This is a genomic window from Allobosea rubneri (assembly GCF_032464875.1).
Taxonomy (GTDB): Bacteria; Pseudomonadota; Alphaproteobacteria; order Rhizobiales; family Beijerinckiaceae; genus Allobosea; species Allobosea rubneri.
On the sequence record NZ_JAWDID010000037.1, the window covers coordinates 1 to 54,969 of the forward strand.

Genomic DNA, 54,969 nt, shown 5'->3' on the forward strand with positions numbered 1-54,969 from the left:
AGCGCAAGGCGACCGGCCTGCGGCCGGTCGCCTTGCGCTGGCGGTTCGGCCTGTGCTGGGGCGGGCGCGGGGGCCGCGCCGGACTGTGCCGGCCTTACCGTGCCGAGGAGGGCGAGCGCCAAGGCCAGCAGCGCGCCGACACCCGAGCCGCCGATACCGCCGAGCAGGGCGATCGTCCGGCGCGACATGCCGGATTTCTGCAGCGGCGGCATGGCCTGCGAGATGATGCGGGCATTGGTGGTGTCGATACCCGAAAGCTCACCGGTCTCGCGGGCACGCTTCAGGAAGCCCTCATAGATGACGCGCGAGGATTCGACCTCGCGCTCGAGCTCGCGCAGTTCGACGCCGGCGCGCCCTGCGGCGAACTGGCCGGATTTCAGCTCGTCGACGCGGGCCGCGGTCTGGCGTTCGGCGGCAAGCGCGCGATCGTATTCGCTCCTGGCGGCGCGGGCGATCCGGCCGAGTTCCTCGGCAATCTGGCGGCGGGCGTCGCGCACCTGCGACTGCGCCGCGAACAGCGAAGGGTGCCTGGCGCCGAGCGAGGCGGTGAGGTCTGCCTCGCGGCTCAGCGCCGCGCCGAGCTGGGCCCGGAGCGCCGTCATCGTGTTCGAGGCGAGCGCCTCGGGAATGGCGCCGGCCTCGAGCGAGGAGGCGCGGGTCCGCGCGATCTCGTCGTACTTCGCCTTGGCCTCTGTCACCCGGGTCCGTGCCGCGACGAGTTGGGCGTTGCTGAGCGCGAGCTGCTCCTCGCTGATCGATCGGCCGCCGGCGGCGACGAGATTGTTCGCCTCCTTGAAGCGCTCGGCCTTGTTCTCGGCATCGCGCAGGCGCGAGCGCAACTCCTCGAGACGGCCGGTCAGCGACTCGGTTGCGCGCTTGGCGGCCGCGTCGCGCACCGCCGCCTGGTTTTCGAGATAGGCGTTGGCGAGGGCGTTGGCGAGGCGGGCGGCCTTTTCGGGGTCGCGCGAGGTCACCGAAATGTCGATCACGAAGGTGCGCTCGCCGCGCCGCACGGAGACCCGCCGGTCGAGCTCGGCAAGCGCGTAGAGCATGCCGTCGCGCTTGCTGGGCGCGCCGCCGATCAGGCGCGAGAGCAGGCCGGGGCTGGCTGAGCCGCCGAATTCCGGATCGCTGTCGAGATGCTCGCTCTCGACGACGCGCGCCTTGATGCTGTCGGAGGCGATGATCCGCGCCTGGCTTTCGAGATAGGCGGTGATCGAGGTCGGGTCGCTGCCGACCATGGTCGGCGAGACCTCGTTCTGGAGCACGCGCAGATCGCGCGGATCGATGAAGAGCTGGGCGGTCGAGACGTATTTCGGCGTGACCAGCAGGCTCGCCAGCGAGGCCAGCACGAGGCCCGCCAGCCCGCAGAGCAGGATCAGGCCTTTGCGGCGCCAGAGCGTGCCGAGCACCCAGAGCGGATTGGCGAGCACCGAAAGCGACGGCCGACCGGCATCGGCCGGAGCCGCGCTCGCCGCCTGAGGCGGCGGCGTCGCGGCCCGGTCGCTGTCGCCCGGTGCGTTCTCGGTGGTGAACATTGCGCTCTGCTTCACTCGCTCTGCATCGTCCTCTACGTCCCGTCCGGACTGGCCGGGACGTCTCGTCATTCGGTCAGGCCCGGCCGCTTCGGTAGCGTTCGAGCACCTGCATCATCGGTTTGGGGCGGTAATCCTCATCGAGCGGCAAGGGCCTCGCCTTGGCCGAATCCTTGCGCGGGAAGGTCTCGTGCACCCAGCTGTAGCGGTCGGTCAGCCCCCAGGTGACGATCGCCTTGGGCTGCCCGCCCGCCACCACGGCCTCGAGATAGGTCGCGACCAGCTTGGCGGCGGCCCGGTCGCGCACGCCGGTATCGGGCGGCAGCTTCCAGTCGATCACGTCGAGCTCGGTGACCTCGACCCCGACGCCGAGCTTGCCGAGATCGGCGACGAAGCCCTGCACGCCTGCGCTGTCGATCGCATTCTCGGCATAGAGATGCGCCTGCATGCCGACCCCGTGGATCGGGATGCCCTTGTCCTGGAGGCGGCGCACGGTATCGAGCGCGATCCTGCGGCGGGCCGCTATGCCCGCTCCCGCCTCCTCGAAATTGAAGTCGTTGAGCACGAGGCGCGCCTTCGGATCGACCCGCGCCGCGGTGCGGAAGGCGATCTCGATATGGCCGGGTCCGAGCAGGCGTTGCCAGATCGTGTCGCGATAGGGCTCGCTGGGCTTGGGATCGAAAGCGATCACCTCGTTGACCACGTCCCAGGTCGCGATCTTGCCCTTGTAGCGATCGACCACGACCTCGATATGCCGCGTCAGCTCGCGCTCCGCCTCGGCGCGGCTCGACATTTCCTTGGCCCAGGGCGGCAGCGCCATGCCCCAGAGCAGCGCGTGGCCGCGCAGCGCCTTGCCGTTCTTCAGCGCGAAATCGACCAACTCGTCCGCCCCGGAAAAGTCGAAGCGGGCGCGGTCATGGCGCAGCGCTTCCCATTTCAGGTCGTTCATCGGCACGATCACGTCGCAATACCGCTTCAGCGCCTCGCGGTAGCGCGCATCGGCGCGAAAGGTCTCGATCTGTGCCGCCGAGCCATAGGGGATCGGCGCCCGGCCTGGGGCCGCGGCGGCGCCGTCGCCGGCGAGGGCAGCCGCGGCGAAGCTGGCAGCCCCGCCCAGCGCGTCCCTGCGCGAAATGGCTTTCATGTCGCGATCCCCGGCAGTTGCGTTCCGTGGCCGGACATGGCCCCGTTTCGTTTAGGGTCGCTCAACGCGTATGCGCTAGACACGGGGCGATCTCCGCCCTGCCTGAGGCACGGAACGGGCCAGCCGATCTGTCGAAACGGACTTCATGTCGCCCGACCGCGCCTCCATCGCCGCCTACCTCACCATCCTGAGCGGCTCCGCCGGCCGGCTCGTCATCTCCCTTGTCTACTTCCTCATCGTTGCGAATACGTTGACCCTGGGCGAGTTCGGCATTTTCGCCACCGCCTCGGCGACGGGCGTCATTCTCTCGCGCCTGCTCGCCTTCGGCTTCGTCTCGCCTGTCTACCGCGTCGCCACCGTCAAGCCGCGCCTGCTCGGTGCCTATCTCGCCGGCTTCGCCGGACTCGGCCTCGCTTCGCTGCCGCTGATCCTGCTCGCCGGCTGGGTGGCCTACGCGCTGCTCTTCGCCGGCAAGGTCGCGCTCCTGCCCTTCGCGCTGATCATCCTCGCCGAGGTGCTGGGCTGGCGCCTGGTCGAACTCGTCGCGATCATCAACAACGGCATGCGCCGCTTTCGCGAGGCGGCCCTGCTCGTCATCATCGGCTCGGCCTTGCGGACGCTCGCGGCGCTGTTGTTCTACGTCCAGGGCCAGACGACGCTGACCGTCTGGGCGTTCGCCTATCTCGGCGCGACCCTGCTCTCGGCCCTGCTCGCCTTCCTCGTCTTCATGCCGAAAGTGCGCCTTGCCTTCGTGCCGGCGCTCTATCCGCGCCGCATGGCCGATGCGCTCTCGGCCGGCGCCGCCGACATCCTGTTCTATCTGCAGGCCGAGCTCGACAAGCTCCTGATGCTCGCCTTCGCCGGCGACCGCGTCGCCGGGCTCTACGCTATCGCGATGCGCGTCATCGACCTCACCGCCATGCCGGTCCGCAGCTTCAACCAGATGCTGGTGCAGAAGATCATGCAGGAGCGCGGCCTGCGCGGCGGTGCCGGCCGTCAGGTCCTGGTTGAACTTTCCATCGCGGCGGTCTCGATCGCCGGGCTCGTCGCGATCATCCTGCTGCTGACGCTGTTCCCGCGGGCGCTCGGCAACAATGTCGCCCTCGCCTCCTATCTCTTCATGCCGATGCTGCTGGTGCCGGCCTTCCGCAATCTCGTCGAGTACCAGGCCGAGCTGCTCTATGCCCGCGAACGCACCGGCTCGCGCGTGCTGCTGCTCTGTGCGGTGGCGGCGCTCAAGGCGGCGCTGATCTCCTGGGTGATGACGCAGCACGGCGCCGATGGCAGCTGGCCGCTCTGGCTCAACGGCGTCTTCGGCGCGCTCTACCTGCTCTCGACGGCCTTCACCTATCGACTCCTCGGCAAGGCACGCTGACCGGCCTCGATCCGGCCTATTGCGCCTCGAACAGCGCCCAGAGCCGCTCGAGCGGCACGCCGGTGAAGGACTGCACGCCGACCGCGACCTGGCCCGGCCCCAGCTCGCCCTCGAAGGAGCGCAGGCCGGCAAGTCCGGTCACGTCCTCGTCGAACCAGTAGACCTTGCAGAGTTCGTGTGCATCGGCCCAGTGCCCGGCATCGGCGAGGCTGCGCGCGCCTTCGACGAAATAGCCGTAGAACATGTACTCCGAGAATTGCCGGTTGGCGGCGATGGCCGAGACCCAGTCGCGCTCGGTGGTCTGCTCGATCCGGGCGATCATCGCGACGACGTTGTCGCGGCGCCAGCTCACCAGATTGTTGATGTAGTCGGCGCTCGGGAAGGCCGGTTCCGGCAGGCCGAGCAGGCGGCTCGCGACCTCGCACCAGCCGCGATGGCGTTCCATCTCCCGGGTGATGCCGCCGGGCTTGCGATAGAGCCGCACGCCGTCCGCCCTGGACAGGCTGGCGACGTCGAAAGGCCGCAGGAAGATCATGTCGGAATCGGCGAAGAGCACGATGTCCTCATGGCTCTTCAGCGGCAAGGCGAGCTTGCGCAGTTGCTGGGCGTGCCAGCCGCGCAGCGGCGGGATGCCGCGCAGGAGTGCGCCGGGGCCGGTCCAGACCCGCCGGCGCCCGAGGCTGAGCGGGTCGGGCCAGGAGGAGAGCCAGCGCGGCAGCAGCGCCGATTCCGGGATCACCTGTCGGCGCGGCCCGGCCAGGGGCGCGAACAGTTCGAGGTCGCGGTCCTCGACCAGCAGGTAATGCATCGCGTGGCCGCTGACGAAGCGGTCGATGCTGGCGCAGAGCAGGCGGCAACGTTCGAAATCGCCGGAATAGCTCGGGGTCGCGATCGCGACGCTGAGGCTGCTCACGTCGGATTGCGTCCCGCGAGACGTTGCCGCAGCACGCGCATCAGGAAGACCGGATTGCCGACGACATAGCGCCGCCAGAGCCGGGCGGGCTCGAGCCAGAGCCGGTAGAGCCATTCCAGCCGCAGGCGGCGGATCCAGAGCGGGGCCCGCGTCACCTCGCCGGCCAGGAAATCGAAGAAGGCACCGATCCCGGCGGCGACGCTGCAATGGCGCGCATTCAGCTTCTCGGCGATCCAGCGCTCCTGGCGCGGGTTACCGAAGGCGACGAGCAGGAGATCGGGGCGCTCGTGCTCGAGGCGGGCCAGCAGCGCCGGCTCCTCCTCGGGCGAGAAATAGCCATGCCCGAGCACCTTGAAATCGTGCCGGGGATGCTCGGCCTGCAGCCGCTCAGCCGCACAGTCGGCGACGCCCGGCTTGCCGCCGAGCAGCATCACCCGCAGCGGCGCGCGCCGGGCCGCCAGCAGGGCCGGCGTGAAATCGGTGCCGTTGAGATTGGCCGGGAAATGGCTGCCATGGAGCAGCTGCGAGGCGACGTCGACGCCGATTCCGTCGGGCAGGACGAGGAAGCCGCCGAGGGCGGCCAGCAGGGCCGGATCGTTAGCCGCGACATTGGCGAGATGGGCATTGCAATAGGCCAGCCGCAAATGGCGCTTCTGGTCGAAGGCGCGGTCGATCAGCGCCAGCGCCTGATCACGGCTCAAGGCTGCGACCTTCACGCCGACGATGTCTCGCCGCGGCGCCTCGATGGCGGGCATGCGCCCGACCAGGGGCTGCGCATAGGGAGCGGAGAAGGCGTTCATCGCGGTTTCGGCTCGGGCAAGCATGCGTCGCCATGGTGACGGCAGCGCCGCATGTCTTGGGGCATTTGCAAGGTCGGTCAAGGCGAACCCGTTCCCAAAGTAAATCGAATCTTCAATCGACCGGGGACCTGCCCCGTTCCGGTTCGGGGCTGGGGTGTTCAAAAATGACACGCCGCTCCCCGGCTTCCTGACCGGCCATGCCGGATTCGTGCCGTAACGGCAGGTTTTCGGGGCTTCTTCGACGTCAGGAGGCCGGCATCGCGCTTGCCACCCTTGCCGGCAGAGCAGCGCTGGTCGGGAGACTTGTCCCGATCCGGGCCGCTCGGGAGCGAGCTGCCGGATGATGACTGTCAACGACCTGAACTATGCCGCCGCCTCTGCCGCGGATGAACGCGCCAACTCACTGCGCCACTGGATCGGGCTGATCACGGCGGTCGTCGACCTCGTCATGGTGGTCGGGATCGTCGTCGGCACCTCCTTCGCCTATCACCTCTATGCCTATGGCGATTTCGGCAACGACAAGATCACGCTCAAGCTCGCCTCGATGATCGCGGCGATCTTCGTCTTCATCAACGCGCTGCGCGGCCGCTACCAGCTCGCCAATTACCTCTCGACCAAGGGCCAGATCGCTTCGGCCTTCACCGTCTGGAACATGGCGATGGTCGCCTTCATCGCCTTCGTCTTCCTCGCCAAGATCGTCGACCAGTATTCGCGCGCTGTGGTGATCGCGACCTATTTCGCCGGCATCCCCCTCGTCGCCCTCGCCCGCTCGGCGATCGTGCGGGCGGTGTCGATGGCGAGCAAGACCGGCCGGATCACCTCGGAAAGGGTGTTCCTGATCGGCCGCGAGAGCGAGGTGATGTCCTTCGTCTCGCGCCATCAGCCCTGGAATATCGGCTTCTCCATCGTCGACGTCGCCTTCCTGCGCAGCAACGATGCACGCCGCATCAACGATCCCGCAGCGGCCCTGGCGGCCGACCTCGCCACGGCCTCGGCACGGGCGCGCGACCTCAAGCCCGATGCGGTCTTCATCGCGTTGCCCTGGTCCGACCAGGAGACGATCGATGCCTGCGTCGACGCCTTCATGAACCTGCCGGTCGCCATCCACATGACGCCCGAGCGCATCATGGACCGCTTCGAGAACCCGCACATCGTGCGCGTCGGCTCGCTCGCCTCGCTGCGCCTGACGCGGCCGGCGCTCACCTTCGCCCAGGTCACGTTCAAGCGCATCTTCGACATCTGCGCCGCCAGCGCCATCCTGGTCGCGAGCCTGCCGTTGTTGCTCCTGATCGCGCTGGCGGTCAGGCTCGATTCGAAGGGGCCGGTGCTGTTCCTGCAGCGGCGCTTCGGCTTCAACCAGGAGCCGTTCCGGATCTTCAAGTTCCGGACGATGACCACCACCGACGACGGCGCCGTGATCCGCCAGGCGACGCGCGGCGATCCGCGCATCACCCGGGTCGGCCGCTTCCTGCGCCGCTACAATCTCGACGAGCTGCCGCAGCTGATCAACGTCATCGCCGGGCAGATGTCGCTGGTCGGCCCGCGCCCGCACGCGCTCGCCCATGATCGCGAATACCAGCGCAAGATCGCGCTCTATGCCCGCCGCCACAACGTCAAGCCGGGCATCACCGGCTGGGCGCAGGTCAACGGCCTGCGCGGCGAGACCGACACGGACGAGAAGATGGCGCGCCGCATCGCCTACGACCATTGGTACATCGACAACTGGTCTTTCTGGCTCGACCTCGGCATCCTCCTGCGCACGCTGTTCAGCCCGGCTGCCTTCCGCAATGCCGGCTGAGCCGCTGGCATTGCGCGACTGCAACCCTCTCCCCTTGAAAACAGGCCTTCGCGCCCGCCGGCTTTGCGTTAGATTGCCCCGGCTTCATCAGGGAGGGGCGTTGTTTTCATGAATCAAATCGATTTGAACGGCCGGGTTGCCATCGTCACCGGCGGCGCGCAGGGCATTGGCCGCGCCGTCGCCGAGCGTTTCGCCAAGAGCGGCGCCAAGGTCGCGATCTGGGATCTGGACGGCAAGCTCGCCAAGGAGGCGGCCGCCGCGATCGGCGGTGAGGCCAGCGGGCTCGGCATCGACGTCACCGACGCCGCGGCCGTGAACGAGGCCGCCGCCGAGCTCGAGAAGCGGCTCGGCAGCGTCGACATCCTCGTCACCAGCGCCGGCATCGCCGGTCCCAACCGCAAGACCTGGGAATACCCGCTCGACGAATGGGCCAAGGTGATGCGGCTCAATGTCGATGGCACGCTGCATTGCTGCCAGGCCGTGGTCCCCGGCATGATCAAGCGCAATTACGGCCGGCTGGTGCTCGTCGCCTCGATCGCCGGCAAGGAGGGCAATCCGACCGCCTCCGCCTATTCCGCCTCGAAGGCAGCGGTGATCGCGCTGACCAAGTCGCTCGGCAAGGAGCTGGCGACGCAGGACATCGCGGTGAACTGCATCACCCCCGCCGCGGCCAAGACCCGCATCTTCGACCAGATCACCCAGGAGCATATCGACTACATGCTCTCGAAGATCCCGCGCGGCCGCTTCCTCCAGGTCGACGAGGTCGCCGCCATGGTCGCCTTCCTCGCTTCTGCCGAGAACAGCTTCACCACCGGCGGCGTCTTCGACCTCTCCGGCGGTCGCGCCACCTACTGAGTAGGGTCTCAGCCGCACCTCCTTCCGCAACGCAAACGGCGCTGGCCACCCGGCCGGCGCCCCTCTTAGTATGGCCCCATGACCGCGACCCTTCCTTCCGCCGCCGTGCTCGGCGCACGCGCCTTCGCGGCGCTCGCCGGCCTCAACCGCTTCACCGACGAGCCGGGCAAGCTGACCAGGCTCTATCTGTCGCCGGCGCATCGCCAGGCGGCGGAGTGGACCAAGGGCGCGATGGAGGTCGCGGGCCTCACCGCCTTCATCGACGCTGCCGGCTCGGTGCAGGGCCGGCGCGAAGGCGCGACGCCCGGCCTGCCGGCGGTGCTGATCGGCTCGCATATCGACACGGTCAAGGATGGTGGCCGCTTCGACGGCAATCTCGGCGTCGTCGCCGGCATTCTGGCGGCGCAGGCCCTGCGCGATGCCGGCATCGTCCTGCCCTTTGCGCTCGAGGTCGTCGCCTTCGGCGATGAGGAGACCGTGCGGTTCCCGACCGATCTTTCGACCTCGCACGCCCTGATCGGCGAGTACCGGCCGGACTGGCTCGACGGCACCGACGCCGACGGGGTGAAGTTGCGCGACGCTCTCGTGAAGTTCGGCGGCGACCCGGCCGGCATTGCCGGCCTCGCCCGCAAGCCGGGTTCGCTCAAAGCCTATCTCGAGGTCCATATCGAGCAGGGGCCGGTGCTGGAGGCGTCCGGCGAGGCGGTCGGCATCGTCACCGCCATCGCCGCGCAGAAGCGCGCCCGCGTCCGGGTCACCGGCGAGGCCGGCCATGCCGGCACCGTGCCGATGGCACTGCGCAAGGATGCGCTCGCCGCCGCCGCCGAGATGGCGCTGGCGCTGGAGGAGATCGCCCGCGGCCATGACCAGGCGCTCGGCACCGTCGGCGTCTTCCGGCCTGACCCCGGCGCGACCAATGTCGTGCCCGGTGCCGTCGATTTCACCATCGATTTCCGTGCCCCGGCCAACCAGACCGTTGCGAGCATGGACGCCGCCATTCAGACGCGTTTCGGCGAGATTGCCGCGCGCCGTGGTGTTCGCCTCGAGATCACGCCTTATTCCCAGTCGAAAGCCGTGCCGATGGATGAGGGCCTGCAGGAGGCTTTTGCCACCGGCATCGCCCGGACCGGCTCGAACCTCTCGGCGCGGCGCCTGCCTTCCGGCGCCGGCCATGACGCGATGGCGATCGCGGCCTTCTGCCCGGCGGCGATGCTGTTCGTGCGCTGCGAGAAGGGCATCAGCCATTCGCCGCTGGAGAACATGACCGAGCTCGACGCCGGCATCGCGATCCGCGTCCTGCTCGAGACGCTGCTGGAACTGGCTCGCGGCGAGGGCTGAAGCGTCAGCCCGGCGCGGCCGTGGAGACCGGCTGCGCGGGACGACGCTCGCGCCGCGCCGGCCGCTGTGCGGGCTTGCGCCAGAGATGCAGCAGCGCCAGGCAAAGGCCGACGAGCGCCACCCAATGGCCGGGGCGCAGCGCCGTCCAGTCCTGGTAGACGATGATGTCGGCATTGGCCTGGAAGATCAGCCAGGCCGAGGCGCCGGTCGCGAAGGCGTACCAGGCGGTCTCGGCCAGCGCGGTCGCGAGACCGGTCCCGAGCGCGGTCAGGGCGAGCGAGGCGAAGCTCAGCGGAATACCCAGGCGATTCAGGCCGCGATAGGCCATCAGCAGGGCGAAGAGCCCGGCGAGCAGCACCGGCTGGGTCACGTCGATCTTCGATTGCAAGGCGAAATGGAACAGGCCGAGCATGGCTATCGGATAGACCAGCCTGTGCAACTGCTGCCAGCGCGCCGAGCCGAGCCTGCGGATCATGCCGTCGGTCGAGGTCGTCCCGAGTGCGACGAGGCCGATCAGCGCCATGATGCCGACGATGAGATAGAAGCGCTTGACGATCTCGGAGGCGATCAGCCCCCAGTCGAAGCCGAGGTCGATGCAGTAGAGCGTCAGGTGCCCGAGCGCGTAGGCGAGGGCCGAGAGGCCGAGCATGCGGCGGATGCCGATCAGCCGGTTCCAGTCGAGGATGCGCCGCAGCGGCGTCACCGCGAGGGTGATGACGAGGATGCGCAGGCTCCAGGTGCCGGTGTCGTGCACTGCCTGCGTCCAGGGCTTCGAGCCGAGCTGATGGGCGAAGGCCTGATAGGCGAGGTAAGCGGCCGGCATCAGCAGCAGCGCGAAGCAGCCGGCGCGGAGCGCGTCGAAGCGCCCCTTGCGGTCGGTCCACGGCCAGTAGCTTTCGTCCACCAAAGCCATCCTCGCTCCCTTCGTCCCGGTCGCCACCCCGGATACGCCAGATTCGCCTTGGGCGTCATGCACCTTGGCGCACAAGCACGTGAGCCGGCGTGAGGATGGGCAGCCCGTGGCGCGCGGATTCGGCTTCCCTAACGCCGTGCTTTGCGATTCGATCCGGGCGCAAGGCTGCGGCGGCGAATCGCCGGTGCCGGATCGGAGGAGCTCGATGTCGCGTAGTCCCGTAGTGGTTTTCGATGTCGGCAACGTCCTGCTGCGTTGGGATCCGTTCCATCTCTACCGCGACCTGATACCGGACGACGCCAGGCGCGACTGGTTCCTGCAGAATGTCTGCACGGCCGCCTGGAACATCGAGCAGGATCGCGGCCGGTCCTGGACGGATGCCGTCGCCATCCTCGTCGCCGAGCATCCGGAATGGGAGCGCGAGATCAGGGCCTTCGACGAGCGCTGGCACGAGACCGTGCCGGGCGTGATCGACGACAGCGTCGCGGTGCTCGAAGAACTCAAGAGCCAGGGCGAGAAGGTCTACGCGATCACCAATTTCTCGCGCGAGAAATGGGCTGAATGCCTGGTCCGCTTCCCCTTCCTGCGCAGCTTCGACGGCGCGATCGTCTCCGCCCATGAACGGCTGCTCAAGCCCGATCCCGCGATCTACCGCGTGCTGACCGAGCGCTACGGGCTCGACGCTTCGGACTGCATCTTCATCGACGACAGCGAGAAGAACGTGCTGGGCGCCCGTTCGGTCGGCATGCGGGCGGTGCATTTCCGCGAGCCGATCGATCTTCGGGGCGAATTGCGCGCGCTCGGCGCCGCGCTCTGAGGCCAAGGCAGCTTATGCCGCGCAGGACTGGCTCCTGCGCGGCGCGAACGCTCGGCCTCGGATCGGCCGTCTACCAGTAGTAGCGCGGGCCCCAATAGCGCCGATAAGGCCGATAGCCATAGGGCCGGTAATAGGGATACGGCCGGTAGTAGCGCGGGCCGTAATAATAGCGTGGCCCGTAGAATCGCGGCCCGTAATAGCGCCGGCGCCAATAGCGGCGACGCGGCCCGTAATAATAGTACTGGGTGTAGTCGGCGTCGGCCTTGTCGAGGGCCTTCGTGTCGACTTCGGGCGCGCCTTCAGGGCGGCGGCGATCGGCCTGAGGTGTCGCCTGCGGCTGTGCCGCCAGAGCTGCCGAGGCGAAGCTGCCTGAAGAGGCGAAGCTCGCCGCTGCCAGGCCGCCGATCAGGCTGGCGAGGAAAGAGCGTCTGTCCACGATGCTGTCCTCCCTTCCAAAGGGCCGAAATCAACGTCGTGGGGCGATGATGGTTCCAGGCCGCGCCGAGGCGCGGACCGAAAGATCAGTCGTCCATCTTCAGGGCGGCGATGAAGGCTTCCTGCGGAATTTCGACCTTGCCGAACTGCCGCATCTTCTTCTTGCCTTCCTTCTGCTTGTCGAGGAGCTTGCGCTTGCGCGAGGCGTCGCCGCCATAGCACTTCGCGGTCACGTCCTTGCGCAGCGCCCGGATCGTCTCACGGGCGATGATCTTGCCGCCGATCGCGGCCTGCACCGGAATCTGGAACATGTGCGGTGGGATCAGCTCCTTGAGCTTCTCGCACATGGCGCGGCCGCGGGCTTCGGCGCGGGTGCGGTGCACCAGCATCGAGAGCGCGTCGACCGGCTCGGCATTGACCAGAATCGACATGCGCACGAGGTCGCCCTCGCGATAATCGGTGATGGCGTAGTCGAAGGAGGCATAGCCCTTCGAGATCGACTTCAGCCGGTCGTAGAAATCGAACACCACCTCGTTCAGCGGCAGGTCGTAGACCACCTTGGCGCGGGTGCCGACATAGCCGAGGTCGATCTGCAGGCCGCGCCGGTCCTGGCAGAGCTTCAGCACCGAGCCGAGATACTCGTCCGGGGTGAAGATCGTCGCCCGGATCCAGGGCTCCTCGATCGCCTCGATCTTCATCACATCCGGCATGTCGGCCGGGTTGTGCAGCTCCAGCGTGGTGCCGTCGCGCAGCTTGAGATGGTAGACGACCGAAGGCGCGGTCGAGATCAGGTTGAGGTTGAACTCGCGCTCGAGCCGCTCCTGGATGATCTCCAGGTGCAGGAGCCCAAGGAAGCCGCAGCGGAAGCCGAAGCCGAGCGCCGCCGAGGTCTCCATCTCATAGGAGAACGAGGCATCGTTCAGGCGCAGCTTCGACATCGCCCCGCGCAGCACTTCGAAATCGGCGGCGTCGACCGGGAAGATGCCGCAGAACACCACCGGCTGCACCGGCTTGAAGCCCGGCAGCGGCTCGGCGATCGGCTTCTTGTCGTCGGTGATGGTGTCGCCGACGGCGGTGTCGGCGACTTCCTTGATCGAGGCGGTGAAGAAGCCGACCTCGCCGGGCCCGAGCTCCTTGACCTCGGTCATCTTGGGCTTGAACACGCCCACGCGATCGACGCCATAGGAGGCGTTCGCCCGCATCATGCGGATCGTCATGTTCTTCTTGAGCACGCCGTCGATGATGCGCACCAGCACGACGACGCCGAGATAGGCGTCGTACCAGCTGTCGACCAGCATCGCCTTGAGCGGCGCTTCGAGATCGCCCTTCGGCGCCGGCAGCTTCTGGACGATGGCTTCGAGCACGCCCTCGATGTTGAGGCCGGTCTTGGCCGAGATCGGCACCGCCTCGGAGGCGTCGAGGCCGATCACGTCCTCGATCTGCTGCTTGATCCGCTCGGGCTCGGCCGCCGGCAGGTCGATCTTGTTGAGGACGGTGACGATCTCATGGTTGGCGTCTAGCGCCTGATAGACGTTCGCCAGCGTCTGCGCCTCGACGCCCTGCGAGGCGTCGACGACGAGGAGCGAACCCTCGCAGGCCGCCAGCGAACGCGAGACCTCATAGGCGAAGTCGACGTGGCCGGGGGTGTCCATCAGGTTCAGGATGTAGTCCTTGCCGTCCTTGGCCTTGTAGTCGAGCCGGACGGTCTGCGCCTTGATGGTGATGCCGCGCTCCTTCTCGATATCCATCGTATCGAGAATCTGCTCGCTCATATCGCGTGCAGCGACCGTGCCGGTCTGCTGGATCAGCCGGTCGGCAAGGGTCGACTTGCCGTGGTCGATATGGGCCACGATCGAGAAGTTGCGGATGTTGTCGAAGCTGCGGGTGCTCATCGGCCGCAGATAGCAGCGTAAGCCCTTGGCGCCAAGGGTTTGCGCGAGGGATTGCAGCGGCCACGCCATGATGACCTTGCAGGCAAGGCTAGGGCCGGGCCTGCGGGCGCCGCGCGCGCTGCCGCGCCGCCAGGAAAGGCGCTTTGCAATGGCGCCTGTCCATTATAGTGGAATAAATCTTGCTTGGTGGATTTCGTGCCGTTCGGGCATGACTGCCGGAGGAAACGATGTCGAAACAACGCGGAATTGCGATCGAGAGGCTGGACGGTGCGGGGGCCGAAGCGGCCGTCCCGGCGCTGACCGAGATCCTGCGGGATGCGGTCGCCAATGGCGCCTCGGTCGGCTTCATGGATTTCAGCACATCGGTCGATTTCGAGCGCTTCTGGCTGGGCATCGTCGAGCAGGTCCGCGCCGGCGATGTCGTGCTCTTCGTCGCGCGCGGCCCCGAAGGCATCGTCGGCACGGCGCAGCTGCATCCGGTCGGCAAGCCGAACCAGCCGCACCGGGCCGAGATCGCCAAGGTGCTGGTGCATTCGACGGCGCGCCGCCGCGGCATCGGCGAGGCGCTGATGCGGGAGGCCGAGGCGGCGGCGCTCGCCATGGGCCGCGACCTCCTGGTGCTCGACACCGACGAGGCCGGTGCGGCGCGGCGCCTCTACAACCGGCTGGGCTGGACCGAGATCGGCACCATCCCGCGTTACGCGCTGATGCCGGACGGCCGCGATTGCGGCTCGACCTTCTTCTACAAATCGCTGGGCTGATCGAGCTCGGCGGTCCGCGACAGCGCGCCGACGACACGGCGCAAGCCGGCCAGAAAGGCGTCGCGTTCGGCCTCGGAGAAACCGGCGAGCGCCCGCGCATTGACTGACCTGGCGGCGGCGAGAGCCGGCTCCTCCAGCGAACGGGCCCGCGTCGTGAGCTGGATTCGGCGGGCCCGGGCGTCGGACTGGTCGGGCCGGCGCTCGATCAACCCGTCGCGCTCCATCCGCGCCAGCGTTGCCGCCATCGTCGCCTGCTCGACATCGAGCCGCGCGACCAGATCCTTCTGGGTCAGGCCGTCCTGCCGCCAGAGCTCGAGCAGCGTCATGAACTGGGCCGGGGCGAGGCCGAGCGGACGCACCGCTTCGGCGAGCTCGCGTGCGAACAGCCGGGCGACATGATTGGCGAGGTAGCCGGCGGATCTGGTCTTGAAGGAGGTCATCGGGCGGCCATTGCCGACCCAGAATGGAATTGAACAGCATGCTATGCAATGATATATAGCATGCTGTTCATTGGAGTGACGGCGATGGCACAGACCGTTTCCCCCGCCCATGCAGACAACTCTCCAAACAGCCTTGCCGGCCTTTCGGCCCTGACATTGGCGACATTGTTCGCGGGAGCGGCCGTCTACATCCTGGTCGCCGAGCAGCCGGCGCGACTCATGCTCGACGACGCCCCGCTGCTGCGGCACTGGCAGGAGAGCTATCCGCGCGCGGCGCGGATGCAGGCGAGCCTTGCGGTGCTGGCGGCCGTCGCGGGAGGCCTGGCCTTCTGGCGGCGCCGCGACCCGCTCTGGCTGATTGGCGCGGCGCTGATGCTGGCCAACCTGCCCTTCACGCTGATCGTGGTCGCGCCCGTCAACGAGGCGCTGCTGGCGTCCTCGTTCGATCAGGCGGGCGCGGTGAGCCGGGGCCTGATCGAGCGCTGGGGGGCGCTGCATGCCTGGCGCGCCGGCTTTGCGGTGCTGGCGCTGGCGGCTTTCGCCGGCGCCCTGGTGCGTGCGCGCTGAGGCCGTGGCTTACTCGGCCTTGCGGAAATAGGGCTCGACCTCGCCCTTGAGCTTGACCGTCATCGGGTTGCCGTGGCGGTCCTTGGCGTTGCCGGCGGTGAGGCGCACCCAGCCCTCGCTGATGCAATATTCCTCGACATTGTTCTTCTCGACGCCCTTGAAGCGCACGCCGATGTCGCGCGCGAGCAGCTCCTCGTTGTAGTAGGGGCTGTTCGGGTTGGAGGAGAGCCGGTCGGGCAGGGTGTCGGTCATCGTGTCGGGCCTTCGTCTGGGTCTTTGCAAGATCGTCCGGCACCGTTCTTGTGCCTGGTCCCGCCTCCCATACCCTCAGATCGCGCGCTCAACAAATCCGCGTGGCCGCTCGCGCGCTCGCCGTCACGATGCCGGAAGATGCGGCTTGATGATCGTCAGCATGCGTTCCGCCGAGGTGTTGGGCGGAAAGAAGCCGAGATAGCGCCCATCGCGATCCATCAGATAGACATAGGCGCTGTGGTCGACGGTGTAGCCGCCATCGGTCGCGACTTTCTCGTAGAAGACCTTGTAGGCATCCGCGGCCTGCCGGATCTCCCCGGCACTGCCGGTCAGCCCGACCAGCCGCGGATGGAAGAGCTCGACATAGCCGGCGAGGTGCTCTGCCGTGTCGCGCTCCGGATCGAGCGTGATGAACACCGGCTGGATCGCCTCGCCCTGGCGGCCAAGCAGGGTGATCGCCCGCGAGATCTCCTGCAGATCGGTCGGGCAGATGTCGGGGCAATAGCTGAAGCCGAAATAGACCAGCGCCAGCTTGCCGCGAAAATCGGCGTCGCTTCGTCGCGCGCCGGTATGGTCGGTGAGCGAGAACGCGCCGCCGACCGGCTCGCGATTCCACATCAGTACGTCCATCAGCTCGGCCGCCGAGCGGCGCTGGGCGCCTGCATCCGCCCTCAGCGCACCGGCCCAGATCACGGCCGACAGGAAGGCGAAGGCGGCCAGCATGGCCGCCAGAAAAGCCAGCCGCACCAGTTGCCGCTGCGCCGGAAAGGCCGTGCCTGCCATCTGGTCAGGCTCCGAAGGTCAGCCGGCTGCCGGTCGTCGGCACGATGACGTTCTCCGGCATCTGCGCCTGCGCCTCGAGCGCGAAGTTGAGGCCGCTGCAATGCATGGGGATGACGACATCCGGCTGCAGTTTGCGGATCTCGGCCACGACCTGCTGGAGATAGTCCTTCGGCGCCGGGCCAAGATGGAAGCCGCCGACGACGGCATGGACCTTATCGACGCCGGAGACCTCCTGAGCCTGGCGCACCGAATTGACGATGCCGACATGGCCGCAGGAGCTGATCACCACCAGCCCCTTGCCCTTGATGTTGAAGCAGGTCGCGTGCTCGTGGACATGCTCGTCGGGGATCGGCTTGCCCGCGAGCTCGGCGGCGCTGTAATGACCGGCATCGCAGCCGAGGCCGTCCTTGATGCCGCGCTCGACGAAGGTGTTGGGCAGGATGTGCTCGATCGAGCGACGCTTGATCTGGCCGGTGGTGAAGGCGTGGCCGGCGACGACGGTCGGCGTCTCGCAGAGCACGGTCGCGACCTTCTGGGCCGCCAGCTCGCGCCGGTCGAGCTGGCCGAAATCGGTGAACTGGCCCTGCGCTCCCGTCGGGCTGACGCGATGGCAGAAATTATCCTCGCCGCCGGCATAGAGCTTGAGATCGGGGGCGAGCGTGCTGCGATACTTCGCGAGGAAGCCGTTGAGGCCGCCATAATGGTCGTGATGGCCATGGCTGACGATCAGGGCGTCGACCTTGCTGGGATCGACCTTGAGGATGCCGATATTGTTGAGCAGGGCATCCGGGCTGTAGCCGAAATCGAGCAGGATGGCGCGCGCCTCGGCCTCGCGCTGCGATTCCAGGAAGAGCGAGAGCCCCCACTGGTTGTGCAGGACCTGGCGGTAATCGGCGCCGCGCCCGGAGCCGGGCGGCTGGTGCAGCACGCCCTGCACGGTCGCAGGCTTGAGGAACTGGTCATGGGCGGAATCGATCAGCACCCGCATGACGAGCTTGTCGACGGTCGGCACCTCGATCGGGGCGGCGCTGGCGATCTCGACGCAGGCGAAGCCGCCGACGGCACTCGCCGCCAGCGCGGCTGTGCCTTTCAGGAAGCCTCGGCGGCCAATGCCCTGCACAATCTCGTCCTGCGCCATCGCGAAAATCCCCCGGCCACGCGACCATCTGGTCGCGCATCGAGGATAGCCGAGGCGCCGGAGCGGTATTTTCCTTAGTTTCCTGCGCTTCCAGCAGGAATTGTCACGGCGCCGCAGGCCCGCGAAAGGACATCATCGCGCCGTGGAGCAGCTCCAGCGGATTGTCCACGGCGCGATGGTTCAGAATGCCGCCGCCACGGCTCAGGTATCGACGTTGGCGTTCAGGGCGTTGGTCTGGATGAACTCGCGGCGCGGCTCGACCACGTCGCCCATCAGCTTGACGAAGAGATCGTCGGCTTCGTCGTTCTGGTCGTTCTTGACGCGCAGCAGCGAGCGCACGTCGCGGTCTAGGGTCGTCTCCCAGAGCTGGTCCGGGTTCATCTCGCCGAGGCCTTTGTAGCGCTGCAGCGAAACGCCCTTGCGGCCGATGGCGTTGACCGCGTCAAACAGGTCGCTCGGACCGTTGACGATGTGGTCGTCGCCCTTGCGGCTGAGCACGCCCGGCTTGGCATAGGCCTCCTGCAGAGAGGCGCCGGCGGCATCGAGCCGGCGGGCCTCGGCGCTGGCGAGCAGGCCGGCATCGAGCGTCGCGACCTGCTTAACGCCGCGCACCAGCCGCGAGAACACGAAGCCGCCATCGGCAACCTTGCCTTCCCAGCCACGCTCGATCTCGTCCGAGACCGCGTCGAGCCGGCGTGCGACATAGGCGGCCGCTTCGGCCAGCTGCTCCTCGCTCTGGCCGTCCTGCGGGCGCAGCACGCCGGCGATCGCGGTCTGCTCGACGACGCGCCTGTCATAGCGCGAATGCAGCTGCGACAGGGTGTGGCGCACGCTGCGCGCCTCCTCGATCAGGGCGCGCAGGTCCGGGCCGGCGCGTTCGCTGCCGTCGCCGATACGGAAGACGGCGCCGTCGAGCGCGGAGTCGACGAGATAGTCCTCGAGCGCCCGCTCGTCCTTGAGATAGGTCTGCGACTTGCCGCGGGCCGCCTTGTAGAGCGGCGGCTGGGCGATGAAGAGATGGCCGCGCTCGATCACCTCCGGCATCTGCCGGTAGAAGAAGGTCAGCAGCAGCGTGCGGATATGGGCGCCGTCGACGTCGGCGTCCGTCATGATGATGATCTTGTGGTAGCGCAGCTTCTCGATGTTGAACTCCTCGCGGCCGATGCCGGCACCGAGCGCCGTGATCAGCGTGCCGACCTGGTCGGAGGAGAGCATCTTGTCGAAGCGCGCCCGCTCGACATTGAGGATCTTGCCGCGCAGCGGCAGGACCGCCTGGTACTCGCGGGCGCGGCCCTGCTTGGCCGAGCCGCCGGCCGAGTCACCCTCGACGATGAAGAGTTCGGACTTGGCGGGGTCCCTCTCTTGGCAATCAGCCAACTTGCCTGGGAGAGACGCGATATCGAGCGCGCCCTTGCGGCGGGTGAGATCGCGCGCCTTGCGGGCGGCCTCGCGCGCGGCAGCGGCTTCCGCCACCTTGCCGACGATGGTCTTGGCCTCGTTCGGATGCTCCTCCAGCCAGGTCGAGAGCGCCTGGTTGACGACGTTCTCGACGACGGGCCGGACTTCCGAAGAGACCAGCTTGTCCTTGGTCTGCGATGAGAATTTCGGGTCGGGAACCTTGACCGAGACGATCGCGGTCAGGCCCTCGCGGCAATCGTCGCCGGTGAGCGAGACCTTTTCCTTCTTCGAGATCCCGGAGGTCTCGGCATAGCCGGTGACCTGGCGCGTCAGCGCGGCGCGAAAGCCGGCGAGATGGGTGCCGCCGTCGCGCTGCGGGATGTTGTTGGTGAAGCAGAGCACGTTCTCGTGGTAGCTGTCGTTCCACCAGAGCGCGACGTCGACCGTGATCCCGTCCTTCTCGGAGGAAAGCATGATCGGCTTGTCGATCACCGGCGACTTGGCCCGGTCGAGATAGCGCACGAAGGCCTCGACGCCGCCCTCATACATCAGCTCTTCGCGGACGACCTCGGCATGGCGCGCATCGGTCAGGACGATGCGCACGCCCGAGTTCAGGAAGGCGAGCTCGCGCAGCCGGTGCTCCAGCGTCTTGTAGTCGAACTCCACCATGGTGAAGGTCTCTTGCGACGGCAGGAAGGTCACCTCCGTGCCGCGCCTGTCGCCGGCCGGGCCGACGACGACGAGCGGCGCCACCGCCTCGCCATGGCGGAACTCGATGAAATGCTCGTTGCCGCCGCGCCAGATCCGCAGCTTCAGCGAGACCGAGAGCGCGTTGACGACGGAGACGCCGACGCCGTGCAGGCCGCCCGAGACCTTGTAGGAGTTCTGGTCGAACTTACCGCCGGCATGGAGCTGGGTCATGATGACCTCGGCCGCCGAGATGCCTTCCTCGCTGTGGATATCGGTCGGGATGCCGCGACCATTGTCGCTGACCGTGACCGAGCCGTCGGCGTTCAGCGTCACCGTGACGAGGTCGGCATGGCCGGCGAGCGCCTCGTCGATCGCGTTGTCGACGACCTCGTAGACCATGTGGTGCAGGCCCGAGCCGTCATCGGTGTCGCCGATATACATTCCGGGGCGCTTGCGCACCGCATCCAGGCCTTTGAGAACCTTGATGGAATCGGCGCCATAGGCGGCGTCCTCGAGGTCGCGGGCGGCATCGCTCATGTCGGGGTCCTTCAGCGGGCGAGCAGGCGCCCGCGATGATCTTGATTCGTCTGGAGAATATAGGGGTTCAGGATGGCTTTTTCACGTGCGCGTGCGTACGTACGCGGGACGCGCCGCTTTAGCCAGAAAATGTCGAGATCGCGTCGAGGAAGACCTCGCCATACTGGCTGAGCTTGCGCTCGCCGACGCCCTCGATGCCCCGCATCTCCTCGAGGCCGAGCGGCCGCTCGCGCGCCATCGCGATCAGCGTCCGGTCGGTGAAGATGATGTAGGCGGCGACGCCTTCCTCGCGGGCGAGGGTGAGCCTGAGCTGGCGCAGATGCTCGAACAGCGCGGCGGTGTCGCCGTCGAGCCCGTCGGCCCGGGCCGCCTCGCGCGCGCCGCGTCGCGAGCGCCGCTCCGCATGCGGATCGATCCTTAGGGCGATCGGCTCGCGCCCGAACAGGATGTCCTCGCCCTTCTCCGTCAGGCAGAAGCCGCCATGCTCGACGCTGGCCTCGGCGAGCGCCCCGGCGGCGAAGAGCTTGCGCGTCAGCGCCGTCCAGGCGGTCTTCGGCTTGTCGGCGCCGACGCCGAAGGTCTTCAGCCCGTCATGGTTCTGGCGGCGGATCGCCTCGGTCGCCGTGCCGGTCAGGATGTCGGCGAGATGGGCCGCGCCGAAGCGCTGGCCGGAGCGCGCCACCGCCGAGAGCAGTTTGCGCGAATCGAGCGTCGCATCGGCGAGCTCCGGCGCTTCCGGGCCGCAGAGATCGCAGCGGAACGGTGCATTGCCATGGCGGCAGGGCGGCGTCTGCTCGCCGAAATAGGAGAGCAGCGCGCTGCGCCGGCAGAGCGCCGATTCGCATAGGTCGATCATCGCGTTGAGGCGCTTGTGCTCGATCCGGCGGCGTTCGTCGTCGATCGCCTTCTCGTCGATCTGGCGGCGGCGCAGCGCCATGTCGTCGACGCCGTAGAGCGTCAGCGTGTCGGCCGGGAGCCCATCGCGCCCGGCGCGGCCGATCTCCTGATAGTAGCCCTCGATAGAGCCCGGCATGTCGGCATGGACGACGAAGCGGACATCGGGCTTGTTGATGCCCATGCCGAAGGCGATGGTGGCGCAGACGACGACGCCGTCCTCCTGCAGGAAGATGTCCTGGTTGCGGTTGCGCTCGGCCTGCTCCAGCCCGGCATGGTAGGCATAGGCCTTGTAGCCCTTTTCGCGCAGCCCCTCCGCCAGCCGCTCGGTGCGCCCGCGCGAGGAGCAGTAGACGATGCCCGAGCCGCCGCGATGGACCTTGAGGAAATCGGCGATCTGCCGGCGCGGCTGGTCCTTCGGCGCGAAGGCGAGCTTCAGGTTCGGCCGATCGAAGGAATGCACCACCAGATGCGGCGGCTGCGGGAAGAGCTGCTGGGCAATGTCGTCTCGCGTCTGGCGGTCGGCCGTCGCGGTCAGAGCCGTGACCGGGACGTTGCCGAGCGCCTCGCGGACCTTGGAGAGCAGGCGGTATTCCGGCCGAAAGTCATGGCCCCATTGCGAGACGCAATGCGCCTCGTCGATGGCGAGCCGGGTGACGCCGAGCCGGCGCAGGCGTCCGACCAGTCCCTCTCCGGCGAGGCGTTCCGGCGAGACGAAGAGCAGGCGCAGTTCGCCGGCATTGAGCCGGTCCCAGGCGGCCGCCGCCTCCTCCTCGCTGTTCATCGAGTTGAGCGAGGCGGCCGGCACGCCGGCGCGGACGAGTTGCCCGACCTGGTCGCGCATCAGCGCGATCAGCGGCGAGACGACCAGGGTCAGCCCGCCTGCGACCAGTGCCGGCAGCTGGTAGCACATCGACTTGCCCGAGCCGGTCGGCATCACCGCGAAGACGTCGCGGCCGGACAGCGCGGCTTCGATCACCTCCCATTGCCCGGGGCGGAAATCGTCATAGCCGAACACCGACTTCAGGATCGCGCGGGCTTTTGATTCGCTGGGCGACGACATGGCTGGGATGTGCCGGATTTGGCGGCCGAAGGCCAGCCATGGCGCGAATTCATCCCCGACCGCGGCAAGGCCCGCTTGATCGCCGGCCGGACGCGCGCGACGCTGTTGGCCGCTGCGAGCCGTGCCGGGAGAGCCAGCCATGCGCCTTGCCTTCGCCTTGATCCCTTTGCTCGCGGCTGCGGCGGCCGATGCCCGCCCGCTCGAGCGCGAATTGCCGCCGCGCAAGAACGCCTGCTGGGAGCGCAGCTATGATGCGGCCCATCTCGCGACGCATCCGCGCCAGAAGGTTGCGAAGATCCGCCTGCTGCATTCGCCGGAGAATTGGCAGCCGGGAGAGGGTGGCAGCGTCTACGTCATGCTCCACATCAATCTGCGCGAGCGCGTGAAGCCCGGTCAGGCCTTCGACTATCAGCTCGGCGGCTTCTGCCGTGCCGCCGGGCAGGGCCTTCTCTGTCGGCCGGAATGGGATGCGGGCAGCTGGCGGATCGAGCGCGGGCCGAACGGGGCGCTCGACATCCGCAATGCCGGGATCACCGCCAATCCCGATCCCTATGACGCCGAGGAAATCGCCGACGGCGCGGCACGCATTCCGGCGAAGCCCGATGACGGGATCTGGCGGCTGTCACCGGCGGCCGGACCGTGCCGGCTGGAATAGCCCCTCTTCGTCCCGCCTTGCGGGTCAGGGATGCATCGCGGCGACCTTGATCAGCCGCGCGACGACCTTGTCGAGGAAGCCGGCGGTGCGCCGGTCGCTGAGCTCGCCATCCTCGCCATAGGCCTTGTCGGCGCCGGCGACGGCGAGCATTTCCGGCACGAGCAGCGCGCCGAAGCCGAGCTCGAGCACGGTGCGCAGCTGCGTCAGGCAGCGATAGGTGCCGAGCGAGCCGGCGGACGCTCCGCCCAGCGCGACGACCTTGCCGCGCAGGCCCGGCCCGCCCGAACGGACGATGCTGATCCAGTCGAGCGCGTTCTTCAGCGCCGGCGGGTAGCCGGCATTGTATTCCGGGCTGACGATGAAGAGCCCGTCATGCGCCTCGACCAGCGCGGCGAGCGCCTTCGCCTCCGCGGGCGGGTCGTTGTCGAAGGCGCGGGCGTCGATCAGCGGCAGCGGATAGTCGCCGAGCGAGATCTGCGTCACCTCGGCGCCGGCCGCTGCGAGCTTCTTGGCCACCAGGGTCGCGAGCCGCGTGTTCATCGAGCCCGGCCGCCAGGAGCCGGCGAAGACGAGGATTTTTGGCATGACGGGCTCCGGCAGAGGCGAAAGGGCAGGCGCGCAGGACGGCACGGCTGCCGTCAGCTTGCCCTCGCCATGCGATGGAAGGAAGACACAGGGCTCGCGAAGCCTCAGGGCTTGGAGCGGCGATAGACCCAGACGCGCGCCGGCGGGATGTTGCGCAGCACCCAGTCGGAAACCTGCGACTTCAGCCCCGAGCCCTTGCGGGTGATCGGCGAGACCATCGCATAGGTGAACTGGATGAAGGGCGCACCGGGCTGGAGCACATTGTCGAAGGCGTCATTAACCAGGGCCGAGCGCTCGGCCGGCGGCCGGTTGAACAGCGGCAGACTGGAGACGACCGCGCTTGCCTTCTCGCCGAGATGGCCTTGCAGCGTCTTCGACAGAGCGTAGGCGTCGCCCTCGACGATGGTGGCCCGCGGGAAGCGCCCGCGCAGCAGTTCGCAGAACTCGGGAGCGAACTCGACCAGCACCAGGCGGGATTCGTCGATGCCGCGGGCGATCAGCGCCTCGGTGACCGGTCCGGTGCCGGGGCCGATCTCGACCACCGGGCCTTCGACCAGCGGATCGACATAGGAGGCCATGCGCTTGGCGAGAAAGGGGCTGGACGGCGCGACCGCGCCGGTGCGCCCAGGCGAATCGATCCAGGATTTCAGGAAGCGGGCATCGTCGCCGAACTTGGCGCGCGCCTCGTCGGCGGCCTTGCGCACCCGGGTCTTCAGCTTGCCGGCGGTGTTGCGGACCTCGTCCTCGACCTTGTAGCGCGCCGCCGCCACGCGCAGCCTGGCCTGGGCGACGCTGTCAGCCAGCTCGGCGGCGGTCAGGCGCATCTCATCCTCGAGCCGGGCTGCGACCGAGGACTGACCGAGCCGCGTGGCAAGGGAAGCGTTGCGCGGCCGCGAGCCGGGAGCGGGGTGGACCATAGGACCTCTGAGCGGCGCGTCGCGACCCGCTGCAGCGGGACAGTGCGACAATGCGGTGACGTTACGCCGCTGTCATATGGGGTCAAGAGCCCTCGAATCCAGAGATTTCTTGGCGCGCCGCCGCTCAGATCAATGGCCGGGGCCGGCGCTCGCTTTCGAAAAGCAGCGCCATGCGCTCGGTCAGGCGCGGGTTGAGCAGCTTGAGGCGGCCGCCTGATAGCGCGAACAACCCGGCCCGGCGCAGCCGCGACCAGGTCTTGCTGGTGTGGACCAGCGACAGGCCGAGCGCGTCGGCGAGATGCTGCTGGGTCAGCGGAAAAGCGAAGCTGTCCTCGCTGACGAGGCCGAGGGCGTCGGCCCGGCGATAGAGCGAGATAAGCAGCGCGGCGATTCGCTCCTGGGCATTGCGCTGCCCGACCGAGGTCAGGTTCTCGTCGATCAGCGATTCCTCGCGCGAGCCGAGCCAGGCGAGCTCATAGGCGAGCGCGGGCATGCGGGCGAACAGCTCATAGGTGCGCCGGCGCGGGAAGACGCAGAGCTCGACCTCTGTCAGCGACTCGATGCCGTGTTGCGCGGCGCTGAGCAGCGAAGCCTGCAGGCCGACGAGGTCGCCCGGAAGCAGGAAGTTGAGGATCTGGCGGCGCCCGTCCGGCAGTGATTTGTAGCGGAAGGCCCAGCCGGAGAAGAGCGTGTAGAGCTCTGCATCCTCCTGGCCGGGATGGATGATGTCGGCGCCGGCCGGCAACTGACGATGGTCGACTTTCATCGACTGGATGAAGCGGATCTCGTCGTCCGGCTTGTCCTTGAAGGCCGGCTTGAGGCGCAAGGGGCAGGCGAGGCAGGGCACGCCCGTCCGGTTTCGATTGGTCGTCGAGACCATGACCATGCGGTTCGCTTCCCTGCCTTCCAGTCTGCGATCCCATGCGATCTCGCCGGAGCGGCCGATCGCGCTTGTGCATCGCAATATCGTCGGCCTGCGACCGGAACTCTCGCTTCGGCTTCGCGTTTTCCTCTCTGCCGCGAAAGCCCTCTCTTAGCAACGTCATAGGGGTCTGACGGCGGCGATCTGGAGCCCGGCCGCATGAATGACACCTCCACCGTGCCGCGGCGCTCGCGCATGCGGCAGTTCTTTCGCGTGGCATTGCGGTTCTGGACCGGCGAGAGCCGGCTGCGGGCCTGGCTTCTGACCCTCCTCGTGCTGTTCTGCGTCGCTGCGCAACTTGCGGCGGCTGTCGGCGTCAATGCCTGGAACCGCCTGTTCTTCGATGCGCTGGAGAAGCGGGACGTCGCGGCCGTCTGGTCGGTGGTCGGCTGGCTGCCGCTGCTCGTCGCCGGCTCGGCGCTGGCGCTCTCCTGTCTGGTGATCAGCCGAATGCTGCTGCAGGTGCGCTGGCGTGAATGGCTGACGCGCCACATCGCCGGCTGGTGGATCGCCGATCAGCGCTATTACCGGCTGCAATTCGTCGCCCGCGAGCAGTCGGCTCCCGAATACCGCATCGCCGACGATGTCAGGCTCGCCATCGAGCCCCTGGTCGAGTTCGCCATCGGGCTGATCAGCGCCGCGGTGACGGCGGCGACCTTCGCCGCGATCCTCTGGCACGTCGCCGGCTCGGCGCGCTTCACCTTTGGCGGCTCGGAAATCGTCATTCCCAGCTACATGGCGCTCGCCGCCGTGCTCTATGCGATCATCGCCTCGCTCGCCGCCTATTTCGCCGGCCGGCCCCTGGTGCCGCGCATCGCCGCCAAGAACGAGGCGGAGGCGCAGTTCCGGGCAGAGATGACGCGCCTGCGTGAGAATGCCGAGAGCATCGCCCTGATCAAGGGCGATGCCGACGAGCGCGACTCGGTCGGCGAGAACTATGGCCGTGTCGTCGCAGCCTGGCTCAAGGTCATCCGCCAGCAGGGTGTCATCGCCATCGTGCTCAACACCAATGGCGCGCTCTTCCCGATCGTGCCCCTGCTGCTGGTCGCGCCGAAATTCCTGTCCGGGGAGATCACCCTGGGCGCGGTGATGCAGGTGGTCGCCGCCTTCAGCGCGGTGCAGGCGGCGCTGATCTGGTTCGTCGATAATTTCGTGCGCCTCGCCGAATGGTTCGCCTCGGTCACCCGCGTCGACGAATTGGCCGAGACGCTTGAGGCGCTCGACATCGGCACGATCATGGAGGGCGAGACCCAGATCGCGCTGGGCGAGAGCGGCGACGGCGCCATCCATATCGAGAACCTCTCGCTCGCCCACAGCAATGGCCGCATCGTCATCGCGGATGCCTCGGTGGTGATCGAACTCGGCGAGAAGGTGCTGATCACCGGCGAGAGCGGCACCGGCAAGAGCACCCTGATCCGGGCGCTAGCCGGCCTCTGGCCCTGGGGCTCGGGCTCGATCGAACTGCCGCAAGGCAAGCGCCTCGCCTTCGTGCCGCAGAAGCCCTACATGCCGATGGGTACCTTGCGGGACGTGCTGCTCTATCCCGAGGCCGAGAGCAGGGTCTCCGACGATGTCGTCGTGGCCGCGCTCCAGCGTTGCGGTCTCTCCTATCTCGCCAAGCGGCTCGATGAGGAGGAGCGCTGGGACCAGACGCTGTCCGGCGGCGAGCGCCAGCGCGTCGCCTTCGCGCGCCTGCTGATCCAGAAGCCCGACATCATCATCATGGACGAGGCGACCTCGGCGCTCGACGAGGACAGCCAGAACTCTCTGCTCGGCCTGCTCGAGGAGGATCTCGCCGCAGCCACCGTGATCAGCGTCGGCCACCGGCCGGGGCTGGAGGACTTCCACGACCGCAAGATTACCCTGGAGAAGCGCCAGGCCGGCGCGCATCTGACATCGAGACGCCTCGGCAAATCGCTCTGGCGGCTGTTCCGCGGGCGCGCGGCTGCCAATGATCCGGCTGCCGAAGAAAAAGTTTAGTTCGCGGCGATTTCGCCCCTGCACGGAACAAAACCCTCCCGAACTGGTTGACAAGCCGAAGCCGCCGCGAGCGGTCCATGCGAATCGGGAGAGCGAAGATGACGACCGCCAGCCTTGCCCCCCTCAAGCGCGCAGCCACCTTCTTCGGCGCCATGGCGCTGGTCGTGACCGCGCTGACCACCGGCGCCGCGCTACAGAACGGTGTCGGCGAGAGCTCGCAGGCGGTCGCCGAGGCCAAGATCCAGCGCGGCATTCCTTCCGACATGCAGCTCGCCGCCGTGAACCCGGCCGAGACCCGCCGTGACCTCGCCCATCGCGTGGTTCCGACCTCGCAGCAGGAAGCCCGCCTGTCGGGCGGCACCGTCCTGCGCTGAGCGGGCTGAGGGAACCACAGCCTCGCTGCCGCGTAGTAGCAGCGAGCGCCGAAGCATGAAGCCTCGCTGCCGCGTAGTAGCAGCGAGCGCCGAAGCATGAAGCCGCCGCAAGGCGGCTTTTTCCGTGGCGGCGTGCAGTTGGCTTCGGGGCCTCTATCGTAGCGGCCCGGAGCGTCCTGGCCGGGGGACAGGCATGTATCTTCGCATCCGCCACGCGACGACCTATCGCTATGCCTGCCCGGTATCCTTCGGTCCGCACCGGCTGATGCTGCGCCCGCGTGATTCCTTTGACCTGCGCGTCATCGACGCCGTGATCACGATCTCGCCTGCGGCGAGCCTGCGCTGGATGCACGACGCCTATGGCAACCCGGTCGCCATGGCGAGCTTCACCGGCGAGGCCGAGACGCTCGACATCGTCAGCGAGCTCGTCATCCAGCGCTTCGGATCGGCGCTGCCGACCGCCGCGCTCGGGCCGGATGTCGAGAGCGGGGCGATCAGTTACAGCCCGGCCGAACGCGCCGTGCTGCAACCCTATCTCGATCTTGCCGCCGCCGATCCGGACGGGGCGCTCGACGCCTGGCTCGAGACCTTCCGGGCCGGAATCGGGGGAGGGCATCTGCTGCGCGAGCTGGCGCACGCGATCAACAGCAGCCTGAGCTACGCCGTGCGCTTCGACGAGGGCACGCAGCACCCGCTCGACACGTTGGCGGCGCAGGCCGGCTCATGTCGCGACTACGCCTGGCTGTTCATCGAGCTCGCTCGCCGGCTCGGCTTCGCCGCGCGCTTCGTCACCGGCTACATCCATGACCGCTCGCCGGCGGACGAGACGCTGACCTCGCTGGTGGGGCTGACCCATGCCTGGGCCGATGTCTTCATTCCCGGCGATGGCTGGATCGAGTTCGACCCGACCAATGATCTCGTCGCCGACCGGCAATTGCTGCGCGTCGCCGTCGCGCGGGTGCCGGAGGATGCCTCGCCGGTGGCCGGAAGCTATGTCGGTCCCGCCGGTTCGTTCCTCGGCCTGGCGGTCGGGGTTACGATCACCCCTGCCAGCGCGCCGGAGCCGGCCGCGGTTTGACCGCGGCGCTACGCCTTCTCGTCAGCTGCTGTGGCGAATGCGCCAGACGCCGAGGCTCATGCCCTTGGCCGGGCTGACCTCAACCGCCTCGACCTGCGTGAGCAAGCCCGCGAAGAGCCGGGGCGGCGCGATCGGCGGCGTCTCCCGGTCGGCACTGATCGCGACCTCGATCGTATGCTCGTCGAAATCGCTGACCGCGATGGTGATGCCGATCCCCGGCACGGCGCGCAGGGTGCGCGAGACCACGTCGACGATCAGGAAGCCGAGCGGAATGATGCGGTCGATCGGCAGTGCGGCGAGGGTGTCGACCTTGCCGGTGACCCATTGCGAGCGGCTGCGCACCAGGCTCGTGATCATCGCCACGACATCGTCGAGAAACAGGTCGATGCGCACCGGCTGCATCTCGCCATCGGCGAGCGTGAAACGATAGGCTGCGGAGAGCACGTGGACGCGGCACTCAGCGTCGGAGAGGGCGATCCGCGCCTCGCCCTGATGGTCGCGCTTGGTCAGGCCGATATAGCTCTGCACCACCTGCAGGCTGTTCTTGACGCGGTGGTGCAGCTCGCGGACGAGGAAGCGGTTGTCGTCGAGCGCCGCCTGGAGCTTGCCCTGCCGGACCTCCTGCTCGTCGACCATGGTGTTGAACGCCTCGGCGACGCTGCGAATGTCCCCGGGCATATCATTCGAGACCACGGCGCGGGCGCCGGAATTCGAACGACGCGCGCGCGCCGCCGACTCGATGCCGCGCAGCCAGCGCACGCAATGCTGGTCGACGGCCTTGAGATAGACGATGCAAAGCAGCCCGAGCGTCAGCAGGGGGGCGAGCAGTAGCGCGTAAAACTGCGTGGTCGCGGCCTGCTCCGCACGCTGGTCGAAGCTGGCGATGACATAGAGATCGGGCGCCGCGATCAGGCGGGCGGCGTAGGAACGCGATTCGCCGGCGCGGCTCGTGCCACGCCAGCGCTGGATCTGCTCGGGAACGAACTCGTCGCGCGGCAGCCAGCTGTCATCGCCCCGGTTGCCGCCGCGCTGGATCACCACGCCGCTGCCGCGGCTGACCATGCCGGCGATCAGGCCGGGATCGGCGGTGCCGAGGTCGAAGACGCTGTTGAGGAGATCGGGGCTGGCCAGCAGCAGGGCCGTCTCGTCCGGCTTGCCCGGCGAGGGGCGTGTGTGGATGGCGAGGAAGCGCTTGCCACGAATTTCGACCTCATCGTAGCGCGCTTCGGCGAGTTCGACGCCGCCCCAGATCGGCACCGCCGGCCGCGTCAGCATCTGCGCGGCAATCCCTGCGAGTTCGGCCTGGCCGATTTCCGGATCAAGCGAGACCGAGCAGGGCGCGCGCCCGGGCGCGGTGAAGTGCAGGGCGAGATAGCCGGTGGTGCTGCGCAGCACGCCGTCGAGCGGTGGGCATTCCTGGGTCTGGTCGGGCGAGAGCGCCGTCAGGGTCGCATGTGTCGCCAACAGCGCACGCAGGGCGCCGCGATACCAGATGCGCGCGCGCACGGCGTAGTCGTCCGCCGCGCGCGCCTGCGAGGTGTGGATCGCATCCAGCACGGTGCGATAGGTCGAAACCGCTGCCGCCGCCGTCAGTGCGGCGATCGGCAGGGCGATTGCGACCATCAGCGCCAGCAGGCGGCCCCGGACCGTCCTGAACAGCGAGAGAGCCATCTCACCCGCTGACGATTTCCGGCCCCGCTCGCTGCACTGCCGCAGTGATCCGGTGATCCGGGCCGAGATCGTCGACGCCGCCGATCGAGAGAAGCTCGGCGAGCCTGGAGCGAGCCCGATTCACCCGGCTCTTGATCGTGCCGATGGCGACACCGCAGATCTCCGCCGTCTCCTCATAGGAGAGGCCTGTCGCTCCGACCATGATCAGGACCTCTCGCTGTTCCTCCGGCAATTTGGCGAGTGCCTTGCGGAAGTCGGCGAGATCGAGATGGCTTTCCTGATTGCCATGCGTTGCGAGCCGGTCGGCATAGGTGCCGTCGCTGTCCTGCACTTCGCGGCCGCGCTTGCGGTAGAGCGAGTAGTAGGTGTTGCGCAGGATCGTGAAGAGCCAGGCGCGCAGGCTGGTGCCCGGCTGGAACTTCTCGGCATTGCCCCAGGCCTTGAGCAGCGTGTCCTGCACAAGGTCGTCGGCGAGCTGCATCGAACCGGAGAGCGACGCGGCGAAGGCGCGCAGATTCGGGATTTCGGCGATCAGGCCGTCCTTGAAATCATCGGCGCTCATCGGACTCGCCCTCGGTCGGCAGGCGGCGTTCCGTTGCTTCGAGCTGGGCCAGCAGCACCAGGAATTTGTCGGGGATCGGCGCGTTGATGAGGTCGTCGTAATGGGCCTTCAGCGAGCGGCCGATCGATTCCTGCACCTTGGGATCGAGCAGGGCGTCGAATTCGGCGTCGACCTCGTCTCTCTCCGGCAAATCGGAGTTCATGTTGTGCATCGCTTCCTTACTCCTATGGCGCGCCGCCGGCCGCGCCCACACGCTCCGCCCGTGACGCCTCGGTCCACGCGCGGCAGCCCCCGATAAGACACTTATCCGGCCCAATAACGATCCGGAATTGAAAAGGTTCCAAATCTTACGAAAAATAATTTGCTTGTCAGAACAGTGACTTGGGTGCTCTGTTCCGGCAACTTTTTACGGGGGTCGAACCATGTCCATCGCCAAGGAAATCGCACCGCACCTGCCTTATCTGCGTCGCTTCGCCCGCGCCCTCAGCGGGACGCAGGCGAGCGGTGACGCCTATGTCGTGGCGACGCTCGAAGCGCTCGTCGAAGATCCCGGCTCGTTCCCGCGCGATGTCGCGCCCAAGCTCGGGCTCTACCGAATCTTCCTGCAGCTCTGGTCCTCGGTCGGCCTCAACGACAAGGCGACGCCGCAGGACGCAGAGCGTTCCGCCGTCGAGCGCAACCTCGATGCGCTGACGCCGCGTCCGCGCCAGGCTTTCCTGCTGCGGACCGTGGAAGGCTTCCCGATCGAGGAGGTGGGTGAAATCATGATGATTTCGACGGCAGAGGCGGCCGGCCTCGTCCAGTCCGCCGGCCAGGAGATCGCCGAACAGGTTGCGACCGATGTCCTGATCATCGAGGACGAGCCGATCATCGCCCTCGACATCGAGACCATGGTCGAGGAGCTCGGCCATCGCGTCACCGGCGTCGCCCGCACCCATCGCGAGGCGATCGCGCTTGTCGGCAAGAAGCGGCCGGGCCTGGTCCTGGCCGATATCCAGCTCGCCGATGGCAGCTCCGGACTGGACGCGGTCAACGAGATCCTTGGCTCGATCGACGTGCCGGTGATCTTCATCACCGCCTATCCGGAGCGTCTGCTCACCGGCGACCGGCCGGAGCCCGCCTTCCTGATCACCAAGCCCTTCCAGCCCGAGGCGGTGAAGGCGGCGATCAGCCAGGCGCTGTTCTTCGATCGCCGCGCCGGCCGCAAGGCGGCTTGAGGGCGCCCGACGCCGGAGCCGGGAACAAGCCGGCTCCGCTTCGCGTTATCCAGGTCCGGACGACGCGAAGGAGAACCGGCATGGTCATGGCCCTGCTCGCCGCGCTGATCGCGGTGGTTTCGCTGGCATCGCTGTTCTACGCGGTGCTCGGCGCGTGAGGGCCCAGCTCGTGCGGCGGACCGGCGTCGCCCTGACGCTGACCGCCGCCGCTTCCCTGCTTTTGCCCGGAAACACCATTGCCGTAGCCCGCGAGGGCGCCCAGGCGCGCCCCGCCCCGGCTACCTTGCCGCCGCGTCGCCCGGCGAAGCTCCCGGCGCCGGAGGCCGCGCCTGTCGTGCCAAAGTCCTCGCCGCAGGCTTCAATTTCGCCGCCACCTTCATCGGCGCCGGCGGGTGCTCCGCCGCCGCCGGCCGAAGCCAGCTCCTGTCTCACGGCCCTCTCGGGCGTTTCCGGCAACCGGCTGCGCCCCGCACCGCCCTCTGCCTCGCTTGCCGCGGAAGGGTGCCGGGTCGTCGAGCCCGTGATCGTCGAGGCGCTCGCCGTGCGCCGGCCGGATGGGGCGGGATCGATCAAGCTCGTGCCGCCTCCAACGCTGAGCTGCGACATGGCGCGCGCGCTGTCCGTCTGGTTCGATTCGGCGCTGGTGCCGCTGGCGCGCGGAGCACTGGACAAGGAGCTCGCCAGTCTGCGTGTCGGGGGCGGTCACGAATGCCGGCGGCGCAACCGCCAGACACAGACGCCGATGAGCGAGCATGCCACCGGCCGGGCCCTCGACATCTTCGCTTTCCAGCTCGGAGAGGAACGTCAGGGCAGGTTGGAGATTTCGGTTGAAAAGCCGGAGGGCCTTGTCCAGACCCGCTTCCTTGACGCGGTCAGGCAATCCGCCTGCGGCGCCTTCATGACGGCGCTGGGTCCGGGTTCGGACGCCGCGCATGCCAATCACCTGCATGTGGACATCCAGCAGCGCCGGACGAATTCATCCCGCTTCTGCCAGTAAGGCGCCGGCTATGACGCGATCGTGAAGATGCCCGGGGGCAGGCCCGCAGGTTCGACCTGCACGACCATCTGTGGCATGGGCCGTCCGCTGCTCAGCGCTTCGCGGCGGCGACCGAGTTCCTCGAGCGCGCTGTCGAGGTCGCATCCGGCGCTCAGAAGTTGTTCGAGCTCCCAGAATGGCGGAAGATCGCGCGGCAGGTGCGGTATCGGAAAGATCGGTGCCCTGTCGGTCTTGTTATGGTTTGGCATTTGCGCTTCCACTGCTTAGTTCCCATCAACGCAAGCACCGGATTGAGGTTCCGGATTAAGCGGGAACTGTGGAGCGATTGGGGCGTTCTGGCGAAGTTTCGAGGCATGGAGAGAGCGCGAATGGGACAATTGATCGAAGCCGCCGTCGTGCTCGCCGCCATGGCCGGGCTTTCGTTCGCGGCGGCCCCGGCGATGGCGCAGAGCCGCGCTCCGGCCGGGCGGCTGACCTGCTCAATCGGGACAGGCTTGGCGCAGGCCGTCGCGACGCAGCGCCCGCTGGAATGTCGTTTCCGCCCGCGCCGTGGTCCGCTCCAGACCTATACCGGGGTCATTCGCGGCTTCGCGCTCGATCCAAAAAGCGTCGGCCGCAGCCTGATCGCCTGGCACGTCTACGGCCCCTATGCGAGGGCGCCGCTCGGTGTGCTCAACGGGCGCTATGCGCGCCCGGCCAATGGCGGTCCCGCCCTGGTCGGCAGCATCGACAATGATGTGCGCCTCGAACCGCGGGCGCTGCCGATGCAGCGCGGTACCAATGTCGCGCTGGGGGTCACCGAGTTCGAGCTCAACCTGACGCGGGCGCCGCGCAAACGCTGAACGGCGCAGAGACTGCTTACCTTTTGCTAACCTTGCGCGCGCAATTTAAGTCTAATTCGATGCGTTTCTGCTCGGAAAACGACTCAAATCGGAACAAGATCGTCCGAGGGGGCGTTCTTCCAGCTCACAGGCAGAAACTGCATGGGAGCTGCGGCGTGAAGTTAGAAGGTAACCTGGAGATCATGTCTGATATCCGGATCCTCATCGTCGAGGACGATCCCTTCATCGCGATGGATATCGAGACGGCCGTCAGCGAGCAGCTCGGTGACCGTGCGGAACTCGTGGTCGTCGAATCGCTCTCGCAGGCCAAGATCGCCGCCGACAAGCCGGTTTCCTGCGCGCTCCTCGATATCGACGTCGTCGGGGGCAAGACCTTCGGCATCGCCGCCAGCCTGCGGGCCAAGGGGACGCCGCTGGTCTTCGTCTCAGGCTCGGCGCCGAGCGACGTGCCCGCCGAACTGCGCGACGTCCGCTTCGTCCGCAAGCCGTTCTCGACCGGTGAGATCGTCCGCTTCGTCTGCAACGCCCTGAAGGTCGCCTGAGGCGCTAGGCCCGCCTTTGCGTCTGCCTATTCGGGCGTCTCGTCGCCCGCTTCCACCCGCTTCGGAAATGTCAGCGCGATCCGTGTGCCCGGGCGAGCCGCGCCGGCTGTAAGCGGGCCAGATTCCATCGTCGCCCGCATGCTGCGCAGCAGGCTCTTGATCACCGACTTGCCGAGACCGGCAGTCGCATCCTCGGCAGCCATGCCGACGCCGTCATCCTCCACCGCCAGGACAAGGTTGCCCTCCTCCTCCGCGCTGTTGCTCAGCCGGATTGTGATCTTGCCGGCGATCCCGTCCGGAAAGGCGTGCTTGATGGCGTTGGTGACGAGCTCGTTGATGATCACGACGAAGGAGACCGCGTCGCGCCCGGGCAGGCGGATCGGTTCCATGGCGAGCTCGATGGTGATCGGCCGGCCTTCCGCCTGCTTGCCGATCTCGGCAAGCAGATCCTCCATATAGGGCCGGGCGTCGATCTCGTCGGCCTCGATGTCGAGGCGCAGGCGTCGCTGCCCCGCCGCGATCGCCTGGATGCGCGACTGCGCCTGCGCGAGCGCCTGCTTGACCAGTGGCTCGCGCGCCTGGCGGCTCTGGACGCTGAGCAACGCAGAGACCATGGCGAGGTTGTTGCCCACCCGGTGATTGACGTCGCGCAGCAGCGCCTCGATGCGCAGGCGCTCGTTCTCGAGCTGCTGGGTGCGTTCGGCGACCCGCTGCTCCAGTTCGAGGTTGGAGCTGGACAGGAAGATGTTGCGCCGGCCGCGGCTGCGGAACTGCAGCCAGGCGACGAAGCTCAGCCCGGCAAGGGCGACGAGGATGCCGATGCTGGCGAAGATGCGTCGGCGCGTCTCGCGGCGGCTGCGCTCGCGCAGCAGGCGGTTCTCTTCGGCCTGGATCGCGCCGGCCGTGTCGCGCAGCTCCTGCATCAGGCGATTGCCGTCGCCCTGCCGCAGCGCCGTCAGCGCTTCCTCGCGCTTGCCCTCGCGCACCAGCGCGACAGTGCTGTTCATTTCGGCGAGCTTGCGCTGCGCGAGGTCGCGTGCCTGGCGGATCCGCGTGACCTGGCCCGGATTGTCGGAGACCATCCGCTCGAGCACGTCGAGTTCGGGCAGGACGTTGAAGCGCGATTCGTTATAGGGCGCGAGATAGGCTTCGTCCCCGGTCAGCAGGAAGCCGCGCTGGCCTGTCTCGGCATCGAGCAGATTGCCAAGGAAGTTCTCGCTGCGCTCGCGCACATCGATCGATTTCGAGACCAGCCGGGAGGCTTCGATCGCCTGGAAGTTGATCCAGGCCGCGATCACCACCGCGATGGCGACGACGCCGATCGCGATCGCAGCCGAAGAGACCCTGCGCAGTTTCGCCGCGAGGGCGGGCCAATCCGGCGTCAGCCAGTGTGGACGGGTAGGCACCTGGGCGTTCATCGAGCCTTGAATAGATGCAAGCGTGTCATAGCCCTATGTAAAAAGACAGGTCGCGTCCATGCGTGGCAGCCGTTTGGGCATGCCGCTCGGCTGCGCACGGGCAAGGAACTTGCGGCTCTCGGGCTATTTTTCGTCTTCGCCCTCCCGGCCCTGCGCCATTTGCCGGCCGAGCAGGAGGCCGAGCAGGACGACGCCGCCGACGATGCCTGCCTTCCAGCCGATCTTGCCGCTGCCGACGAGCGTCGCCGCGACGGGAGCAGCCGCCATCGCCGCTTCGAGGCGCCGGCTCGGGCGCCGGCGGCTTTTGACATAGGCCCCGACGCCGAAGGCGACCAGCGCAGTCGCCAGAAGTCCGCCAGCGATCCAGAGGCTGGCCGCGATCCGGCCGTACTCGATCGCCAGCCAGGTATGGAGCGCGTCCAGACTGTAGCCGACGGCGCAAACCACCAGCAGCAGCCCGACCAGGTAAAGTCCGTAGACGGTCGCATTGCGGCGTACCGCGCTGCCGACCTCGCTCGTGAGCAGAGCCGTCAACCCCCCAAGCATGGGCTCAGCGTGCCGAAAGGAAGCCGACGAACAGTCCGACCGCAGCCGCCAGGCCGAGCGCGCGCAGCGGCCGCTCCTGGATTTCGCGGATGATCAACTCCTGCAGGTCGCTGGCCTGCTCACGGGCGACCTCCGTCATCTTGTCGGTATCGACCCCGACGGATTTGAGCTTGCTGCTGACTGTCGCTGCCAGATCCTCGGCGCCGCGCGCCAGGCTGTCCTCGATCTCGTTGGCCTCGTCGCGCAGCCGGCGCCCGGTCGCCTTGGCGCGCCCGGCGATCTCCTCGGAGCTCTCGGCGATCTCGTCCTTGGCGCGCCTCACCGAGGCGGTGGCCTGACGCTTGGCGGAAGTGGTGGTGGCGGCCATCAAACAGCTCCTTCGGTGACGGATATTAGTTGCGGCGCCGTTCTCACGGCGCAACTCGAATTTTCAACGCGCGAGCGCCGCCGCGGTTCCTGCCGGCCGCCCTGCCGTTTCGTCCGGCGGCTCTTCCTGCGCGGCCTCGCGGAGGCTGTGACGGTAGCGCACGAATTCCTCGCGCGCCACGAGCGCGACGAGCAGGATCGGCGTCGAAAGCACGGCCCCGATCGGCCCCCAGAGCCAGAGCCAGAAGATGAAGGAGATGAAGACGAGGAAGGGCGAGATCGTCAACCGGCGGCCGACGACGATGGGCGTGACGAGATTGCCCTCGATCAGGTGGACGATGAAGTAGGACGCCGCCGGCCAGGCCGCGACCAGGAGCGAGGAGGGCGAGAGCAACCCTGCGGCGAAGAAGGCGACCGTGACCATGATCGGCCCGATGAAGGCGAGATAGTTCAGGAAGAAGGCGAGCGCCCCCCAGAACAGCGGGTAGGGCAGACCGGCGAACCAGGCGATCAGCAGGCTGATCAGCCCCATGCCGAGATTGATCAGCGTCACCAGCCCGAAATAGCGGGCGGCCCTGGTCTCGATCTCGCTGAAGAAGCTGCCGGCCGAACGGCGCGCATCGCGACCGAAGCACAGCCGCAGGAAGCGCGCTTTGAGATGGCGGCGCGTCGCCAGCCAGAAATAGACCGTGGCGACGAAGATGAGGAGGCCGCCTGCCGCCGTGGTCGAGGAGATCGCGATCGAGACCAGTGGGTTGCCGTCGGACACGCTGACCTTGGTGCCGTCGCCGCCGGCGATGTCCCCGGCGATCTGCTTGAACTCCTCCATGAACGCGAAGACGCCGACGAGTTTGAGCTTCAGCGCCTGGACCATCTTCGGGAACTGGTCGCTCCAGGCGGCGATCGGCACCGTCAGCGTCGCGATCAGCAGGAGCAGCAGGAGAACGCCGAGCAGCACGACGATTCCGGCGGCGAGATGCTGTGGCAGGCCGCGCCGGACCATGGCGTCGACCGGAGGGCCGAGCACCAGGCCGAAGATCACCCCGGCGGTCACCGGCAGCGCGCTCACGCGTGTGAGGTAGAGGGCGGCGGTGGCGAGGATGATGAAGATGCCGACGATGGCATAGCGCAGGACGAGGTCATGCTCCTGCGGCGAGAGCTCGTCGCCGGACGGAAGCTCCTCGGCCTCCGGCTCCGCCATATAGCGCGGAAAGGGCTTCCAGGCGGATACGTTGAGCATTTGGTCGGTCCAGCGCGCAGCGGCGCCCCCCGGCGCACTTCGCGTGCTAAACGCGTCGATGCTCATCGGGGTTCCGGTCAGGCATCCCGCTGGACCCCGACCGGTGCCGACCTAATCCGGGAGATTCCGGCTGAGCTTGACGCCCAGCAGGCGTTCGGCCGAGCTGAGGCCGATGTCGATCTGGAGGGCCTCGTCGATTTCCTCGGCGCTCAGGCACCCTTCCAGCCAAAGCCCATCCATGATCGCGTTCAAGGCGATGCTCAGACGGTGCAGCTCATCCGCGGAGGCACGGATACCGTTCGCCGCAAGCACGTCTTCGATCAGGCTTCGGCATGCGGCGCGATAGGCGACATATTGCGTCCGGTGAATCTCCCTGAAGCGGTCGTTGATGTGCACCTGGCTGATGAAGGTCGCCCATAGCGAGAGAATCCGGGGCTCGGCGACGGGACCGCTGATGCTCATGACGAGGAAGCGCCGCAGCTTCTCGGTGGGAGGGCCGTCCCCCGCCGCAACCGCGAGCGGTGGCGCGGTGATGATTGCGATCGTCCGGCTGTAGGCTTCCGCGATCAGGTTCTCCTTCGAGGCGAAGTGATGCCGGATCAGGCCGTTGCTGACCCCGGCCTTGCTCGCGACCGCGCGCACGCTCGTGCCCTGGATGCCCAGCTCGACGATGCAGTCCATCGTGGCCTCGATCAGGTCGGTGCGCCTGTCGAAATCGGGAGCTCGCCTGAAGGAAGTCGTCACGTCGCCTCGTCCGAATTGTACCAAAGCCAGACTATGCACTTGCATAGTCTCTGTACGGTCGCATAGTGCTTGCCGGCCGGCTACCCGACATCGCCTCTGCCATTCCCGTCACATCAGCGAAACTGCATGCGCGACCCCCGTTACGACATCCTCTTCGAACCGGTGGCGATCGGCCCCGTCACGACACGCAATCGCTTCTATCAGGTCCCGCACTGCTCCGGCATGGGGCACCGCTACGCCCGCTCGGATGCGCACATGCGAGCGATGAAGGCCGAAGGCGGCTGGGGCGTGGTCTCGACGCAGGAAACCGAGATCCACCCTTCCTCCGACCTCACGCCGTCGAACCAGGGCCGGATCTGGGACGGCGCCGACGTGCGCGTCTTCAGGGAGGCCACGGACCTGATCCATGAGCGCGGCAGCCTGGCGGCCGTCCAGCTCGTCCACAATGGCCTGCACACCGCCAATCGGCTCTCGCGCATCGCCCCCTACGCCCCGTCCGACGCCGTCGTCGACCTCGATGATCCCGTCCAGGCGCGCGGCATGGACAAGGCGGATATCCGCGAGTTCAGGCGCTGGCACCGCGAGGCCGCGATCCGGGCACGCGAGGCGGGCTTCGACATCGTCTACGTCTATGCCGGCCACGACATGACGCTGCTGATGCATTTCCTCCTGTCGCGTCACAATCATCGGATCGACGAGTACGGCGGGTCGCTCGAGAACCGCCTGCGGCTCTTTCGTGAGGTGCTGGCCGATACCCGCGATGCGATCGGCGATCGCTGCGCGCTGGCGATCCGCTTCGCCGTCGATGAACTGATGGGCTCGGCCGGCATCGAGCGCGACGGCGAAGGGCGGGACATCGTGGCGGCGCTCGCCGAGGAGCCGGACCTCTGGGACGTGAACCTGTCCGACTGGTCCAATGACAGCCAGTCCGCCCGTTTCTCGCAGGAAGGCTATCAGGAGGACTACACCCGCTTCGTCAAGCAGGTCACGACCAAGCCGGTCGTCGGCGTCGGCCGCTACACCTCGCCCGACACGATGGTCCGTGTGATCCGGCAGGGGCATCTCGACCTGATCGGCGCCGCCAGGCCGTCCATCGCCGATCCGTTCCTGCCCCTCAAGATCCGGGAGGGCCGGATCGACGAGATCAGGGAATGCATCGGCTGCAATATCTGCGTCGCGGGCGACAACATCGTGGCACCGATGCGCTGCACCCAGAACCCGACGATCGGCGAGGAGTGGCGCAAGGGCTGGCATCCCGAAAAGGTTCCGGCACTGGCTGGTCCGGCGACGGCTCTGATCGTCGGCGGTGGGCCCGCCGGGCTCGAGGCCGCCCGCGCTTTGGCGCAGCGAGGTGCCTCGGTGATCATCGCTGATGCCGGAGCCGAATGGGGCGGGCGCGTCTCCCGCGAGAGCCGGCTTCCGGGGCTCTCCAGCTGGGCGAGGGTGAGGGATTGGCGCCTCGGCCAGCTTCGGACTGCAGCCAATGTCGAGATGTACCTTTCAAGCCCGCTGACGGCCGAGGACATCCTCTCCTATGGGGCCGAGCACGTCGCGATCGCCGTGGGCGCGAGATGGCGGGAGGACGGCGTCGGCCGGGCTCACCGGTTGCCGCTGCCATTCCTGAAAAATGGCAAGACCGCCGGGGTCGATCGACTCCTGGACGAGGGAAGCTCTGCCGCCGGGCCGGGGCCCGTGGTGGTCTATGACGATGATCGCTACTACATGGGCAGCGCCCTGGCCGAGCAACTGGCGTCCGCGGGGATCGACACGACCTATGTCACGCCGGCGCCGCTGGTCGCGGCCTGGACGGTGAACACGCTCGAACAGGCCCGGATTCACCGGCGACTGCTGGAGCTGGGCGTGAAGATCAGGCTGCTGTCCGCCCTCGCCGATCGCGCCGCCGAGACCGTGACGATCCGCTGCGTCTACTCGGAGGCTACCGAGGTCATTCCCTGCGACGTGCTGGTGCCGGTCACCGCGCGTCTCCCCTCAAGCGAGCTGTGGACGGCGCTGCAGGCCCGCCAGGAGGAATGGCTGGACAGCGGGCTGACCCGCGTCGAGAGGATCGGCGACTGCCTGGCACCGGGCACGATCGCCGCGGCCAATTACAGCGGCCACCTCTTCGCCAGGAGCCTGGGGGTGCTGGAGGACGCCGAAAGCGCCGACGCCTTCCGGTGATCCCGTGGCGCCGCGCTTGTGACTTTGCGCACTGGGCTCGAAACCCGATTGGGTTTGGAGCCTAGTGTGCCTCGTCCCAGTTCGTCGCCGCCCGGGCATCGACCACCAGCGGCACCTTGAGCTGCACCGCCGGATGCGGCGCCTCGACCATCACCTTTCGGATCACCGGCAGCGCCGCCTCGACCTGGGCCTCCGGCGCCTCGAAGACCAGTTCGTCATGGACCTGCAGCAGCATGCGGGCGTCGAGCTTGGCTTCGGCCAGCGCCCCGTCCATGCGCACCATCGCCCGGCGGATGATGTCGGCGGCCGAGCCCTGGATCGGCGCATTGATCGCCTGGCGCTCGACGAAGGCACGCTCTGACGGGTTCTTCGAGGCGACCGCCGGGAAATGGCAGACGCGGCCGAAGATCGTCGTCACCTGTCCGCTCGCCCGGACCGTGGTCTTGGCCTGGTCCATATAGTCGCGGATACCGGGGAAGCGCTCGAAATACTTGCGGATATAGGCGCTGGCCTCCTCTCGGGAGATGCCGAGCTGGTTGGCGAGGCCGAAGGCCGAGATGCCGTAGATGATGCCGAAATTGATCGCCTTGGCGCGGCGGCGGACCTCGCTCGGCATGCCCTCGACCGGCACGCCGAACATTTCGGACGCCGTCATCGCATGGATGTCGACGCCGTCGGCGAAGGCCTGCCGCAACTGCGGAATGTCGGCGATATGGGCGAGGATGCGCAGTTCGATCTGGCTGTAGTCGGCCGAGATCAGCTTGTTGCCCTTCTCGGCGACGAAGGCGGTCCTGATCTTGCGGCCGGCCTCGGTGCGGATCGGGATGTTCTGCAGGTTCGGCTCGGAGGAGGAGAGCCGGCCGGTGGTGGTCGCAGCCAGGGCGTAGGACGTATGGACCCGGTGGGTCTGCGGATTCACATAGGTCGGCAGCGAGTCGGTATAGGTCGATTTCAGCTTGGCGAGCTGGCGCCAGTCGAGAATCTTCGCCGGCAATTCATGGCCCTGCTCGGCGAGGTCCTCGAGCACGCCGGCGCCGGTCGCCCATTGCCCGGTCGCGGTCTTCTGGGCGCCGGGCAGCCCCATCTTGCCGAACAGGATGTCGCCGAGCTGCTTGGGGCTGCCGATGGTGAACTTCTCGCCGGCGAGCGTGTGGATCTCGTCCTCCAGCCTCGCCAGTGACTGGGCGAAATCGCCCGAGAGGCGCGACAGGATCTGGCGGTCGATGGCGATGCCGCGTTGCTCCATCTGGGCGAGAACCTGGACGAGCGGCCGTTCCAGAACCTCGTAGACTGCGGTCTTGCCCTCGGCGGTGAGGCGGGGCTTCAGCGCGCGCCAGAGCCGCAGCGTGATGTCGGCATCCTCGGCGGCATAGGCGGTCGCCTTCTCGATATCGATCCTGTCGAAGGTGACCTGCGCCTTGCCGGTACCGGCGACCTCCGAATACGGAATCGTCTTGTGGCCGAGATGCAGCTCCGAGAGCCGGTCCATGCCGTGATTGTTCTTCCCGGCATCGAGCGCGTAGGAGATCAGCATCGTGTCCTCGATCGGCGCGACGGCAAGGCCGTGGCGGGCGAGCACGAGCAGGTCGTATTTCAGGTTCTGGCCGATCTTCAGCACGCCGGGATCGGCGAGCAGCGGCCTCAGCGCCTCGATCGCGTCGGCGAGCGGGATCTGGCCTTCGACCATGCCGCCGCCGAACAGGTCGGCCCCGCCGCGATGCTGCAGCGGCACATAGCACGCCTTGCCGGGTGCGACGGCGAGCGAGAAACCGACGAGGTCGGCCTGCATCGCGTCGAGCGAATTGGTCTCGGTGTCGAGCGCGACCTGGCCCGCCTCATAGGCCCAGCCGATCCAGCGCGTCAGATCGGCGATGGTGCGCACGCACTCATAGGCGGTACGGTCGACCTTGAGCTGGATCGCCTCATCCTTGCGTGCCGCGGCGAGATCGGCGGGCTTCAGCCAGCCATCGGCGGCGGCAGGTGCCGGGCTCGCAGCCGCTGCCGTGGCGGGCGCTGCGCCGCCCGTGCCGGCGACCGGCGGGACGACGGCGTCCGCTCCGGCGTAGAGCGAAAGCAGCTCGGCGGCGCGCGCGCCGCCCGGGGCGAGCGCCGGGTCGGCCTCGACGGCGGCGACATCCGCCTCATAGGCCTCGGCGGCGCGCTTGGTGATGGTCGTGAATTCCATCGCCTTGAGGAAGGCTATGAGCTTGCCGGGCTCGGGCTGGGCCAGCGTCAGGTCGCAGAGCGGCGTCTCGACGGCGACGTCGTCGACGAGCGTCACGAGCTTGTGCGAGATGCGGACCTTCTCGACGATCTCGGGATTGGTCAGGGTCTCCCGGCGCTTCGGCTGCTTGATCTCGCCCGCGCGCGCCAGCAGGGTTTCAAGATCGCCATATTCGCCGATCAGCTGGGCGGCGGTCTTGATGCCGATTCCGGGCGCGCCCGGGACATTGTCGGTGGCGTCGCCCGCGAGCGCCTGGACATCGGTGACCTTGTCGGGCGTCACGCCGAAATACTCGACGACCTCGGGCTCGCCGATCCGCCGCTCGGCCCGGAAGCCCGCGCCCTTCTTGGCGTCTCCGGAGGCCGGGTCGTACATGGCGACTCCCGGCCGCACGAGCTGCATCAGGTCCTTGTCGGCCGAGACGATCAGCACGTCGGCGCCGGCCTCGCGCGCCTGTTTCGCATAGGTCGCGATCAAATCGTCGGCCTCGTAGACATCCTGCTCGACCGGGATCAGCCCGAAGGCCCGCACCGCCTCGCGCATCAGCGGAAATTGCGGGATCAGGTCCGGCGGCGGGTCCGAGCGGTTGCCCTTGTAGGCGGGGTAGATCTGCTTGCGGAACGAGTTCTCGCTCTTGTCGAAGACGATGGCGAGATGGGTCGGCCTGACGCCGAGCACACCCTCGCGGACGAACTGGAAAAGCTTCGTCGCGAACAGTCGAACCGCGCCGGAGGGCAGCCCGTCCGAGCGGGCATTGTATTTCCGGTCCTGATTGATCGACTGGAAATAGGCGCGGAAGATGAAGTTCGAGCCATCGACCAGGAAGAGGTGGTCGCCGGGCTTCAGCGAGGGGCTATCGTTCGTCATGCGCGGGACCATAGGGCGATGGGCCGGGATGGTCTATTGTGCAAGCAGGCTCGCCCGCAAGAAGCTGTCAGGAGGAAACCGATGAACGTCTACGCGACCATGCCGCTCGCCTTCGAGGGCTGCCCCGAGGAGGAGATGCAGGTGCGCGCCGACGCCTTCCTGGCGACGATGCGCAAGCGCCGCACGGTGCGCGACTATTCCGACAGGCCGGTGCCGCGCGAGGTGATCGAGGCGGCGGTCGCGACCGCCGGCACGGCTCCTTCCGGCGCCAACCAGCAGCCCTGGACCTTCGTCTGCATTTCCGACCCGGAGCTGAAGCGGAAGATCCGCGAGGGCGCCGAGGAGGAGGAGCGCGCCTTCTATGCCGGCCGCGCCGGCGAGGAATGGCTGGATGCACTCAGCCATCTCGGCACCGACGAGCACAAGCCCTTCCTCGAGACCGCGCCCTGGCTGATCGCGATCTTCGCGCAGCGCTGGGGCTATGACGCGCAGGGGCGCAAGGTGAAGCACTATTACGTGCCGGAATCGGTCGGCATCGCCGCCGGATTCCTGATCGCCTCGCTGCATCAGGCAGGCCTTGCGACGCTGACCCACACGCCGGCGCCGATGAACTTCCTCAACGAGCTCTGCGGCCGCCCCGACAACGAGAAGGCGGTGATCCTCCTTGTCGTCGGCTATCCCGCCGAGGGCTGCCTCGTTCCCGCCATCGGCAAGAAGCCGCTGGAGGAGATCGCCAGTTTTCTCTGAGGGCGGCTGGTTCCGATTGATCGTGGTCAGGCGCGTGCGGGCCGTCATTGCGAGCGCAGCGAAGCAATCCAGGAGTGGCAGCGCTCTGCGTTCCCTGGATTGCTTCGTCGCTTCGCTCCTCGCAATGACGGCGGATGCCGCACTGCTCAGGCCGGCGCGGCGCCCTGCGTGCCGAGATAGAGCGCGTAGAGCGACTGGCTCGCCGCCATGAACAGCCGGTTCCGCTTCGGCCCGCCGAAGCAGACATTGCCGCAGATCTCCGGCAGGCGGATGCGGCCGATCAGCTTGCCGGTCGGATTGAAGCAGAGCACGCCGCTGTAGCCGACCGCCCGCCCGGCATTGGACGAGGCCCAGAGATTGCCCTCGACATCGCAGCGCAGCCCGTCCGGCCCGCATTTCACGCCGTCGACCATGCAGTCCGAGAACAGCTTCTGGTTGGAGAGCTTGTTGTCGGGCCCGACATCGAAGACATGGATGTCGCCCTTGCCGCCAGGCCCGGTATCGCCCGGGCCCTTACCGGTCGAGGCGATGTAGAGCTTCTTGTTGTCGGGCGAGAAGCAGAGCCCGTTCGGGTCCGGCACCTGGCTTTCATTGACGACGAGGTCGACGCGGCCGCTCGGGTCGATCCGGTAGCAGTTCGTCGGCAGTTCGCGCTTGAAGAAGCCGATCTCGGGCGGCTGGCCGAGGCGCGGGTTGATCTTGCCATTGGCGTTGCTCGGCCCGCCCGCCGCATCGGGCGCGCCCTCGTAGAGCTGGCCGCCATAGGGCGGATCGGTGAACCAGTAGCTGCCGTCGGGATGCTGGACGATGTCGTTGGGCGAGTTCAGCCGCTTGCCGTCGAACTTGTCGGCGAGGATCGTCACCGAGCCGTCGAGCTCGTAGCGCACGACGCGGCGGTTGAGGTGCTCGCAGGAAAGCTGCCGGCCCTGATAGTCGAAGCTGTTGCCGTTGCTGTTGCCGGAGGGCGTGCGGAAGACGCTGACGCGGCCGTCATCCTCGAGCCAGCGCAACTGCCGGTTGTTGGGGATGTCGCTCCAGACTAGATAGCGTCCCTGCGCGTTCCAGGCCGGGCCCTCGCTCCAGAGCGCGCCGGTCCAGAGTCGCTGGATCGGGGCATTGGGCTGGGCGAGGCCGTTGAAGGCGGGGTCGACGGCGATGATGTCGGGATCCCAGAAATAGGTCGTCGGCGCGCCGTTCCGGCTGAAATCGCGCGGTGGTGTGGTCACCGTGCTCGGCGGCGCCGCCGGCCCGGAAGGAGCCTGTGCGAGGGCTTGCCCCGCGCTTGCGGCGAGCGCGCCGGCCCCGGCGACCTGCAGGAGCCTGCGGCGCGAAAACGCCGGGCGCGATCCATCGTCCATCGACTGCTGATGCATCTTGGCCTCCCTGGATTGGACTGTTCCGTCCTTGCGGGAAGCATCGGGAGCGCCGATTGCGGCGGCGGCGTGGCGCCGATGTGACGCAGCGTCATGACTGTTGTCGATCGACCGGGGCTTCCCCTCCGGCTAAATCGGTTTAATGCTCGGGATTCCGCTCTGCCTGCTGTTCAGGCGGCGAGATCGGCGACCAGCGCGTCGAGCAGGAGCGCGCCTTCCGGCGTCGCGGCGAGGCGCCCGCCGGGCTTGCGCATCAGGAAGCCTTCGCCGATCAGGCTGCCGATCCGGTTCGAGTTGAGCGGCCGGCCCGACAGGGCCTCGAACACGGCAAGGTCGATGCCGTCGACGAGCCGCAGGCCCATCAGGAGGTATTCGTCGCCCTGCGCTTCGGCGGTTAGCTGCTCGTTCTCGATCAGCGCGTCGCCATCGGTCTCGACCCGCTGCAGCCAGGTCTCGGGATGCTTCTCGGTCGATTGCGCCATCCGGCCGTCGGCCGTCACCAGCCGGCCATGGGCGCCAGGGCCGATGCCGGCATATTCGCCATAGTGCCAGTAGACCAGATTGTGCCGGCATTCGGCGCCCGGCCGCGCATGGTTCGAAATCTCGTAGACCGGCAGGCCGTGCTTCGCCGTGATCTCCTGCGTGATCTCGTAGAGCTCGGCCCCGGCATCGGGATCGGGAATGGCGAGCTTTCCGGCCTGGAACAGCTTGTCGAAGGCGGTGCCGGGTTCGATCGTCAGCTGGTAGAGCGAGAGATGCTCGGCGGCATGGCTGATAGCAAGCTCGAGTTCGGCGCGCCAGAGCGCCGGCGTCTGGCCGGGCGAGCGGGCGTAGATCAGGTCGAAGGAGTAGCGCTCGAAATATTTCCGAGCGATCGCGACCGCGTCCAGCGCCTCCTGCGCCGAATGCATCCGGCCGAGGGATTTGAGGTCGGCATCGTTCAGCGCCTGCACGCCGAGCGAGACGCGGTTGACCCCGGCCGCCCGGAAATCGCGGAAGCGGCCGGCCTCGACGCTGGTCGGGTTGGCTTCGAGCGAGACCTCGCAATTGGGATCGACGGCCCAGTGCTCGCCGATCGCGTCCAGGATCGCGCCGACAGTCGCGCCTTCCATCAGCGAGGGCGTGCCGCCGCCGAAGAAGATCGAGGAGACGGTCCGGCCCGGCGCCAGCGCCGCGCGATGGGCGATCTCGCGCCGGAAGGCCGCGATATAGCGGGCCTGGTCCGGCGGCGAATGCCGGACATGGCTGTTGAAGTCGCAATAGGGGCATTTGGCCAGGCAGAACGGCCAGTGCACATAGACGGCGAAGCCGGCATCCGCGGTCGGATGTGCCGGCACGCTCTGCCGCCCAGCCAAGGCGGCCTTGCCCGTCAAGCGGGCTTCCTCAGGCAGGCGGCGGCCAGCACATGGAAGGCGCGGGCGCGGTGTGACAGGCCGGGCGAGCCATCGGCCGGAATGCCGTGCTTCTCCTCCGCCGTCATCTCGCCAAAGGTCTTGGCGTAGCCCGCCGGCTGGAAGATCGGGTCGTAGCCGAAGCCGGATGTGCCGCGCGGCGCATCGACGACTGCACCGAAGACGCGGCCCTCAAACAGTTCCTGATGCCCGTCCGGCCAGGCGATTACGAGCGCCGAGACGAAATGCGCCTTTCGCTGTTCCGGCATGGTCGCGCCGCGCTTGGCGAGCTCGGCCTGCACACGGGCCAGCGCCGGGGCGAAATCCTTGCCCGGACCGGCCCAGTTGGCCGAGAACAGGCCGGGCGCGCCGTCGAGCGCGTCGATGCAGATGCCGGAATCGTCCGCCAGCGCCGGCAGGCCGGACGCGTTCGCCGCCGCCACAGCCTTGATCGCGGCGTTCTCGGCGAACATGTGGCCGTCCTCCTCGGGCTCGGGCAGGCTAAGCTCGCCCGCCGAGACCAGCTCGACGCCATAGGGCGCCATCAGCTCGCGCATCTCGCGCAGCTTGCCCTGGTTGTGGGTCGCGATCACGACCTTGCCGGAGAGGGGGCGGTTTCCGTTCATGGCGTCAGGCCACCGCCGCCTTCTGCAGCGCTACGAGCTGGCCGACGCCGCCCTTGGCGAGCTTGAGCAAGGCCATCAGCTCGTCCTCGGAGAAGGGCGCGCCCTCGGCCGTACCCTGGACCTCGACGAGGCCGCCCGCGCCGGTGATTACGAAATTCGCGTCGGTCTGGGCGCCGGAATCCTCGACATAATCGAGATCGATCACCGGGTTGCCGGCGACGATGCCGCAAGACACCGCCGCGACATGGTCCTTCAGCGGGTTGGTGCCCTTGAGCATGCCCCGCCCTTCCATCCATTTCAGCGCATCGTGCAGCGCGACCCAGGCGCCGGTGATCGAGGCGGTGCGGGTGCCGCCATCGGCCTGCAGCACGTCGCAGTCGACGACGATCTGGCGCTCGCCGATCGCGGTGAGATCAACGACGGCGCGCAAGCTGCGCCCGACCAGACGCTGGATCTCCTGCGTGCGGCCCGAGGGCTTGCCGGAGGTGACCTCGCGGCGGGTGCGCTCGTGCGTGGCGCGCGGCAGCATCGAGTATTCGGCGGTGACCCAGCCCTTGCCGGTGCCGCGCAGCCAGGGCGGCCCCTTTTCCTCGACGGTCGCGGCACAGAGCACCCTGGTCTCGCCGAAGCTCACCATGCAGGAGCCCTCGGCATAGCGGACCACGCCACGCTCGAGCGTGACCTTGCGCATCTCGTCGGCGGCACGCTTGGAGGGTCTCATCGTCATCGTCCTGCTTTTCTGGGATTGGCGGCTTGTAGGCGTTTCAAGATGGGGCGGCAAGGCGAGGCCGTGCAGATGCCGCTTGATCCGCCGCGCCCGCGAAGGGACAATGGAGCATGTACAACAGGCCCCTTGCCGCCAGATGAGCGCCTATACGCGCCCGGAAACACCGGGCGGCTTGGTCGAGATCGACCAGCGCTCGCGTGAAATCTTCCGCCATATCGTCGATGGCTACCTCGCCACCGGCGAGCCGGTCGGCTCGCGCAACATCGCGCGCCTCCTGCCGATGACGCTGTCGCCGGCGACGGTGCGCAATGTCATGACCGATCTCGAAATGGCCGGACTGATCTACGCCCCCCACACCTCGGCCGGGCGCCTGCCGACCGAGCGGGGCCTGCGCTTCTTCGTCGATGCGATGATGGAGGTCGGCAACCTCACTTCGGAGGAGCGGACCCGCATCGAGGCGCAGATGCGCGCGGCTGCAAGCGGGCGCACCCTCGACGGCACGCTGACCGAGGCTTCCGCCTTGCTGTCAGGTCTTTCGCGCGGAGCGGGCGTCGTCGTCACCACCAAGGCCAATGCCCGGCTGAAGCATATCGAGTTCGTCCGGCTTGATGCCAATCGCGCCCTCGTCGTGCTGGTCGCCGATGATGGCACGGTCGAGAACCGCCTGCTCGCGCTGCCGCCGGGCCTGCCGGCCTCGGCGCTGGTCGAGGCCGGCAATTTCCTAAATGCCCGCATCGCCGGCAAGACGCTGGCGGAGATCCGCCGCGAGATCGACGACAGCCGTGCCGAGATGGAGCGCGAGCTCGACGGGCTGACGGCGCGTCTCGTCGAAAGCGGCATCGCGACTTCGTCCGGTCCCTCCGGCGACCGGCACCTGATCGTCCGCGGCCAGGCCAATCTGCTCGAGGATCTCAAGGCGCAGGAGGATCTCGAGCGCATCCGCCTGCTCTTCGCCGATCTCGAGACGCAGACCGAGCTGATCGACCTTCTGACCCGGGCCGAGGCCGGCGACGGGGTGCGCATCTTCATCGGCTCCGAGAACAAGCTGTTTTCGATGTCGGGTTCTTCGATCGTCGCCGCGCCGTTCCGCGACGGCGAGCAGCGCATCGTCGGCGTGGTCGGCATCATCGGCCCGACGCGCCTTAACTATGCCCGGATCGTGCCGATGGTCGACTATACCGCGCGGGTGGTCGGGCGGCTGCTCGAAGGTGGACGATGAGGCGGACTAGGCGGCTTTTGGCCGGTGTTCTGGCGGGGGCGATGCTGATGACGGGCGCTGGTGCGGCAACTGTGGACCTGCTCTCCGCTGCGTCTTCCGGCAATCTCGCCGAGGTCGGCCGGCTGATCGCGGCCGGGGCCAACCTCGAACAGCGCGACGGGCAGGGCCAGACCCCGCTGCTGCGCGCCGTAGCCGGCAACCATGTCGCGGTCGCCAAGGCGCTGCTCGCGGCCGGTGCGAGCCTGAATGCCCGGGCAGCCAACCAGGACACGCCCTGGCTGCTCGCCGGGGCCGCCGGCCGTAGTGAGATCATCGCTGCCATGCTGCCGCTGAAGCCCGATCTCTCGCTGCGCAACCGCTATGGCGGCGACGCGCTGATCCCGGCCTGCGAGCGCGCCCATGTCGAGACGGTGAAGCTGCTCCTGACCAGCGGCATCGACGTGAACCACGTCAACAATCTCGGCTGGACCTGCCTTCTGGAGATCGTGATCCTCGGCGATGGCGGGCCGCGCCACCAGCAGGTGGCGAAGCTCGTGCTCGATGCCGGCGCCAATCCCAATCTCGCCGACAAGGACGGAGTCACCCCGCTCCAGCATGCCCGCAAGCGTGGCCAGAGCGAGGTCGCGAAGCTGATCGCCGCAAAGGGCGGGCGCTGAGCTTTATTCCATCCAGTCGGTGACGAAGTGCTCGCTGGCGTGGATGTCGATCGATTCCAGCGTGTCCGGTCCGAGGCTGCGAAATTTGTGCGGCACGCCGGCCGGCACCACCAGGATCTCTCCCGGCCCCGCCTCGATCTCCCGTTCGTCGATCGTATAGAGCGCCCGGCCGGCGCGGACGATGAAGGTCTCGGGGTAGGGATGGCTGTGCAGTCGTGGCCCTTTGCCCGGCTCGGCCCGGACGAAGATCAGCGAGACCTCGCCGCCGAAGCCCTGAACCTCGCCATGCCATTCGCCAGGCGTCTCGGACCAGTCCTCGCGGCGAACGGCGTGGAGACCTGCGTTCGTGCCCGCCATCTCAGCCGCGCGTTGCGATCAACGCCGCGGCGCCGGCCATGACGCCGCCGGTGAACCGGTTGATCCGGCGCATCGTGCGTGGGCTGGAGACCAGCCGGCGGGCGCGGTCGGCCGCATAAGCGTAGCCGAGCAGCGTGGTGTTGATGATCACCATGGTCAGCACCGCGATCTCGACGAAGAGCAGCGGCGTGATCGCGCTGAGATCGACCACCAGCGGCAGGATCGAGACGAAGAACACCATTACCTTGGGGTTGCCGAGCGTCAGCGCGATGCCGCCGAAGAACAGGCGCCAGCCCTCGCCGGGGATGGCCTCGGGCGCCTTGGTGCTATCGACCGGCGTGGTCCAGAGCTTCCAGGCGAGATAGATCAGATAGGCGCAGCCGGCATATTTGATGGCGACGAAGACGCCGTGGAAGCTCTGCATCAGCAGCGACAGGCCGAGCGCCGAAAAGGTCAGCCAGACGAGGTCGCCGGCGGCGATGCCGAGCACGAAGGGTACGGCGCGGCGAAAGCCGGTCGAGAGCGAGCGCGCGACCAGCGCCGCGATGCCCGGCCCCGGCGACGCGACCGCCAGGAAATAGACCCCGGCAAAGACCATGAATCCGGCGATGTCCATGCGTTCGGTTCCCTGCGGCGTGCAGCTCTGCTGGCCGGCGAATTTAGCAGTGCGCGGCGCGGCTGTCCCATCGGCATGCGTGATGTCTGCGATCAGCGAGGGTGAGGCCTGCCGGGTTCAGCGTCCGGATACAGGTGCCTCAGGGCAGGGCGGCGACGTTGCCCGGCGTGACCAGGAGGCGCTGGGATTGCGGCGGCAGGTCGCCGAACAGAGCTGGGTCGGCGCCGGTCATCCAGACCTGGCAGCCGAGCTCGCCGAGCCCGGCATAGAGCGCGGCGCGCCGGCGCGGGTCGAGATGGGCGGCGATCTCGTCGAGCAGCACCAGGGGCGGCAGGTCGCTCATGCTCGCCACCAGCCGGGCATGCGCCAGGACGAGCCCGATCAGCAGCGCCTTCTGCTCGCCCGTCGAGCCCTGGCCGGCCGGAATGTCCTTCAAGGCATGGCGGACCAGAAGGTCGGAGGCCTGCGGCCCGGCGAGCGTGCGCCCCGCCGCCTTGTCGCGCGGCCGCATCTGCGCGAGCAGCTCGCGGTAGCGGTCCTCTGCGTCGAGCGCCGGCAGGCTCGCGACCAGCGCGTCGATCTCGCCTTCGAGCCGGATCTGCGCATGCGGGAAGGGCGAGCTCTCGTCGCGGTTCTGCTCGATGATCGTCGACAGCCGCGCCACGGTTTCGGCCCGGGCGGCGGCGACCGCGACGCCGAGCTCGGCGATCTCGCGCTCGACCGAGTCGAGCCAGCGCCGCTCGAACGGGCTCTCCTCGAGGATGCGGTTGCGCGAGCGCAGCGCCTTTTCGAGCGCGTTGGAGCGCGTGCCATGGCTGGGGTCGACCGCGAGCACCAGCCGGTCGAGAAAGCGCCGGCGCTCGCCGGCCGAGCCGCGGAACAGGCCGTCGAGATCCGGCGTCAGCCAGACCAGGCGCAGATACTCGCTGAAAGCCGTCGCGGAGCCGGCCGGTGCACCGTCAATGCGCGCGAGGCGGGCGCGGCGGCCTTCGGCATCGGGCGGCTCCAGTCCGATGCCGAGCCTTGCCCCGTCATCGGCGAGCCCGACCGATACGGCAAAGCCGCCATCACCCGGCACCCGCACCATATCGGCAAGATCGGCGCGCCGCAGGCCGCGCCCGGGCGCGAACAGCGAGAGTGCCTCGAGGAGATTGGTCTTGCCGGCCCCGTTCTCGCCGCACAGCGCAACGAGCCGGCCCTCGATCGCAAGATCGAGGGCCGGGTAGGAGCGGAAATTCTGCAGGGTGAGGCGGGCGACCGCGGTCAAGGCTGGTCGCGTCAGACCCGCATCGGCATCAGCACATAGAGTGCCGAGGCGCCCTCGCGGTCCTGGATCACCGTCGGCGAGCCGGGATCGGCGAGCTTGAGCAGGGCGGTATCGCCGTCGAGTTGGGCGGCGATGTCCATCAGATAGCGGGCGTTGAAGCCGATATCGAGCGGGCTCGCATCGTAGTCGACCTCGATCTCCTCGGTCGCCGAGCCGGAATCGGGATTGGTCACCGAGAGCGTCATCCGGCCCTCGGCCATGGACAGCTTCACGGCGCGGCCGCGCTCGGACGAGATCGTCGAGACGCGGTCGACCGAGGCGGCGAAATCGCCCTTGTCGACGGTGAGCAGCTTGTCGTTGCCGGAGGGAATGACGCGCTGGTAGTCGGGGAAGGTGCCGTCGATCAGCTTGGAGGTCAGCACCACCGCCGCCGTCGCGACGCGGATCTTGCTGCCGGACAGTTCGACCTGGACCTCGCTCTCGCCGTCCTCGAGCAGCTTCTGGATCTCGGCCACGGCCTTGCGCGGCACGATCACGCCCGGCATGCCGAGCGCGCCCTGCGGAGCGGCGGTGTCGACGCGCGCGAGGCGGTGGCCGTCGGTCGCGACCGCGCGCAGAACCGGGCGACCCTCGACGTCGATGGCGTGCAGATAGATGCCGTTGAGATAGTAGCGGGTCTCTTCGGTCGAGATCGCGAACTGGGTCTTGTCGATCAGGCGCTTGAGCTCGCCGGCCGGAAGCACGAAGCGGTGCGCCATCTCGCCGGCGGTGATGTCCGGGAAATCGCTTTCAGGCAGGGTCTGCAGGGTGAAGCGCGAACGGCCCGAGCGCAGCACCATCTGGCCGCTGTCGCCGGTCGTCTCCAGCGAGACCTGGGCGCCGTCCGGCAGCTTGCGGACGATGTCGTAGAGCGTGTGGGCCGGCACGGTGGTCGCGCCGGGCTCGACGATGTCGGCCGGGACCGTCTCGACCACCTCGATATCGAGATCGGTCGCTTTCAGCTTCAGCCCGTCCTCGCTGCCGCGCAGCAGCAGGTTGGAGAGGATCGGGATCGTATTGCGGCGTTCCACCACGCGATGGACATGCCCGAGCGACTTCAGGAGCGTGGAGCGTTCGACCGTAACCTTCATGGCGTCTTCTGGCATGTGCTGGCGTCCACCGGACGGCGGGCGACGGAATGGCCCGCGACATTGCCGGAGCGCTTGCGCCGGCGCAAGGGTGCGCGCGCCGGCAACCACAGCTTACCGCCACGCAGTGCCGTTTCCGGACTGCGCAAGCCCGTCCGTCGGGAGTAGCCTCACTCCTGCAGCATGCGCTTCAGCAGATCGACCTCGTCATGCAGCAGCCGGTCCTCGCCGATCGCCTTTTCAATCTTGCGCACCGCGTGCAACACGGTGGTGTGGTCGCGCCCGCCGAAGCGACGGCCGATCTCAGGCAACGAGCGCGGCGTCAGCGCCTTGGCGAGATACATCGCGATCTGGCGCGGCTTGACCACGGCGGCCGTGCGCCGCTCCGAGAGGATGTCGGCCCGGCTGACATTGTAGCGGGTCGCGACCAGCTTCTGGATCTCCTCGATCTTGACGCGGCGCGGCTCGCGGGTGCGCACCAGGTCGCGGATCGCCGCCTCGGCGGTTTCCATGGTCACCGTCGCCCCGGTCAGGGTCGCATGCGCCAGGATCCGGTTGGCCGCGCCGTCGAGGTCGCGGCCATTGGTGGCGACCGCGCGG

At 67.9% G+C, this 54,969-nt stretch carries 55 protein-coding genes (1 of these 55 only partly in view); 20 read left to right on the forward strand and 35 right to left on the reverse strand.

The features are described 5' to 3' along the window. A partial coding sequence (locus RKE40_RS20395; protein ID WP_316020049.1) for a GumC family protein occupies positions 1 to 1,553 on the reverse strand: 1,553 nt, incomplete at its 3' end. Positions 1,554 to 1,611: 58 nt separating this feature from the next. Next, positions 1,612 to 2,679 (reverse strand): endo-1,4-beta-xylanase, encoded by a 1,068-nt coding sequence (locus tag RKE40_RS20400; RefSeq protein ID WP_316020050.1) that lies wholly within the window; start codon positions 2,677 to 2,679, stop codon positions 1,612 to 1,614. 145 nt (positions 2,680 to 2,824) lie between these two features. On the opposite strand from RKE40_RS20400, the gene RKE40_RS20405 reads away from it, so the two are divergent. Further along, complete coding sequence (locus RKE40_RS20405; RefSeq protein WP_316020051.1) at positions 2,825 to 4,054, forward strand: lipopolysaccharide biosynthesis protein; 1,230 nt, start codon at positions 2,825 to 2,827, stop codon at positions 4,052 to 4,054. Between the two features lie 16 nt (positions 4,055 to 4,070). Here the strand turns inward: RKE40_RS20405 and RKE40_RS20410 are convergent, their stop codons facing one another. Both RKE40_RS20410 and RKE40_RS20415 read right to left on the reverse strand, forming a co-directional pair. Further along, the gene (locus tag RKE40_RS20410) at positions 4,071 to 4,967 is read right to left on the reverse strand and encodes a DUF6492 family protein (RefSeq protein WP_316020052.1); all 897 of its coding nucleotides are present in this window, start codon (positions 4,965 to 4,967) and stop codon (positions 4,071 to 4,073) included. Beyond that, complete coding sequence (locus RKE40_RS20415; RefSeq protein ID WP_316020053.1) at positions 4,964 to 5,767, reverse strand: WecB/TagA/CpsF family glycosyltransferase; 804 nt, start codon at positions 5,765 to 5,767, stop codon at positions 4,964 to 4,966. Before RKE40_RS20415 ends, RKE40_RS20410 begins: the two co-directional genes overlap by 4 nt. Before the next feature lie 340 nt (positions 5,768 to 6,107). Here RKE40_RS20415 and RKE40_RS20420 point away from each other — a divergent pair, with 340 nt between their 5' ends. The 3 genes from RKE40_RS20420 to RKE40_RS20430 all read left to right on the forward strand — a co-directional run bounded on the left by RKE40_RS20420 (position 6,108) and on the right by RKE40_RS20430 (position 9,758). Beyond that, positions 6,108 to 7,565 (forward strand): undecaprenyl-phosphate glucose phosphotransferase, encoded by a 1,458-nt coding sequence (locus tag RKE40_RS20420; RefSeq protein ID WP_316020054.1) that lies wholly within the window; start codon positions 6,108 to 6,110, stop codon positions 7,563 to 7,565. A 108-nt stretch (positions 7,566 to 7,673) separates the two neighbouring features. Beyond that, positions 7,674 to 8,420: an SDR family NAD(P)-dependent oxidoreductase gene (locus RKE40_RS20425; protein ID WP_316020055.1), complete on the forward strand. Its 747-nt coding sequence runs from the start codon at positions 7,674 to 7,676 to the stop codon at positions 8,418 to 8,420. Positions 8,421 to 8,498: 78 nt separating this feature from the next. Next, positions 8,499 to 9,758 carry an allantoate amidohydrolase gene (locus RKE40_RS20430; protein WP_316020056.1) on the forward strand — a complete coding sequence of 420 codons (1,260 nt, stop codon included), beginning with the start codon at positions 8,499 to 8,501 and terminating at the stop codon, positions 9,756 to 9,758. 4 nt (positions 9,759 to 9,762) lie between these two features. On the opposite strand, the gene RKE40_RS20435 is transcribed toward RKE40_RS20430, so the two are convergent. Then, positions 9,763 to 10,671 (reverse strand): protein-methionine-sulfoxide reductase heme-binding subunit MsrQ, encoded by a 909-nt coding sequence (locus tag RKE40_RS20435; protein WP_316020057.1) that lies wholly within the window; start codon positions 10,669 to 10,671, stop codon positions 9,763 to 9,765. A gap of 205 nt (positions 10,672 to 10,876) precedes the next feature. On the opposite strand from RKE40_RS20435, the gene RKE40_RS20440 reads away from it, so the two are divergent. Beyond that, positions 10,877 to 11,488: an HAD family hydrolase gene (locus RKE40_RS20440; RefSeq protein WP_316020058.1), complete on the forward strand. Its 612-nt coding sequence runs from the start codon at positions 10,877 to 10,879 to the stop codon at positions 11,486 to 11,488. A 70-nt stretch (positions 11,489 to 11,558) separates the two neighbouring features. On the opposite strand, the gene RKE40_RS20445 is transcribed toward RKE40_RS20440, so the two are convergent. Both RKE40_RS20445 and lepA read right to left on the reverse strand, forming a co-directional pair. After that, complete coding sequence (locus tag RKE40_RS20445) at positions 11,559 to 11,924, reverse strand: hypothetical protein (RefSeq protein WP_316020059.1); 366 nt, start codon at positions 11,922 to 11,924, stop codon at positions 11,559 to 11,561. 85 nt (positions 11,925 to 12,009) lie between these two features. Continuing rightward, positions 12,010 to 13,815, reverse strand: a complete 1,806-nt coding sequence (gene lepA / locus RKE40_RS20450) for a translation elongation factor 4 (RefSeq protein WP_316020097.1) — start codon at positions 13,813 to 13,815, stop codon at positions 12,010 to 12,012. Positions 13,816 to 14,042: 227 nt separating this feature from the next. On the opposite strand from lepA, the gene RKE40_RS20455 reads away from it, so the two are divergent. Next, a complete protein-coding gene (locus tag RKE40_RS20455; protein ID WP_316020060.1) occupies positions 14,043 to 14,576 on the forward strand; it encodes a GNAT family N-acetyltransferase in 534 nt (177 codons plus the stop codon). On the opposite strand, the gene RKE40_RS20460 is transcribed toward RKE40_RS20455, so the two are convergent. Then, positions 14,558 to 15,016, reverse strand: a complete 459-nt coding sequence (locus tag RKE40_RS20460; protein ID WP_316020061.1) for a MarR family winged helix-turn-helix transcriptional regulator — start codon at positions 15,014 to 15,016, stop codon at positions 14,558 to 14,560. The genes RKE40_RS20455 and RKE40_RS20460 overlap by 19 nt on opposite strands. Positions 15,017 to 15,076: 60 nt before the next feature. On the opposite strand from RKE40_RS20460, the gene RKE40_RS20465 reads away from it, so the two are divergent. Continuing rightward, complete coding sequence (locus tag RKE40_RS20465) at positions 15,077 to 15,583, forward strand: anthrone oxygenase family protein (protein ID WP_316020062.1); 507 nt, start codon at positions 15,077 to 15,079, stop codon at positions 15,581 to 15,583. Positions 15,584 to 15,592: 9 nt separating this feature from the next. Here RKE40_RS20465 and RKE40_RS20470 read toward each other — a convergent pair whose 3' ends face one another. From RKE40_RS20470 to recQ, 5 genes are all read right to left on the reverse strand, one after another. Then, positions 15,593 to 15,835, reverse strand: a complete 243-nt coding sequence (locus RKE40_RS20470) for a DUF3297 family protein (protein ID WP_316020063.1) — start codon at positions 15,833 to 15,835, stop codon at positions 15,593 to 15,595. A gap of 123 nt (positions 15,836 to 15,958) precedes the next feature. Further along, complete coding sequence (locus RKE40_RS20475; protein WP_316020064.1) at positions 15,959 to 16,618, reverse strand: SCO family protein; 660 nt, start codon at positions 16,616 to 16,618, stop codon at positions 15,959 to 15,961. A gap of 4 nt (positions 16,619 to 16,622) precedes the next feature. After that, on the reverse strand, positions 16,623 to 17,756 hold the full coding sequence (locus RKE40_RS20480; RefSeq protein ID WP_390893469.1) for an MBL fold metallo-hydrolase: 1,134 nt from the start codon (positions 17,754 to 17,756) through the stop codon (positions 16,623 to 16,625). 201 nt (positions 17,757 to 17,957) lie between these two features. Further along, positions 17,958 to 20,381: a DNA topoisomerase (ATP-hydrolyzing) subunit B gene (gene gyrB / locus RKE40_RS20485; protein WP_316020065.1), complete on the reverse strand. Its 2,424-nt coding sequence runs from the start codon at positions 20,379 to 20,381 to the stop codon at positions 17,958 to 17,960. 118 nt (positions 20,382 to 20,499) lie between these two features. Then, positions 20,500 to 22,338: a DNA helicase RecQ gene (recQ, locus tag RKE40_RS20490; protein WP_316020066.1), complete on the reverse strand. Its 1,839-nt coding sequence runs from the start codon at positions 22,336 to 22,338 to the stop codon at positions 20,500 to 20,502. Between the two features lie 139 nt (positions 22,339 to 22,477). Between recQ and RKE40_RS20495 the strand changes: the two genes are divergently transcribed. Beyond that, positions 22,478 to 22,993 (forward strand): hypothetical protein, encoded by a 516-nt coding sequence (locus RKE40_RS20495; RefSeq protein ID WP_316020067.1) that lies wholly within the window; start codon positions 22,478 to 22,480, stop codon positions 22,991 to 22,993. Between the two features lie 24 nt (positions 22,994 to 23,017). Here RKE40_RS20495 and RKE40_RS20500 read toward each other — a convergent pair whose 3' ends face one another. The 3 genes from RKE40_RS20500 to RKE40_RS20510 all read right to left on the reverse strand — a co-directional run bounded on the left by RKE40_RS20500 (position 23,018) and on the right by RKE40_RS20510 (position 25,381). Beyond that, entirely contained in the window at positions 23,018 to 23,578 is a 561-nt protein-coding gene (locus RKE40_RS20500) for an NADPH-dependent FMN reductase (RefSeq protein ID WP_316020068.1), read from the reverse strand. 104 nt (positions 23,579 to 23,682) lie between these two features. Next, positions 23,683 to 24,495, reverse strand: coding sequence for a class I SAM-dependent methyltransferase (locus RKE40_RS20505; protein WP_316020069.1), 813 nt, complete (start codon positions 24,493 to 24,495; stop codon positions 23,683 to 23,685). Between the two features lie 124 nt (positions 24,496 to 24,619). Continuing rightward, positions 24,620 to 25,381 (reverse strand): Crp/Fnr family transcriptional regulator, encoded by a 762-nt coding sequence (locus tag RKE40_RS20510; protein WP_316020070.1) that lies wholly within the window; start codon positions 25,379 to 25,381, stop codon positions 24,620 to 24,622. Between the two features lie 195 nt (positions 25,382 to 25,576). On the opposite strand from RKE40_RS20510, the gene RKE40_RS20515 reads away from it, so the two are divergent. The 3 genes from RKE40_RS20515 (at position 25,577) to RKE40_RS20525 (ending at position 28,849) form a co-directional block, all read left to right on the forward strand. Next, positions 25,577 to 27,397 (forward strand): ABC transporter ATP-binding protein/permease, encoded by a 1,821-nt coding sequence (locus tag RKE40_RS20515; protein WP_316020071.1) that lies wholly within the window; start codon positions 25,577 to 25,579, stop codon positions 27,395 to 27,397. Positions 27,398 to 27,495: 98 nt separating this feature from the next. Beyond that, positions 27,496 to 27,771, forward strand: a complete 276-nt coding sequence (locus tag RKE40_RS20520) for a hypothetical protein (protein WP_316020072.1) — start codon at positions 27,496 to 27,498, stop codon at positions 27,769 to 27,771. A gap of 193 nt (positions 27,772 to 27,964) precedes the next feature. Further along, the gene (locus RKE40_RS20525) at positions 27,965 to 28,849 is read left to right on the forward strand and encodes a transglutaminase family protein (RefSeq protein ID WP_316020073.1); all 885 of its coding nucleotides are present in this window, start codon (positions 27,965 to 27,967) and stop codon (positions 28,847 to 28,849) included. A gap of 21 nt (positions 28,850 to 28,870) precedes the next feature. On the opposite strand, the gene RKE40_RS20530 is transcribed toward RKE40_RS20525, so the two are convergent. The 3 genes from RKE40_RS20530 to RKE40_RS20540 are packed head-to-tail and all read right to left on the reverse strand — an operon-like array spanning position 28,871 to position 31,284. Continuing rightward, entirely contained in the window at positions 28,871 to 30,520 is a 1,650-nt protein-coding gene (locus RKE40_RS20530) for a histidine kinase dimerization/phosphoacceptor domain -containing protein (RefSeq protein WP_316020074.1), read from the reverse strand. A 1-nt stretch (position 30,521) separates the two neighbouring features. After that, positions 30,522 to 31,082: a sigma-70 family RNA polymerase sigma factor gene (locus RKE40_RS20535; RefSeq protein WP_316020075.1), complete on the reverse strand. Its 561-nt coding sequence runs from the start codon at positions 31,080 to 31,082 to the stop codon at positions 30,522 to 30,524. Continuing rightward, on the reverse strand, positions 31,069 to 31,284 hold the full coding sequence (locus RKE40_RS20540) for a NepR family anti-sigma factor (protein WP_316020076.1): 216 nt from the start codon (positions 31,282 to 31,284) through the stop codon (positions 31,069 to 31,071). Before RKE40_RS20540 ends, RKE40_RS20535 begins: the two co-directional genes overlap by 14 nt. A 220-nt stretch (positions 31,285 to 31,504) precedes the next feature. Here RKE40_RS20540 and RKE40_RS20545 point away from each other — a divergent pair, with 220 nt between their 5' ends. The 3 genes from RKE40_RS20545 to RKE40_RS20555 all read left to right on the forward strand — a co-directional run bounded on the left by RKE40_RS20545 (position 31,505) and on the right by RKE40_RS20555 (position 33,296). Beyond that, positions 31,505 to 32,299: a response regulator gene (locus RKE40_RS20545; protein ID WP_316020077.1), complete on the forward strand. Its 795-nt coding sequence runs from the start codon at positions 31,505 to 31,507 to the stop codon at positions 32,297 to 32,299. After that, the gene (locus RKE40_RS20550; protein WP_157089772.1) at positions 32,296 to 32,457 is read left to right on the forward strand and encodes a hypothetical protein; all 162 of its coding nucleotides are present in this window, start codon (positions 32,296 to 32,298) and stop codon (positions 32,455 to 32,457) included. Before RKE40_RS20545 ends, RKE40_RS20550 begins: the two co-directional genes overlap by 4 nt. Positions 32,458 to 32,633: 176 nt before the next feature. Beyond that, entirely contained in the window at positions 32,634 to 33,296 is a 663-nt protein-coding gene (locus tag RKE40_RS20555; RefSeq protein WP_316020099.1) for an extensin-like domain-containing protein, read from the forward strand. Between the two features lie 8 nt (positions 33,297 to 33,304). Here RKE40_RS20555 and RKE40_RS20560 read toward each other — a convergent pair whose 3' ends face one another. Further along, positions 33,305 to 33,544: a hypothetical protein gene (locus tag RKE40_RS20560; protein ID WP_316020078.1), complete on the reverse strand. Its 240-nt coding sequence runs from the start codon at positions 33,542 to 33,544 to the stop codon at positions 33,305 to 33,307. A 120-nt stretch (positions 33,545 to 33,664) separates the two neighbouring features. On the opposite strand from RKE40_RS20560, the gene RKE40_RS20565 reads away from it, so the two are divergent. Then, the gene (locus RKE40_RS20565; RefSeq protein WP_316020079.1) at positions 33,665 to 34,138 is read left to right on the forward strand and encodes a DUF992 domain-containing protein; all 474 of its coding nucleotides are present in this window, start codon (positions 33,665 to 33,667) and stop codon (positions 34,136 to 34,138) included. A gap of 182 nt (positions 34,139 to 34,320) precedes the next feature. Continuing rightward, on the forward strand, positions 34,321 to 34,680 hold the full coding sequence (locus RKE40_RS20570) for a response regulator (protein WP_316020080.1): 360 nt from the start codon (positions 34,321 to 34,323) through the stop codon (positions 34,678 to 34,680). Positions 34,681 to 34,706: 26 nt separating this feature from the next. Here RKE40_RS20570 and RKE40_RS20575 read toward each other — a convergent pair whose 3' ends face one another. The 5 genes from RKE40_RS20575 to RKE40_RS20595 form a co-directional block, all read right to left on the reverse strand. Then, a complete protein-coding gene (locus RKE40_RS20575) occupies positions 34,707 to 36,086 on the reverse strand; it encodes a sensor histidine kinase (protein ID WP_316020081.1) in 1,380 nt (459 codons plus the stop codon). Between the two features lie 135 nt (positions 36,087 to 36,221). Beyond that, positions 36,222 to 36,632, reverse strand: coding sequence for a hypothetical protein (locus RKE40_RS20580; protein ID WP_316020082.1), 411 nt, complete (start codon positions 36,630 to 36,632; stop codon positions 36,222 to 36,224). Between the two features lie 16 nt (positions 36,633 to 36,648). Then, a complete protein-coding gene (locus RKE40_RS20585) occupies positions 36,649 to 37,011 on the reverse strand; it encodes a glycine zipper domain-containing protein (protein WP_316020083.1) in 363 nt (120 codons plus the stop codon). A gap of 63 nt (positions 37,012 to 37,074) precedes the next feature. Next, positions 37,075 to 38,250: an AI-2E family transporter gene (locus RKE40_RS20590; RefSeq protein ID WP_316020084.1), complete on the reverse strand. Its 1,176-nt coding sequence runs from the start codon at positions 38,248 to 38,250 to the stop codon at positions 37,075 to 37,077. A 111-nt stretch (positions 38,251 to 38,361) separates the two neighbouring features. Next, a complete protein-coding gene (locus RKE40_RS20595) occupies positions 38,362 to 38,931 on the reverse strand; it encodes a TetR/AcrR family transcriptional regulator (protein WP_316020085.1) in 570 nt (189 codons plus the stop codon). A 189-nt stretch (positions 38,932 to 39,120) separates the two neighbouring features. On the opposite strand from RKE40_RS20595, the gene RKE40_RS20600 reads away from it, so the two are divergent. Further along, complete coding sequence (locus tag RKE40_RS20600) at positions 39,121 to 41,172, forward strand: oxidoreductase (RefSeq protein ID WP_316020086.1); 2,052 nt, start codon at positions 39,121 to 39,123, stop codon at positions 41,170 to 41,172. Positions 41,173 to 41,233: 61 nt separating this feature from the next. On the opposite strand, the gene polA is transcribed toward RKE40_RS20600, so the two are convergent. Beyond that, positions 41,234 to 44,263 carry a DNA polymerase I gene (polA, locus tag RKE40_RS20605; protein WP_316020087.1) on the reverse strand — a complete coding sequence of 1,010 codons (3,030 nt, stop codon included), beginning with the start codon at positions 44,261 to 44,263 and terminating at the stop codon, positions 41,234 to 41,236. Between the two features lie 81 nt (positions 44,264 to 44,344). Here polA and RKE40_RS20610 point away from each other — a divergent pair, with 81 nt between their 5' ends. Next, on the forward strand, positions 44,345 to 45,010 hold the full coding sequence (locus tag RKE40_RS20610) for a nitroreductase family protein (protein WP_316020088.1): 666 nt from the start codon (positions 44,345 to 44,347) through the stop codon (positions 45,008 to 45,010). A 146-nt stretch (positions 45,011 to 45,156) separates the two neighbouring features. Here RKE40_RS20610 and RKE40_RS20615 read toward each other — a convergent pair whose 3' ends face one another. The 4 genes from RKE40_RS20615 to rph form a co-directional block, all read right to left on the reverse strand. Further along, positions 45,157 to 46,383, reverse strand: coding sequence for an SMP-30/gluconolactonase/LRE family protein (locus RKE40_RS20615; RefSeq protein WP_390893471.1), 1,227 nt, complete (start codon positions 46,381 to 46,383; stop codon positions 45,157 to 45,159). A 170-nt stretch (positions 46,384 to 46,553) separates the two neighbouring features. Then, positions 46,554 to 47,756 (reverse strand): radical SAM family heme chaperone HemW, encoded by a 1,203-nt coding sequence (hemW, locus tag RKE40_RS20620; RefSeq protein ID WP_390893472.1) that lies wholly within the window; start codon positions 47,754 to 47,756, stop codon positions 46,554 to 46,556. After that, entirely contained in the window at positions 47,753 to 48,400 is a 648-nt protein-coding gene (rdgB, locus tag RKE40_RS20625) for an RdgB/HAM1 family non-canonical purine NTP pyrophosphatase (RefSeq protein WP_316020089.1), read from the reverse strand. Before rdgB ends, hemW begins: the two co-directional genes overlap by 4 nt. A gap of 4 nt (positions 48,401 to 48,404) precedes the next feature. After that, complete coding sequence (rph, locus tag RKE40_RS20630; RefSeq protein ID WP_316020090.1) at positions 48,405 to 49,121, reverse strand: ribonuclease PH; 717 nt, start codon at positions 49,119 to 49,121, stop codon at positions 48,405 to 48,407. Positions 49,122 to 49,263: 142 nt separating this feature from the next. Here rph and hrcA point away from each other — a divergent pair, with 142 nt between their 5' ends. Further along, complete coding sequence (gene hrcA / locus RKE40_RS20635; protein WP_316020091.1) at positions 49,264 to 50,346, forward strand: heat-inducible transcriptional repressor HrcA; 1,083 nt, start codon at positions 49,264 to 49,266, stop codon at positions 50,344 to 50,346. A 47-nt stretch (positions 50,347 to 50,393) separates the two neighbouring features. Next, the gene (locus RKE40_RS20640; protein ID WP_316020092.1) at positions 50,394 to 51,002 is read left to right on the forward strand and encodes an ankyrin repeat domain-containing protein; all 609 of its coding nucleotides are present in this window, start codon (positions 50,394 to 50,396) and stop codon (positions 51,000 to 51,002) included. Between the two features lie 3 nt (positions 51,003 to 51,005). Here RKE40_RS20640 and RKE40_RS20645 read toward each other — a convergent pair whose 3' ends face one another. From RKE40_RS20645 to dnaA, 5 genes are all read right to left on the reverse strand, one after another. Then, positions 51,006 to 51,359, reverse strand: coding sequence for a cupin domain-containing protein (locus RKE40_RS20645; RefSeq protein WP_316020093.1), 354 nt, complete (start codon positions 51,357 to 51,359; stop codon positions 51,006 to 51,008). Position 51,360: 1 nt separating this feature from the next. Then, positions 51,361 to 51,975 carry a LysE family translocator gene (locus tag RKE40_RS20650; RefSeq protein WP_316020094.1) on the reverse strand — a complete coding sequence of 205 codons (615 nt, stop codon included), beginning with the start codon at positions 51,973 to 51,975 and terminating at the stop codon, positions 51,361 to 51,363. A 139-nt stretch (positions 51,976 to 52,114) separates the two neighbouring features. Continuing rightward, positions 52,115 to 53,242 (reverse strand): DNA replication/repair protein RecF, encoded by a 1,128-nt coding sequence (recF, locus tag RKE40_RS20655; protein ID WP_316020095.1) that lies wholly within the window; start codon positions 53,240 to 53,242, stop codon positions 52,115 to 52,117. A gap of 11 nt (positions 53,243 to 53,253) precedes the next feature. Continuing rightward, positions 53,254 to 54,372, reverse strand: a complete 1,119-nt coding sequence (gene dnaN, locus RKE40_RS20660; protein WP_316020102.1) for a DNA polymerase III subunit beta — start codon at positions 54,370 to 54,372, stop codon at positions 53,254 to 53,256. Positions 54,373 to 54,539: 167 nt separating this feature from the next. After that, positions 54,540 to 54,969: part of a chromosomal replication initiator protein DnaA coding region (gene dnaA / locus RKE40_RS20665; RefSeq protein WP_316020096.1), annotated on the reverse strand (this coding region is incomplete at its 5' end). Its footprint extends 708 nt past the window's final position; the window shows 430 of its 1,138 annotated nt.

Coding starts and splice junctions, on each gene's coding strand:
- RKE40_RS20590 (WP_316020084.1), bottom strand. CDS start 38,250: ATGCTCAACGTATCCGCCTGGAAGCCCTTTCCGCGCTATATGGCGGAG.
- RKE40_RS20595 (WP_316020085.1), bottom strand. CDS start 38,931: ATGGACTGCATCGTCGAGCTGGGCATCCAGGGCACGAGCGTGCGCGCG.
- RKE40_RS20515 (WP_316020071.1), top strand. CDS start 25,577: ATGAATGACACCTCCACCGTGCCGCGGCGCTCGCGCATGCGGCAGTTC.
- RKE40_RS20495 (WP_316020067.1), top strand. CDS start 22,478: ATGCGCCTTGCCTTCGCCTTGATCCCTTTGCTCGCGGCTGCGGCGGCC.
- polA (WP_316020087.1), bottom strand. CDS start 44,263: ATGACGAACGATAGCCCCTCGCTGAAGCCCGGCGACCACCTCTTCCTG.
- RKE40_RS20565 (WP_316020079.1), top strand. CDS start 33,665: ATGGGACAATTGATCGAAGCCGCCGTCGTGCTCGCCGCCATGGCCGGG.
- RKE40_RS20415 (WP_316020053.1), bottom strand. CDS start 5,767: ATGAACGCCTTCTCCGCTCCCTATGCGCAGCCCCTGGTCGGGCGCATG.
- RKE40_RS20435 (WP_316020057.1), bottom strand. CDS start 10,671: ATGGCTTTGGTGGACGAAAGCTACTGGCCGTGGACCGACCGCAAGGGG.
- RKE40_RS20480 (WP_390893469.1), bottom strand. CDS start 17,756: ATGGCGCAGGACGAGATTGTGCAGGGCATTGGCCGCCGAGGCTTCCTG.
- RKE40_RS20460 (WP_316020061.1), bottom strand. CDS start 15,016: ATGACCTCCTTCAAGACCAGATCCGCCGGCTACCTCGCCAATCATGTC.
- RKE40_RS20585 (WP_316020083.1), bottom strand. CDS start 37,011: ATGGCCGCCACCACCACTTCCGCCAAGCGTCAGGCCACCGCCTCGGTG.
- RKE40_RS20535 (WP_316020075.1), bottom strand. CDS start 31,082: ATGAGCGCCGATGATTTCAAGGACGGCCTGATCGCCGAAATCCCGAAT.
- RKE40_RS20610 (WP_316020088.1), top strand. CDS start 44,345: ATGAACGTCTACGCGACCATGCCGCTCGCCTTCGAGGGCTGCCCCGAG.
- gyrB (WP_316020065.1), bottom strand. CDS start 20,381: ATGAGCGATGCCGCCCGCGACCTCGAGGACGCCGCCTATGGCGCCGAT.
- RKE40_RS20570 (WP_316020080.1), top strand. CDS start 34,321: ATGTCTGATATCCGGATCCTCATCGTCGAGGACGATCCCTTCATCGCG.
- recQ (WP_316020066.1), bottom strand. CDS start 22,338: ATGTCGTCGCCCAGCGAATCAAAAGCCCGCGCGATCCTGAAGTCGGTG.
- RKE40_RS20425 (WP_316020055.1), top strand. CDS start 7,674: ATGAATCAAATCGATTTGAACGGCCGGGTTGCCATCGTCACCGGCGGC.
- RKE40_RS20420 (WP_316020054.1), top strand. CDS start 6,108: ATGATGACTGTCAACGACCTGAACTATGCCGCCGCCTCTGCCGCGGAT.
- RKE40_RS20540 (WP_316020076.1), bottom strand. CDS start 31,284: ATGAACTCCGATTTGCCGGAGAGAGACGAGGTCGACGCCGAATTCGAC.
- RKE40_RS20500 (WP_316020068.1), bottom strand. CDS start 23,578: ATGCCAAAAATCCTCGTCTTCGCCGGCTCCTGGCGGCCGGGCTCGATG.
- RKE40_RS20640 (WP_316020092.1), top strand. CDS start 50,394: ATGACGGGCGCTGGTGCGGCAACTGTGGACCTGCTCTCCGCTGCGTCT.
- RKE40_RS20455 (WP_316020060.1), top strand. CDS start 14,043: ATGTCGAAACAACGCGGAATTGCGATCGAGAGGCTGGACGGTGCGGGG.
- RKE40_RS20615 (WP_390893471.1), bottom strand. CDS start 46,383: ATGCATCAGCAGTCGATGGACGATGGATCGCGCCCGGCGTTTTCGCGC.
- RKE40_RS20430 (WP_316020056.1), top strand. CDS start 8,499: ATGACCGCGACCCTTCCTTCCGCCGCCGTGCTCGGCGCACGCGCCTTC.
- RKE40_RS20405 (WP_316020051.1), top strand. CDS start 2,825: ATGTCGCCCGACCGCGCCTCCATCGCCGCCTACCTCACCATCCTGAGC.
- hrcA (WP_316020091.1), top strand. CDS start 49,264: ATGAGCGCCTATACGCGCCCGGAAACACCGGGCGGCTTGGTCGAGATC.
- RKE40_RS20400 (WP_316020050.1), bottom strand. CDS start 2,679: ATGAAAGCCATTTCGCGCAGGGACGCGCTGGGCGGGGCTGCCAGCTTC.
- RKE40_RS20545 (WP_316020077.1), top strand. CDS start 31,505: ATGTCCATCGCCAAGGAAATCGCACCGCACCTGCCTTATCTGCGTCGC.
- RKE40_RS20475 (WP_316020064.1), bottom strand. CDS start 16,618: ATGGCAGGCACGGCCTTTCCGGCGCAGCGGCAACTGGTGCGGCTGGCT.
- RKE40_RS20470 (WP_316020063.1), bottom strand. CDS start 15,835: ATGACCGACACCCTGCCCGACCGGCTCTCCTCCAACCCGAACAGCCCC.
- RKE40_RS20525 (WP_316020073.1), top strand. CDS start 27,965: ATGTATCTTCGCATCCGCCACGCGACGACCTATCGCTATGCCTGCCCG.
- RKE40_RS20530 (WP_316020074.1), bottom strand. CDS start 30,520: ATGGCTCTCTCGCTGTTCAGGACGGTCCGGGGCCGCCTGCTGGCGCTG.
- RKE40_RS20645 (WP_316020093.1), bottom strand. CDS start 51,359: ATGGCGGGCACGAACGCAGGTCTCCACGCCGTTCGCCGCGAGGACTGG.
- dnaN (WP_316020102.1), bottom strand. CDS start 54,372: ATGAAGGTTACGGTCGAACGCTCCACGCTCCTGAAGTCGCTCGGGCAT.
- RKE40_RS20600 (WP_316020086.1), top strand. CDS start 39,121: ATGCGCGACCCCCGTTACGACATCCTCTTCGAACCGGTGGCGATCGGC.
- rph (WP_316020090.1), bottom strand. CDS start 49,121: ATGAGACCCTCCAAGCGTGCCGCCGACGAGATGCGCAAGGTCACGCTC.
- RKE40_RS20510 (WP_316020070.1), bottom strand. CDS start 25,381: ATGGTCATGGTCTCGACGACCAATCGAAACCGGACGGGCGTGCCCTGC.
- RKE40_RS20650 (WP_316020094.1), bottom strand. CDS start 51,975: ATGGACATCGCCGGATTCATGGTCTTTGCCGGGGTCTATTTCCTGGCG.
- RKE40_RS20560 (WP_316020078.1), bottom strand. CDS start 33,544: ATGCCAAACCATAACAAGACCGACAGGGCACCGATCTTTCCGATACCG.
- RKE40_RS20440 (WP_316020058.1), top strand. CDS start 10,877: ATGTCGCGTAGTCCCGTAGTGGTTTTCGATGTCGGCAACGTCCTGCTG.
- RKE40_RS20465 (WP_316020062.1), top strand. CDS start 15,077: ATGCTGTTCATTGGAGTGACGGCGATGGCACAGACCGTTTCCCCCGCC.
- lepA (WP_316020097.1), bottom strand. CDS start 13,815: ATGAGCACCCGCAGCTTCGACAACATCCGCAACTTCTCGATCGTGGCC.
- rdgB (WP_316020089.1), bottom strand. CDS start 48,400: ATGAACGGAAACCGCCCCCTCTCCGGCAAGGTCGTGATCGCGACCCAC.
- RKE40_RS20520 (WP_316020072.1), top strand. CDS start 27,496: ATGACGACCGCCAGCCTTGCCCCCCTCAAGCGCGCAGCCACCTTCTTC.
- RKE40_RS20505 (WP_316020069.1), bottom strand. CDS start 24,495: ATGGTCCACCCCGCTCCCGGCTCGCGGCCGCGCAACGCTTCCCTTGCC.